51 protein-coding genes (1 of these 51 running past the window's edge) are annotated in these 57,671 nt (G+C 42.6%); 19 read left to right on the top strand and 32 right to left on the bottom strand.

Features of this window, described 5'->3' with window-relative positions; all coding sequences use genetic code 11:
• Positions 1–121, bottom strand: the 5' end (the start) of a protein-coding gene (locus D7322_RS23985) for an acyl-CoA thioesterase (RefSeq protein ID WP_121126727.1). The gene continues 317 nt to the left of window position 1, outside the view; only the first 121 of its 438 coding nucleotides appear in the window; its start codon is at positions 119–121; its stop codon lies off the left edge, out of view.
• Between the two features lie 122 nt (positions 122–243).
• Between D7322_RS23985 and D7322_RS23980 the strand changes: the two genes are divergently transcribed.
• The 4 genes from D7322_RS23980 (at position 244) to D7322_RS23965 (ending at position 4,017) form a co-directional block, all read left to right on the top strand.
• Entirely contained in the window at positions 244–747 is a 504-nt protein-coding gene (locus D7322_RS23980) for an RNA polymerase sigma factor (protein ID WP_121126726.1), read from the top strand.
• A complete protein-coding gene (locus D7322_RS23975) occupies positions 737–1,378 on the top strand; it encodes a hypothetical protein (RefSeq protein ID WP_121126725.1) in 642 nt (213 codons plus the stop codon). Before D7322_RS23980 ends, D7322_RS23975 begins: the two co-directional genes overlap by 11 nt.
• A gap of 114 nt (positions 1,379–1,492) precedes the next feature.
• Positions 1,493–3,148: an ABC1 kinase family protein gene (locus D7322_RS23970; RefSeq protein ID WP_121126724.1), complete on the top strand. Its 1,656-nt coding sequence runs from the start codon at positions 1,493–1,495 to the stop codon at positions 3,146–3,148.
• 80 nt (positions 3,149–3,228) lie between these two features.
• On the top strand, positions 3,229–4,017 hold the full coding sequence (locus tag D7322_RS23965; RefSeq protein ID WP_245971445.1) for an SDR family oxidoreductase: 789 nt from the start codon (positions 3,229–3,231) through the stop codon (positions 4,015–4,017).
• Between the two features lie 129 nt (positions 4,018–4,146).
• Here D7322_RS23965 and D7322_RS23960 read toward each other — a convergent pair whose 3' ends face one another.
• Both D7322_RS23960 and D7322_RS23955 read right to left on the bottom strand, forming a co-directional pair.
• Positions 4,147–4,740 carry a YceI family protein gene (locus D7322_RS23960; protein ID WP_121126723.1) on the bottom strand — a complete coding sequence of 198 codons (594 nt, stop codon included), beginning with the start codon at positions 4,738–4,740 and terminating at the stop codon, positions 4,147–4,149.
• A 107-nt stretch (positions 4,741–4,847) separates the two neighbouring features.
• On the bottom strand, positions 4,848–5,435 hold the full coding sequence (locus D7322_RS23955) for a Crp/Fnr family transcriptional regulator (protein ID WP_121126722.1): 588 nt from the start codon (positions 5,433–5,435) through the stop codon (positions 4,848–4,850).
• Between the two features lie 270 nt (positions 5,436–5,705).
• Here D7322_RS23955 and D7322_RS23950 point away from each other — a divergent pair, with 270 nt between their 5' ends.
• Positions 5,706–6,245: a GNAT family N-acetyltransferase gene (locus D7322_RS23950; RefSeq protein ID WP_121126721.1), complete on the top strand. Its 540-nt coding sequence runs from the start codon at positions 5,706–5,708 to the stop codon at positions 6,243–6,245.
• Positions 6,246–6,265: 20 nt separating this feature from the next.
• Here the strand turns inward: D7322_RS23950 and D7322_RS23945 are convergent, their stop codons facing one another.
• The 4 genes from D7322_RS23945 to D7322_RS23930 form a co-directional block, all read right to left on the bottom strand.
• Positions 6,266–6,667, bottom strand: coding sequence for a DUF1634 domain-containing protein (locus D7322_RS23945; protein ID WP_121126720.1), 402 nt, complete (start codon positions 6,665–6,667; stop codon positions 6,266–6,268).
• Positions 6,668–6,745: 78 nt separating this feature from the next.
• On the bottom strand, positions 6,746–7,579 hold the full coding sequence (locus tag D7322_RS23940; RefSeq protein WP_108636901.1) for a sulfite exporter TauE/SafE family protein: 834 nt from the start codon (positions 7,577–7,579) through the stop codon (positions 6,746–6,748).
• A gap of 375 nt (positions 7,580–7,954) precedes the next feature.
• A complete protein-coding gene (locus D7322_RS23935) occupies positions 7,955–9,358 on the bottom strand; it encodes a HAMP domain-containing sensor histidine kinase (protein WP_121126719.1) in 1,404 nt (467 codons plus the stop codon).
• Entirely contained in the window at positions 9,355–10,131 is a 777-nt protein-coding gene (locus D7322_RS23930; protein ID WP_220700163.1) for a response regulator transcription factor, read from the bottom strand. Before D7322_RS23930 ends, D7322_RS23935 begins: the two co-directional genes overlap by 4 nt.
• A gap of 82 nt (positions 10,132–10,213) precedes the next feature.
• On the opposite strand from D7322_RS23930, the gene D7322_RS23925 reads away from it, so the two are divergent.
• A complete protein-coding gene (locus D7322_RS23925; RefSeq protein WP_121126718.1) occupies positions 10,214–12,727 on the top strand; it encodes a phosphocholine-specific phospholipase C in 2,514 nt (837 codons plus the stop codon).
• A gap of 202 nt (positions 12,728–12,929) precedes the next feature.
• Here D7322_RS23925 and bioD read toward each other — a convergent pair whose 3' ends face one another.
• The 6 genes from bioD to bioB all read right to left on the bottom strand — a co-directional run bounded on the left by bioD (position 12,930) and on the right by bioB (position 18,813).
• Entirely contained in the window at positions 12,930–13,577 is a 648-nt protein-coding gene (gene bioD, locus D7322_RS23920) for a dethiobiotin synthase (RefSeq protein WP_220700162.1), read from the bottom strand.
• Positions 13,578–13,696: 119 nt separating this feature from the next.
• The gene (bioC, locus tag D7322_RS23915) at positions 13,697–14,527 is read right to left on the bottom strand and encodes a malonyl-ACP O-methyltransferase BioC (protein WP_121126717.1); all 831 of its coding nucleotides are present in this window, start codon (positions 14,525–14,527) and stop codon (positions 13,697–13,699) included.
• Between the two features lie 17 nt (positions 14,528–14,544).
• A complete protein-coding gene (locus D7322_RS23910) occupies positions 14,545–15,252 on the bottom strand; it encodes a DUF452 family protein (protein WP_121126716.1) in 708 nt (235 codons plus the stop codon).
• Positions 15,249–16,406, bottom strand: coding sequence for an 8-amino-7-oxononanoate synthase (locus D7322_RS23905; protein ID WP_121126715.1), 1,158 nt, complete (start codon positions 16,404–16,406; stop codon positions 15,249–15,251). The genes D7322_RS23910 and D7322_RS23905 overlap by 4 nt, the downstream gene beginning before the upstream one ends.
• Positions 16,406–17,692, bottom strand: a complete 1,287-nt coding sequence (gene bioA / locus D7322_RS23900) for an adenosylmethionine--8-amino-7-oxononanoate transaminase (RefSeq protein WP_183078827.1) — start codon at positions 17,690–17,692, stop codon at positions 16,406–16,408. Before bioA ends, D7322_RS23905 begins: the two co-directional genes overlap by 1 nt.
• 44 nt (positions 17,693–17,736) lie before the next feature.
• Complete coding sequence (gene bioB / locus D7322_RS23895; protein ID WP_121126714.1) at positions 17,737–18,813, bottom strand: biotin synthase BioB; 1,077 nt, start codon at positions 18,811–18,813, stop codon at positions 17,737–17,739.
• Positions 18,814–18,940: 127 nt separating this feature from the next.
• Here bioB and D7322_RS23890 point away from each other — a divergent pair, with 127 nt between their 5' ends.
• Positions 18,941–20,416, top strand: coding sequence for an aminotransferase-like domain-containing protein (locus tag D7322_RS23890; protein WP_121126713.1), 1,476 nt, complete (start codon positions 18,941–18,943; stop codon positions 20,414–20,416).
• Between the two features lie 21 nt (positions 20,417–20,437).
• Here the strand turns inward: D7322_RS23890 and D7322_RS29315 are convergent, their stop codons facing one another.
• The 4 genes from D7322_RS29315 to D7322_RS23870 all read right to left on the bottom strand — a co-directional run bounded on the left by D7322_RS29315 (position 20,438) and on the right by D7322_RS23870 (position 24,870).
• Positions 20,438–20,614 carry a MepB family protein gene (locus D7322_RS29315; protein WP_121126712.1) on the bottom strand — a complete coding sequence of 59 codons (177 nt, stop codon included), beginning with the start codon at positions 20,612–20,614 and terminating at the stop codon, positions 20,438–20,440.
• 326 nt (positions 20,615–20,940) lie between these two features.
• Positions 20,941–22,911, bottom strand: a complete 1,971-nt coding sequence (locus tag D7322_RS23880) for a transglutaminase domain-containing protein (RefSeq protein WP_121126711.1) — start codon at positions 22,909–22,911, stop codon at positions 20,941–20,943.
• A gap of 125 nt (positions 22,912–23,036) precedes the next feature.
• Entirely contained in the window at positions 23,037–24,305 is a 1,269-nt protein-coding gene (locus D7322_RS23875) for a carboxypeptidase-like regulatory domain-containing protein (RefSeq protein WP_121126710.1), read from the bottom strand.
• A complete protein-coding gene (locus tag D7322_RS23870; RefSeq protein ID WP_121126709.1) occupies positions 24,292–24,870 on the bottom strand; it encodes an RNA polymerase sigma factor in 579 nt (192 codons plus the stop codon). The genes D7322_RS23875 and D7322_RS23870 overlap by 14 nt, the downstream gene beginning before the upstream one ends.
• Before the next feature lie 81 nt (positions 24,871–24,951).
• Between D7322_RS23870 and D7322_RS23865 the strand changes: the two genes are divergently transcribed.
• Positions 24,952–26,817 (top strand): vWA domain-containing protein, encoded by a 1,866-nt coding sequence (locus tag D7322_RS23865; RefSeq protein WP_121126782.1) that lies wholly within the window; start codon positions 24,952–24,954, stop codon positions 26,815–26,817.
• Between the two features lie 296 nt (positions 26,818–27,113).
• The gene (locus D7322_RS23860) at positions 27,114–27,524 is read left to right on the top strand and encodes a hypothetical protein (protein WP_147430536.1); all 411 of its coding nucleotides are present in this window, start codon (positions 27,114–27,116) and stop codon (positions 27,522–27,524) included.
• Between the two features lie 130 nt (positions 27,525–27,654).
• On the opposite strand, the gene pstB is transcribed toward D7322_RS23860, so the two are convergent.
• Genes pstB through D7322_RS23840 form a run of 4 tightly spaced genes read right to left on the bottom strand, consistent with a single transcriptional unit; the run spans position 27,655 to position 30,995 of the window.
• Positions 27,655–28,401, bottom strand: a complete 747-nt coding sequence (pstB, locus tag D7322_RS23855; RefSeq protein WP_121126707.1) for a phosphate ABC transporter ATP-binding protein PstB — start codon at positions 28,399–28,401, stop codon at positions 27,655–27,657.
• The gene (gene pstA, locus D7322_RS23850) at positions 28,391–29,248 is read right to left on the bottom strand and encodes a phosphate ABC transporter permease PstA (protein WP_121126706.1); all 858 of its coding nucleotides are present in this window, start codon (positions 29,246–29,248) and stop codon (positions 28,391–28,393) included. The genes pstB and pstA overlap by 11 nt, the downstream gene beginning before the upstream one ends.
• Entirely contained in the window at positions 29,238–30,128 is an 891-nt protein-coding gene (gene pstC / locus D7322_RS23845; protein WP_121126705.1) for a phosphate ABC transporter permease subunit PstC, read from the bottom strand. Before pstC ends, pstA begins: the two co-directional genes overlap by 11 nt.
• Positions 30,129–30,134: 6 nt before the next feature.
• The gene (locus D7322_RS23840; protein ID WP_245971444.1) at positions 30,135–30,995 is read right to left on the bottom strand and encodes a PstS family phosphate ABC transporter substrate-binding protein; all 861 of its coding nucleotides are present in this window, start codon (positions 30,993–30,995) and stop codon (positions 30,135–30,137) included.
• Between the two features lie 206 nt (positions 30,996–31,201).
• On the opposite strand from D7322_RS23840, the gene D7322_RS23835 reads away from it, so the two are divergent.
• Both D7322_RS23835 and D7322_RS23830 read left to right on the top strand, forming a co-directional pair.
• Positions 31,202–31,477 carry a hypothetical protein gene (locus tag D7322_RS23835; protein WP_147430535.1) on the top strand — a complete coding sequence of 92 codons (276 nt, stop codon included), beginning with the start codon at positions 31,202–31,204 and terminating at the stop codon, positions 31,475–31,477.
• A gap of 25 nt (positions 31,478–31,502) precedes the next feature.
• Positions 31,503–31,721 (top strand): hypothetical protein, encoded by a 219-nt coding sequence (locus tag D7322_RS23830; protein ID WP_121126702.1) that lies wholly within the window; start codon positions 31,503–31,505, stop codon positions 31,719–31,721.
• A gap of 42 nt (positions 31,722–31,763) precedes the next feature.
• Here D7322_RS23830 and D7322_RS23825 read toward each other — a convergent pair whose 3' ends face one another.
• The 4 genes from D7322_RS23825 to D7322_RS23810 all read right to left on the bottom strand — a co-directional run bounded on the left by D7322_RS23825 (position 31,764) and on the right by D7322_RS23810 (position 34,732).
• Positions 31,764–32,426 carry a DUF6266 family protein gene (locus D7322_RS23825; RefSeq protein WP_121126701.1) on the bottom strand — a complete coding sequence of 221 codons (663 nt, stop codon included), beginning with the start codon at positions 32,424–32,426 and terminating at the stop codon, positions 31,764–31,766.
• Positions 32,427–32,746: 320 nt separating this feature from the next.
• The gene (locus D7322_RS23820) at positions 32,747–33,241 is read right to left on the bottom strand and encodes a hypothetical protein (RefSeq protein WP_121126700.1); all 495 of its coding nucleotides are present in this window, start codon (positions 33,239–33,241) and stop codon (positions 32,747–32,749) included.
• 265 nt (positions 33,242–33,506) lie between these two features.
• Positions 33,507–34,010 carry a helix-turn-helix domain-containing protein gene (locus tag D7322_RS23815; protein ID WP_121126699.1) on the bottom strand — a complete coding sequence of 168 codons (504 nt, stop codon included), beginning with the start codon at positions 34,008–34,010 and terminating at the stop codon, positions 33,507–33,509.
• 539 nt (positions 34,011–34,549) lie between these two features.
• On the bottom strand, positions 34,550–34,732 hold the full coding sequence (locus tag D7322_RS23810; protein WP_121126698.1) for a hypothetical protein: 183 nt from the start codon (positions 34,730–34,732) through the stop codon (positions 34,550–34,552).
• A 257-nt stretch (positions 34,733–34,989) separates the two neighbouring features.
• On the opposite strand from D7322_RS23810, the gene D7322_RS23805 reads away from it, so the two are divergent.
• Entirely contained in the window at positions 34,990–35,877 is an 888-nt protein-coding gene (locus D7322_RS23805; protein WP_121126697.1) for a sugar phosphate isomerase/epimerase family protein, read from the top strand.
• 118 nt (positions 35,878–35,995) lie between these two features.
• Entirely contained in the window at positions 35,996–36,814 is an 819-nt protein-coding gene (locus tag D7322_RS23800) for a universal stress protein (protein ID WP_121126696.1), read from the top strand.
• Between the two features lie 18 nt (positions 36,815–36,832).
• Here D7322_RS23800 and D7322_RS23795 read toward each other — a convergent pair whose 3' ends face one another.
• The gene (locus D7322_RS23795; RefSeq protein ID WP_121126695.1) at positions 36,833–38,314 is read right to left on the bottom strand and encodes an FAD-binding oxidoreductase; all 1,482 of its coding nucleotides are present in this window, start codon (positions 38,312–38,314) and stop codon (positions 36,833–36,835) included.
• A 141-nt stretch (positions 38,315–38,455) separates the two neighbouring features.
• Here D7322_RS23795 and D7322_RS23790 point away from each other — a divergent pair, with 141 nt between their 5' ends.
• Together D7322_RS23790 and D7322_RS23785 are read left to right on the top strand one after the other, a co-directional pair.
• A complete protein-coding gene (locus tag D7322_RS23790) occupies positions 38,456–41,218 on the top strand; it encodes a SusC/RagA family TonB-linked outer membrane protein (RefSeq protein WP_121126694.1) in 2,763 nt (920 codons plus the stop codon).
• Positions 41,219–41,228: 10 nt separating this feature from the next.
• Positions 41,229–45,971: a TonB-dependent receptor plug domain-containing protein gene (locus D7322_RS23785; RefSeq protein ID WP_121126693.1), complete on the top strand. Its 4,743-nt coding sequence runs from the start codon at positions 41,229–41,231 to the stop codon at positions 45,969–45,971.
• Positions 45,972–46,056: 85 nt separating this feature from the next.
• Here D7322_RS23785 and D7322_RS23780 read toward each other — a convergent pair whose 3' ends face one another.
• Together D7322_RS23780 and D7322_RS23775 are read right to left on the bottom strand one after the other, a co-directional pair.
• Positions 46,057–46,497: a hypothetical protein gene (locus D7322_RS23780; RefSeq protein WP_147430534.1), complete on the bottom strand. Its 441-nt coding sequence runs from the start codon at positions 46,495–46,497 to the stop codon at positions 46,057–46,059.
• 71 nt (positions 46,498–46,568) lie between these two features.
• Positions 46,569–47,072 (bottom strand): GNAT family N-acetyltransferase, encoded by a 504-nt coding sequence (locus tag D7322_RS23775; protein ID WP_121126691.1) that lies wholly within the window; start codon positions 47,070–47,072, stop codon positions 46,569–46,571.
• Positions 47,073–47,502: 430 nt separating this feature from the next.
• Here D7322_RS23775 and D7322_RS23770 point away from each other — a divergent pair, with 430 nt between their 5' ends.
• Complete coding sequence (locus D7322_RS23770; RefSeq protein WP_245971442.1) at positions 47,503–48,786, top strand: DUF5009 domain-containing protein; 1,284 nt, start codon at positions 47,503–47,505, stop codon at positions 48,784–48,786.
• A gap of 110 nt (positions 48,787–48,896) precedes the next feature.
• Entirely contained in the window at positions 48,897–49,943 is a 1,047-nt protein-coding gene (locus D7322_RS23765; protein WP_220700161.1) for a glycoside hydrolase family 18 protein, read from the top strand.
• A 140-nt stretch (positions 49,944–50,083) separates the two neighbouring features.
• Here the strand turns inward: D7322_RS23765 and D7322_RS23760 are convergent, their stop codons facing one another.
• From D7322_RS23760 to D7322_RS23745, 4 genes are all read right to left on the bottom strand, one after another.
• Positions 50,084–51,235 carry a Gfo/Idh/MocA family protein gene (locus D7322_RS23760; RefSeq protein ID WP_121126690.1) on the bottom strand — a complete coding sequence of 384 codons (1,152 nt, stop codon included), beginning with the start codon at positions 51,233–51,235 and terminating at the stop codon, positions 50,084–50,086.
• Positions 51,236–51,255: 20 nt separating this feature from the next.
• On the bottom strand, positions 51,256–52,317 hold the full coding sequence (locus D7322_RS23755; protein WP_121126689.1) for a sugar phosphate isomerase/epimerase family protein: 1,062 nt from the start codon (positions 52,315–52,317) through the stop codon (positions 51,256–51,258).
• Between the two features lie 63 nt (positions 52,318–52,380).
• Positions 52,381–52,953, bottom strand: a complete 573-nt coding sequence (locus tag D7322_RS23750; protein WP_121126688.1) for a gluconate 2-dehydrogenase subunit 3 family protein — start codon at positions 52,951–52,953, stop codon at positions 52,381–52,383.
• A 4-nt stretch (positions 52,954–52,957) separates the two neighbouring features.
• The gene (locus D7322_RS23745; protein WP_121126687.1) at positions 52,958–54,637 is read right to left on the bottom strand and encodes a GMC oxidoreductase; all 1,680 of its coding nucleotides are present in this window, start codon (positions 54,635–54,637) and stop codon (positions 52,958–52,960) included.
• 232 nt (positions 54,638–54,869) lie between these two features.
• On the opposite strand from D7322_RS23745, the gene D7322_RS23740 reads away from it, so the two are divergent.
• Positions 54,870–55,718, top strand: a complete 849-nt coding sequence (locus D7322_RS23740; protein WP_121126686.1) for an AraC family transcriptional regulator — start codon at positions 54,870–54,872, stop codon at positions 55,716–55,718.
• A 506-nt stretch (positions 55,719–56,224) separates the two neighbouring features.
• Positions 56,225–57,196, top strand: a complete 972-nt coding sequence (locus tag D7322_RS23735; RefSeq protein WP_121126685.1) for an alpha/beta fold hydrolase — start codon at positions 56,225–56,227, stop codon at positions 57,194–57,196.
• Positions 57,197–57,671 lie beyond the last annotated feature (475 nt).

Raw genomic sequence — 57,671 nt, 5'->3', positions numbered from 1 at the left:
TTTTATTTAACATATTGCTCCGTGCCTGTGCACAGATATCCGCATAAGCAGAATGGCGCATATGTCTATTGGCATCAATTTGTGCCCAGATAACCTGGCCTTCGTAAAATATATTTTCCATAATTATTATCCTGATTTGCCTCCTTTTTATGAACAATTTACATATTTTTAACTTAAGCTGTAACACTTTGTTTGTTTGCTATACATATTACCTGAAAAGATCTTAAAAGAAAAATTTACCAAGTGACCCATTCGGAAACAGAATTTCTTCGGTTGATTGACGAAAATAAAGGAATTATCGTCAAGGTGAGCCGTATGTATATGGATGACCATGAGGGACGGCAGGATCTTTATCAGGAAATTGTATATCAGCTCTGGAAGTCTTACGCCTCGTTTAAGCATCAAAGTAAGTTTTCGACCTGGATGTACCGTGTCGCATTGAATACCGCGATGGTATTTTTAAAGAAAGAGAAGAAACAGCAGATTTACGATAGCCTCGAGGAACGTCATGATTTTGCGGAAGAGTCCTATGATCCGGATAAAGATGAGCAGTTAAAAATATTCTATCAGGCAGTACATGAATTAAACGCGGTGGAAAAAGCATTGATCTTTTTATTTCTGGAAGGCCAGAGCCACCGTGAAATAGCCGCGCATTTAGGGATATCTGAAGTGAATGCGCGGGTTAAATTAAATCGTACCAAAGAGCGGATTCAACAAATCATTAAAAAATACAATTATGAATTTTGATGAATTAAAAAAATCTTGGCAAGAACAGCCTATGGATGAGGATTTACAAAATCCAAATCTTAAACATTATAAGGAAGTCAGCAATATCATGGCCAAACTGAGGCGCAATATCAAACGTGAATTTATTTCCTGGGTGGTCTGCATGTTTTTCCTGATTGCCGTACCTATGCTGCCTATCTATAAAATCTCCGGGTATGCGGCTTTTGCTTATTACTTTTTTATTGTACAGATCTCCCTGTCAAGCCTCCTCTACTACCGTAGATTCTATTATCTGATCAAAAGTGCCAGACAGATTGATCTGCTCGCGTCCCGTGAACATCTCCTGAAGTTGTATTATGACCTTAAATACGCCGTAGAGACCTATCGTATTGTAGCTTACGTCATGATTCCCCAGGGCTTATTTCTCTACCTCATTATGATCGGCCAAAATAGGGCAGTCGCCTGGTTTGAAAAATTATATCACTTCAAGGAGACTTTACAGCAGGATCCCAACTTTATTTTATGGATCATCTTGTCTGCAATTATTTCTATCCTAATTATTGTACTGATCACTGAAATTATGATCCGTGTCTATTACGGGGATTACGTCAAACAGATCAAAGAAAATTTGGATCAAATGGAAGCTGAATAGCTCGTTTTTGGACGGCCGAAACCTACTGGATAACTGAATTTTTACTTTCAGCAAACCGTGAAGCGAAAAAGGTAAGGTTTTTGTTCCGTATCTTGTTTTCGAAAATCCTTGTCCATGATGTACAATCCGACCAAGAAGTTACAGCGAAGTTCCCAGATATTAAGCATATTGGCAAAATATGGTTTCAAGGATGCTATTGCCCGGTTGCCCTGGAAAGGGCCAAGAGCGAGTTTGGAACGTAATATTGATGTTGACAAGATCGGCGTATATACACGTATCCGAATGGCTTTGGAGGAGCTTGGGCCTGCCTTTATTAAGTTGGGGCAGTCTGCTTCCACACGCGAAGGACTGCTCCCAAAAGACTTGGTCGAGGAACTCAAACGCCTGGAAGACAATGTGCCGCCTTTTGAAGTCAACATCCGAGAATATCTTGCTGAGGAACTGGGATTAGACACTACAGAACAGTTTCAGGCCATCGATGCCGATCCCTTTGCCGCAGCATCTATCGCGCAGGTATATCGGGCAACCTTAAAAGACGGAACAAAAGTCGTTTTAAAAGTACGCAGGCCTGGAATAGATGAGGTCATGCGCGTTGATCTTGCGCTCATGCGGGATATCGCCAAGATCCTGACCATGTACAATGATGCTCTGGAGAATCTTAATCTGTCGTTGATTGTCGAATCTTTTGCAATGACCCTACAGGAAGAAATGTCCCTGGTCATTGAACGGCATAATATCGAACGCTTCGCCAAGAATTTTAAAGGCAACAAGCTGATCAAAGTGCCCAGAGTCTATCCTGATCTGTCTACCGACCGCGTGCTCTGTATGGAATACCTCGAAGGATTCAAAGTGACGGATGTAGCAGAAATCAAACGGCGAGGAATGGATGTGGAAACCTTAGTGAAAAATGGGATCAACCTTTACCTGGAACAGGTGATTATCCATGGTTTTTTTCATGGCGACCCGCACCCCGGTAATATGATGGTGATGCCAGATGGCCGTATTGCCTTTCTGGACTTCGGCAACATGGGCAAATTGCTCGGAATTGACCGACGACAGCTCGAAGAGTTTATTCAGTCTGCAATTTCCGAAGATGCAGTTCGACTCGCTGACGTTATTGAAGATGTGGCTGTCGTGAGCCATATCCCTGACCGAAATCAGTTTGAACGCTCCCTGTACCAAATATTTGATATGATCGATAATGTTTCCCTGGGTGATCTTAGTCTCGATCTGCTGTTCAATAAACTCTGGAAAATCATCGGTGATAATCGTTTATATTTTCCAGAATATATCTATCAGCTTATGCGTGGCATCTCGCTGATGGAAGGTATAGGCCGTCAGCTTTATCCTGATCTGAATATCATGGAAAGCATTAAGCCTTTTGCGCGTCGGATTATGATGGAGCGGCTTTCGCCTGAAGCTATTTTTAAGAAAGGAAAACATAAGGTCGAATCCTTCGCCCGGGATGTGGAAAAGCTGCCGGAAGACATGCGCGCCCTGGTACGCCTTTTTCGTACAGGGAATTTTACGCTTAACCATCGCTTGATCAGTGCACGCTCGTTCAATGCCATTCTCCGTAAGGGGGTAAACCGGATTGTGATCGGTATTATGTTTATGTCGCTCAACTTATTGGGGGGAATGGTTATTGTCGCACGTATTGAACCTCAGTGGCTGGGGATCCCTGTTTTTGCCTGGATATGTCTGGGGTCGGCATGGGTCTTTGCGGTATATTTGTTTATCGCCATGATCAGGGCAAAGGATAATGATTAAATGACTTCGTTGGCATTAGCCTGTTTTTTTGAATGATTTATACAATGAATAATCTCGGATAACGACATAGCACAATACATATGATGGAAATCAATTTAATTGGAAAAAAGGCTCTGATCGGCGCCAGTTCTGCCGGTATTGGAGCGGGCATTGCTCAAGTGCTGGCATCCTGTGGAGCTTCGGTTACCCTGGCATCACGCAGCGAGGAGAAATTGAAGCATACGTTGGACAGTCTGGATACCTCGAAAGGGCAGCGGCACCAATATATCCGGGTCGACTATAATGATCACGAAGCCTATAAGGTGAAAATAGGTGACTATTTTCTGTCAAATAAAGTGGATATTCTGGTCAATAATTCCAACGGACCACAGGCGGGGACCATCGACCGGAAAAATCTAGCGGACTACCAGCATGCTTTTGAACTTTTGTTCCAGAATCATTGCTATACGACTTCTTGCGCATTGCCGTATATGTTGGCAAATGGTTATGGACGCATTATCAATGTATCCTCTTCCACTGTAAAAGAGCCCGTATCTAATCTTGTTTTATCAAATACCATCCGTACCGCATTGATCAGCTGGAGCAAATCGCTTTCGGATGATGTCGCAAAAAATGGCGTAACAGTCAATAGTATTTTAACAGGGTTATTCGATACCGAAAGGATTCAATCGTTGACTAATATGGATGCACAGCGGTTAGGTATATCGTATGAGGAAGCGCTACAGTTACGCTTAAAACAGGTGCCGGCCGCACGCCTAGGCAAACCTGAGGAATATGGTTATCTGGTTGCCTTTATTTGTTCAGAGTACGCTAATTATCTCACGGGGACTAATATTCCCCTGGATGGGGGTATGTTGAAAGGCCTGTAAGGTAAAAAAGAAATTCGCCCGAGAATGAGGGCGGCGAGCTTATGGCTGAGGAGTAGTAAACCTTTAAAAAAAGTGGCTATCCAAATCTTGGGTAGCCACTTTTAGTTTGTGTGATTTAAAAAACTTTCCTTAGTTCAAAACCAACTCAGTATTGACGATAATGTCTACATCGGAAGCAACAGCTTCTACACCTGAAGGTAATTTGTCGTTGTATTTTATACCAAAATCATGACGGTTAATTTTAGCTTTTGCTGTAAAGCCCGCACGTGTTTTTCCCCAAGGATCGGTAATGACACCGCCATTTTGAGTGACATCGAAGGTTACTTTCTTCGTTACGTCGCGGATGGTCAGATCCGCTACCATGATGTATTTACCTTTCAGCTTGGCATTTTTGAAGGTAACTGATTTTAACGTCATTTTTGGAAACTTTTCCGCGGCAAAGAAATCATCCGTTTTTAAATGATTGTCACGTGCTTCAATGCGCGTATCAACGCTATTGACATCAATGGAGAAATTTACTTTTGCATTGTTGAAACTTGTTGCGGTTGCGGTTTCCACTGTTCCCTCCACTTTGGTAAACTGACCATCAACGAAGCTGATGCCAAGATGTTTGACATCAAATCTCGCGTTGGTATGCCCGGGGTCTGCCGACCATTTTACTTGTGCCACAGCAACATTAACCATTAATACTGCTACTGCCAGAAATTGGAAAATTCTATTCATGTTGTTTTCTATTTGTTTATTTATCAAACGTTTAATTGTTCATAATGTTTGTTTGAACAAGCTTTTGCAAAGGTGGGATAATCTTAAATAGAAAAAATTGATGTAGGTCAAGAATTTCGATTGGGTTTTAAAATTTGTCTTTTTAAACGGCTCAGAAACTCCTGTGTGACCCCGAGATAGGAGGCGAGTTGCATATTCGAGATCCGTGGGTATATTTTAGGATACCTTTTGATAAAATCCAAGTAGCGTTCCTGGGCCGTAAAACCTATACTTGATATGATACGGTGCTGGGAGGCGATTTGTGCACGTTGGGCCATAATTCTGGAAAGCTTTTCATAGATCGGATGGTCTTCGTATAGTTTATCTTTATCGGTTTTCGATAAAGTAAGGACAACCGAATCTTCCAGGGCCTGGATATTCTGCAGAGCCGGTTCCTGATAATTGAAACTCGCAATATCACCGACCCACCAGTCTTCAATGGCAAATTGTAGGATATGCTCGATACCATCGGCTGTGACATAGAATGATTTAAACAGGCCACTGACGACATAGGCTTCATAGTGACAGATTTCACCGGCCCTTAAAAAGTAATCCTTTTTCTTGATTTTTCTGACATGATAACGCGATATAATATCATCTAATTCTTCTTCGCTGACATTGATACGCTTTTTTACAAATTCCTTGAATTGTTCCATTAGGGTGCAAAATACAAAATTTTACTTTTAATCCGACCGTTGATTTCAGCCAATTTTAAAGCAAAATAACCTAGCGGCGAAGCTTAGGGTGAAAGAAACAGCGGCATTTGCTGATTATGAACAATATGATGGTTCAGGTATCTATTAATTTGGACATTTTGGTGTAATATTTGAATAAAGAAAACGTAATTCAACTTGGTTTCATCAATAATTGGTATCTTTTATTGAAATTTTAAATTTTGGTAGAGGTCCAACGTTAAACATGTTCTAATGAAGTTTGTAGCACCTAATAAACTTGAGAATGATAAGGTCGTATTAAAATTGATTGACCCGGTCGATTTTGATGCCCTGTATCAAGTGGCGAAAGATCCTTTGATATGGGAACAACATCCTAATAAAGACCGCTGGAAGGAGGGTGTCTTTCGTGCATTTTTTGATGCGGCCCTGGAGAGCAAAGCGGCTTACCTTATTTTAGATAAAACAACCGGGCAATGCATAGGAAGCACACGGTATTATGGTTTGAATGAGGCTGAAAAGTCTATTTTCGTCGGTTTTACCTTTTATGCGAGAGCCTATTGGGGAGCAGGAATAAACCCTTTGGTCAAGGAAATGATGTTTGACTTTGCCTTTAATTTTGTGGATAGGATTTATTTGCACGTAGGGGCCGAAAATTACCGTTCACAAAAAGCGGTAGAACGTTTGGGGGCGAGCAAGGTGGCCGAGAAAATGGTGTCTTACGTCAACGAGCCCGAACGAAAGAATTTTGAATATGCCCTGGATAAGTCCACATGGCTCAGAGCCAAGCGATAAACAGCTGTTGCTTAGCTGAATTATCCCTTGACTCCGCTCAATATACTGCCGACAATAACGGTCAATACAACCAATGTAATGATGATATAGAGCTTATCTTTTTCAATAATAAAACCGAAGAGGGAACCGATTACCCGCACAATAGGTGTACAGATCAAGAGCAAAACCCCAAGTTGTATAATTTGGGGAATATTTTTGTTGAATACCCCAATGATAATCCCATGGATGGTGGTATTGGATTTTCCCTCACCGATAAAATCTCTGTAGTTGGGTACTGAATCCTGTCCATGGACTACCAGATACCAGATACCACCGATCGCCAGTATAGAGGAGGCCAGGATAACGCCTATGCGTAAAATTTGCCCCACCAAAAGTGAGATATCCTTATCACCCCAATAATTTTTTGAAAATACCTGTTTCATCTGCAAATAATTATTTTTTCATGTTTATTGCCAACGGCATGAACGAAACGTATTGTTAATCGTTAAAGACTTGTCCGCTTAAAATTTTTGTTGAAATCCATTGAAAATCATTTCGAGTGCGACCAATGTGATGGCTACAGCGAAAATAATGCGCAAGGTCTTGGGGTTCATTCGTTTCAAAAGCTTTGACCCTGTAATAGCGCCACAAAGTACACCCAAGATCACGGGAAAGGCGATGCCCGGGTCCATATAGCCCCGTTGTAGGTAAACCACAGCCGAAGCCGCGGCAGTAACGCCGATCATGAAATTACTTGTTGTTGTACTTACTTTAAACGGAATTTTCATCATGCTGTCCATGGCGAGTACTTTAAGGGAGCCTGAACCAATGCCCAGTAGTCCCGAGAGTACCCCGGCAACGCCCATCAATGAAAAGCCGCCGACGACATTGGTCAGTTTATAGGGAACAAGCTTACCTTCCGAGGGGTAGGTACTGTTCAGTTTTAACTTTTCGGCCAAAGCCGAACCACCGGATAGTGCATGTTCATTTTTCTTGCGCACCGTCATTGCAGCCGAAAAGATCAATACCACACCAAAGATAATCGCAATGGTATTGGTGGGCATGTATATCGCGATAACAGCACCGATGACAGCGCCAATTGTGGTTGCGATTTCCAGGAACATCCCGAGCCGAATATTGGTGATTCCTTCTTTGACGTAGGCGGTGGCTGCACCCGAAGAAGTTGCTATTGAGGCCAGTAGTGCTGCCCCAATGGCGTAACGGATGTCAACGTGGAACAGGAGGGTCAGCAATGGAATGACGACGACCCCTCCCCCCAATCCTGTCAGCGAACCTAAGAGTCCTGCTACAAATGCACCCAAAAGGAGGATGAGTGTAAAGGTGAGAATAGTCATATAGTTGTTTGTTGCTCCGGGGACATCAGATAGCCCCCGGAAGATAATTTGTTGTAAACTTAAGGGCTTTTTATTGTTTTTGAAACTTTGTGGCCCGAATAGATACAAATGTTACATCAGCATGTATCTCGAAAAAAGTACAGCCAGGTACCTCATGACGTAGGCAGTATTGAAGACCGCAAAGGGTCTGAATTAACTACATTAAAAAATAACAAGGCTTTCGTTGTTATCCTGATCAGATCTTTGGCGCAAAGAAAAAGGATATAGATTAAAAGCTCCTTAATAAATACTTAAAAAAAACTTAAAATTAACCGCCGGACGACAGGCTCCCCTGTATCCGTTGATCAGAAAATAGTATAGCAGATCTGATGGCGGCTACCTATCGGAAAGGGGATAGGGCGGACGGTCTTCATCTGCTGATTTAAGGAACGTGAGCACGAATGTATGTGCGGAATGCGTCGTATCGGCTTTGTATTCGACGCTTGCCTGGTGCGAATCTACAATGCGTTTGACAATCCTTAGACCCAAGCCCGATCCAGTGATTTCCGAAGCATTTTCCCCTCGGCTGAAGGCCTCAAAAATACGCTTTTGATCATTCGTGCTGAGGGGGGCACCGTGACTGCTGACCACTACTTTTAGCTGGTCCGAGGACTCATGGATAACAACAGTCACCTCGGGATGAAAAGAATAGAGTGCTGCATTTTTGAAAAGATTGACAAACGCTATTTCAATTAATTGGGCGGAGCAAAAAAGACTCAGTGTGGGGTCGTCGACGCCCTTTATAGAAAAGTCGAGCTGCAGGTCGGGAAAGATTTTTACTACCTTTTCGTATGCGATAAAAATAATCTCATCGATGCGTTCCTCCTGATAAGTAGTCTGTAGTGTTGCCGAATCAAATTTTGAAAGCATCATCAAGGAGTTTGTTACTTCCGAAAGATGCTGTGTCTCCTTTGAGATATTTTCAAGTACATGGCTGATGTCTTTATCAAGCTGATGCTGATGGCGGAGGTTCTCCAGTTGAAATGACATTCTGGCCAGCGGTGTCCGTAGCTCATGGGAGGCACTGGAGTTGAATTCTTTTTGGGATTCAAATGCATTGGACAGCCGCTTCAACATGGTGTTGAATGCCTGGGTCAATACCGCGATCTCGTCCGTATTTCCGGTGTAGTTAACCGGATTTGTCAGCTTACTGGCATTGATCTGCGTGATGTCTTTTTTTAGCCTGTCTAAAGGACTTAATAAATGCAGAATAAGGTTGTAACTAAAAAACCAGATCAGCAGGGCACTCAGTAAAAATAAGATGGTTAGTACGATGGCCAGGTGGTCTAATTTTTCGTTGCCCGAATAATCCTGGGCCTTTACCAAAAGATAGTAGGCCTGTTTGTTAATCAGATAATATTTGCCCAATATTTCATATTGATCCTGTTTATAGAAGATGCGTTTTTCATTTTCCAGTCGGTTGATAATGCGCTGATCCCAGGTAATGGTTTTATCTTTTACCGTGCTGAAAATAAGTTTTTTATTCTTGTCCAGGATAATGACGTCCTCATAAAAAAGTCCATCTTCAATATCCTGAAAGTAGATTTTATAAGATTCGCGGTCAAAGGAAGGGGTGTTGGCAATGTAATGTGAAATATAGTCCAGCTTATCTACCAGGCGCTGACGGAATTGATCATTCCTGAAATCGACGCTGGCGTAATAGATAATAAGCATTGCAATTCCAAATAAAATGGAGAAGACAATGCTAAAACCGATCGCTATTTTCTTTTTTAAAGTCATTTGTCGGCTGCAAGGTAATAACCAAATCCGGGGCGGGTGTGGATAAGCTTTTTTTCAAAATTCCTGTCTATTTTTTTACGTAAAAAATTAATGTAGACTTCGATGGTGTTTTGTGTTGTCAGAAATTGATTTTTCCATACTTCTTCTGAGATATACTGCTTTGACAAGGTGCGCCCATTGGCCTGAGCCAGGATCAGCAGTAACTGAAATTCTTTCTGTGTCAGGCTGATTTCCTCATTGGCCCGGAGGACGCGGGCTTCTTCGGGATAGATAACAAGATCATCAATAATCAAAGTTTTTAAGCTGTCGCTTTCCTTATACTGCTGCCGGCGCAGGAGTGAGTTGATGCGCATCAACAGCTCATCCAGCACAAAGGGTTTGACCAGATAATCGTCTGCGGCACGCAGAAATGCTTCCTTTTTGTCGCCGATATCATCATAGGCCGAAAGAATGATGATCGGGGTCAGCGCATCATGGCTTCTTATCTTCTTACAGATTTCAAGACCATTGATCTTTGGGACATTGATGTCCAACAGGTAAAAATCATATTTTTTTTGATGTGTCTGTGCCAGAAACTCAATGCCGTCAAAAGCCAGATCACAGGTAAAGCCCTGACTCAATAAAAAGGATTTGATTTCAGTCGAAAGAACCCTGTCATCTTCGAGTAGCAAAATGTCCACCATAATGTATGCATTGTCGTTTCGTAAAAATAAACAAATTTTGCCAACCGCATCAAAAGTAACTTTGGGATAGCGCCCTTCTGGTAATATCATTTAGTAACGTAAGATTTACACGAAGAAATATGAAACAAAAAGAAATATAAGTAAATTCAAATCGAAACTATAGATAAACATTATGGAAAGCAGAAGAGAGTTTCTTCGAAAGACCTTGTTATTTTCAGGAGCCGCTGGTATTGCTAGCTTTATGCCGGCATCCATTCAAAAAGCCTTTGCGATAGATCCCGTGGCGGGGAGCAGTTTTCTGGATGCGGAGCATATTGTGATCCTGATGCAGGAAAACCGTTCTTTTGATCATACCTTGGGAAGCTTATCCGGTGTACGTGGCTTTAACGATCCACGTGCCGTACGCCTGCCCAATGGTCTGCCAGCCTGGTATCAGACGGACAAATCGGGTAGGGTATTTGCTCCTTTCCGCTTAAATCTCAAAGACAGCAAGGTGACCTGGATGGGCTCCCTTCCACACAGCAGGGCAAGTCAGGTTGATGCCTTTAATCAGGGGAAATATGACCAATGGTTGACGGCAAAGCAATCCGGAAATAAGCAATATGCCGCCATGCCGCTGACATTGGGGTATTTTAACCGCGAAGACTTACCTTTTCATTATGCACTGGCGGACGCTTTTACCGTATGCGATCAAAATTTCTGTTCGGGCATGACCAGTACAACCCCCAACCGTTCGTTCTTTTGGACAGGAAAGATCACCGAAATGAAGGACGGTCTGCAAAAGGTCAATATTCGCAACGATGATTTTGGGTATGGCAAAATGACCTGGCAAACCTTTCCGGAACTGTTGGAAAAGAATGGCATCGATTGGCGCTTTTATCAGAATGAAACAAGCTGTGGCGGAGGCTTATCGGGTGAAGAACGCGCCTGGTTGTCCAACTTCGGCTGTAATCTGCTGGAATTTTTTCAGGCCTATCAAGTGAAGTTCAAAGATACTTATGTCAGCAATCTTGTGGCGCAGGTGCGCGATCTGCCGGGGCAGATTTCGGGGCTCGAAGAGCGGTCTCCCGAATCGGAGGAAAATGCAAAGAAAATCCGTGCTGATATCCGTAAGAAAAGCGAAGCACTGGGACGGGCCGAAGCCGAACTGAAGGAATTCAACGCAGATCAGTATAATAAGCTTTCTGATTTTACCAAATCGCTGCATCAGCGCGCATTTACCATAAATAAAGGGGACGATAATTATCGTAAGCTTGAGGCTCTGCAGTTTAAAGACCAAGGCAAAAAACGGACGGTCGAAGTACCCAAAGGTGACGTGCTCGATCAGTTCCGAAAAGATGTCGATGGCGGAAAATTGCCTGCGGTATCTTGGCTGGCCGGTCCAAAAAACTTTTCCGATCATCCCAGCGCACCTTGGTATGGTGCTTGGTACGTCTCGGAAGTCTTGGACATCCTGACCAAAAATCCCGAAGTCTGGAAGAAGACTATTTTTATCATTACTTACGATGAGAATGATGGGTATTACGACCATGTGAAACCTTTCCTGGTTCCAGATCTGATGAAAAAGGATACCGGAGCCTGTTCAGCGGGGATAGACAGCGAGGTTGAAATGGTGCGGCTGGACAATGAACTCAAACAGGGGATTCCGAAGAAACAGGCCCGGGAAGGGGCCGTCGGATTAGGCTTTCGTGTGCCGATGTATATTGCATCACCTTGGTCGCGTGGCGGAAAAGTCTGTTCACAGGTATTCGACCATACGTCTACCTTACAGTTTTTAGAATACTTCTTTAATCAAAAATACAACAAGAATATCCGCCTAGATCATATCAGTGCCTGGCGAAGAACAATCTGTGGTGACCTGACATCGGCTTTTACGCCATTTGTCCAAAGACAGGAACAGCTTCCTTTTCTGGAGCGGAACCAATATATAGAAACTATCTACAATGCACAGTTCAAGAAAGACCCTGGCGGATTTGCGGAGATCACAGATCTGAACCGGGCTAAACAGCAGGTATGGACGCCACAATTCAATCGTATACAGGAAAAGGGAATTCGTAAATCTCCTGGTTTGCCTTATGGCCATGATGTCTTTGGTTATGTGCAGAACGGTATATTTCATATGACGATGCTGGTGGATACCACCCTCTTTGGTCAAAGGACCAGTGGGGTGCCTTTCAATGTGTATAGTCCGCTTGCCTATACCGATGCGGCGGGACAAACCGAAACCTATCGAAACTGGAATTTTGCGGTTAAGGCGGGAGATCGACTCAGCTATCAATGGGATCTTAATAAGTTTGAAGGCGGAGAATATGCCTTTGATCTGCATGGACCAAATGGCTTTTACCGGAGGTTTGCCGGGCATAAAGATGCGCCGGCGCTCGTAGCTACGGTGTCGCCGGAATTTAAATCACTGACCAGAACGCCAAGCGGGAAGCTGCTGTTGACTTTGAAGAACCTCGACGTAAAGGCCGTTCAGGTGGAAGTCAAAAGTTTGCATTATCAGACCTATAGATCAACAAAAGAAATCGAAGCTGGTAAAGAGCTGGCCCTGATTGTGGATGTTGCCGAACAGGGCAATTGGTATGATTTTACCATTATGGGGCTGGGTGGTGCAAATTTCGGATTACAGCTTGCCGGGCGATTGGAGACTGGCGCGGAAACCACCACAGATCCTTTATTGGCCTAGTTTTTTTTCGTCAGCATGGACGGGATAAGATTGCTGCAGCAGAACTGAATTTCGCTGCGAGATCTTTTGGGTGGTTAATTAGGCATTGGCTAATTATGACTATACCCCTATGTGAAGTCCCGTGACTTACGTTAAAGCTGTGGCATATAACGGTAAAATTGGGTCTGCGGACCGCCATACTACATTATAAAGTGATCAACTGTTATATGACAATAAAGGCGGTTTCCGGAAACCGGGTCTGAATATATGTCCGCAGATAGCGCTGCGTATCTGCGCTAATGGTATTGTCTTCGGGTACAGGGAATGTATTGTAAATCACTGTGTGCAGTTGAATCCTACGTCTGGCAACCGCCTCCAGGCTAAGCAGGGTATGGTTGATGCTGCCCAATTTTCCGGACGTTACAAAAAGCAAAGGGTAGTCCATTTCCTTGATATAATCTATAATCAGGTAATTCTCCGTGAGCGGCACCATTAAGCCTCCGGCGCCTTCAATCAGTACAGCGTCATAACGTTGGCTTAATTGGATTGTTGCCTGCCTCATTTTTTCAAAATTAATTTCCCGTTTATCTATACGTGCCGCCAGATGAGGGGAGGCCGGGTAACTGAAAATTTCAGGCATGGTTATTTTTTGCATGTCCTCCTGCGTAAAAGCGATTCCCATAAGTTCTCGGTGTAGGATAATATCTTCTGAAATTGATGTATTTCCTGTCTGTACCAGTTTCTGGGTTATTGTGCGCAGACCAGCTGCATTCCATTGTTTTGCGATAAAGCCGGTCGCATAACTTTTTCCGATCCCTGTATCTATGCCAGAGACAAAATAAATGTTGTTGTTCATTTCTTTTTTTATCATTCAATTTCTAGTATATCGCTGTTGCTAATCAATTACTTGTATTGATTAGCTGCTAGTTTTTTGTCTTTCGATAGATTTTACTTTCGATCAGCCGATATGCATACATGCATTTTTTCTGTTTAGCGATCCCTTCTTTTTTTTGCAATAATATAGATGGGATGGTAGGTCAGTGTAACCTGCCTTCCTATCGTATAGCGTGCTGTATAGGCATTACAATAAGCTTGCAGTTTGCCTTTTGTCCAGCGGTGGCTTGTTATGCCTGTTACTCCGGTTTGTCTTAGGTGGTCAAGTACCTGTAAAGGGTTGTCAACATAGAGTCTGATCCGTTCTTCCTCGGCGAGCAGAATTTCATAACCCAAGTCGACTAGTTCTGCTACAAGTTCTGATTTCGAACCATAGCTGAGACCGACCTGTATTGTTGCAGTCATCTCGTGCATATTTTCCTCGCCAAAGGTGCTAAAAGCAAGAATACCATCTGCAAGGAGGGCAGAATGACAGCGTGCAAAGAAAGAGTCGCGGCGTTCAAACCATTGGATGGTAGAACAGGAGGCAATCACATTCAATTGTTCGGGGAAGGTGCAGCTTTCGGCGTCATCACAGATAAAACTGTATTGGCTTGAAGGGGGGAACTGCAAGGGGGCCTGCAGTAAACTCCGGACTGGACACTCCTCTGGTGGCTTAACCATATCTGTTACCCGGGTTATCATTTCTGGACTAATGTCATTGAAGAAGACATGCTTTGGTAAAAAATGTTGGAGCAATAGGCTGGAGAAAAGGCCGGTTCCGCAACCTATTTCCAATACACGGTCTGGTTTCATTGGAATAAATTCCTGCAACAGCGTGATCATTTTTTCGGCAATTTGACCTTGGATCACAGCTGTTGAATGATAACTTGGTGCGGCTTTGGAAAAGCGGGATCTAACCCGCTGTTTGTCGATCATTATTTTCATTTTAAACTATAGCTATTTTAAACCTGCTGCAAAAGCGCTTGAACTATTTTCGGGGGATAATGGCCAGCATCGAAAAATCTATGTGGAGTATGATTCCAGGCGCGTTGCTGATTTTCTGGGCTAAAAATTCGGTCTTCCGTTCCGATGTAAGCCTGAGCCCAGTGAAAAGCCATATCTGAAGACGCTCCGACCTGCTCTTCGATCGCGATCAATTCCTTTCGAAGGCTTTCGATATCACGCTTGGGTGCCCTGGCAAGAAATTGTTGCAACAGGTTCCTGGAGCCACACATACGTAGCCGGAATTTATCCAGTGTCCGTTCGCTCAGTGTGGCAAGGGTACTTTTGAATACTTGGCTGGGAATACCTTTTTTGTCATCGATCGGAAACGCCGTGCCATTGATTGCTGTACAGGTGCGGATTGGATAATTTCTGGATTTGAGCTCGGGTAATACCTGTGTGGCGGCCCATACCCCCATAGACCAGGCAAAAACCCAGATTTCCTTATATCCCCCGAGCAGGCTTTCGTCCAGTGCAAGGGAATGGTAGTCATAGGCAATGATCAGGTCCCTGTCGGGCCTGCCGTATCCCAAAAAAGGCTGTTCATCCATTCCCCAGCCCGCAAAAAATAATACAAGCTTTTTGTTGGACGAGCTGGTATAATCCATCAGAACAGGATTGTCCGGTTTTACGGCATGAAACGCGGGCGTAATTTTTTTGAGTATCATAAGTTTGCCGAAAGTTGATGAATGAGTGAGGTTTTTATGCCTGCTGTTAATGAAATGCGTATTCTTGAGGTTCCTTCCGGTACAGTGGGCGGACGGATAGGAAGTACATAAAATCCCTTTCGTTGCAGGTCCTCAGCTTTCAGTACTGTCGTCTTGCTGTCTCCGATAATAAGGGGAAGAATATGGCTTTCCGAACGACAATCATAACCTTTTGCGAGGATCTGCTGTTTGAGCAATATGCTGTTTTTTTGGAGTTGCTGACGGCGGTCCGTGAAACTATCCAAGCGCTTCAGGACAAATAAACTCCACATCAGGTTGACCGGAGGAAGAGCTGTCGTAAACAGTAATGTTCGCATTTTATTGACCAAATAGTCACGGATAGCCTGCCGACAGACTAGATATCCGCCCAGGGAAGCCAGTGCTTTTCCAAAGGTTCCGGTCAGAAAATCAATCTCGGCAATGCAATTTTGTTCCTCGGCACAACCAAGCCCTTTTATACCGCGGACACCCACCGCATGCGCCTCGTCGACATACAGCAGAACATTAGCATAGCGATGTTTGAGACCGACCAGGTAACCTAAGTCTGTGCAGTCGCCGTCCATACTGAAAATACTTTCAGTAACGATAATGATGCGTTCAAAGCGGGAAGCATAGGTTGCCAATAATCCTTCGAGATGGGCATGGTCGCCATGGCGGTACCGAAAATGTTGAGCCTTCGAAAGCCGGATGCCGTCAATTAGACTGGCATGTACCCATTTGTCGGCGAGGATGAGGGTACCTCTATGGCAGATAGCAGGAAGGATGCCCACGTTCATGTGGTAGCCACTGTTAAAAATCAGTGCATTTTCGGTGCCAAACATCATGCTGAGCTGCGTTTCAAGTGCTGCGTACAGCATATGATTTCCTGTCAACAGGCGTGAGGATGAGGCGCTGAAAAAGGCATTGTCCTTATTGAGCAACTGAAGGAATTCTTCGCGTAGTTCGGTATCTCCTGCAAGATCCAGGTAGTCATTTGAAGAGAGGTTGTAGCTCGTCTGCTCTCCCTGTCTTATGGTATTTCCCTGTTGGGTAATCCGGGGAAGCTCGCGGCTATTGCCTTGTTTTTCGAGTTCGTGGAGCTCATCCACGAAGCTATGCGGTAGATTGTTTTCCATTAATTGATTTCTCTGACAACTCGAAGCAAAGCCTGTGTTAATCTGTCAAGCTCCGTGGCACTAATGATAAAGGGCGGCATGATATAAATCAGTTTGCCAAAAGGCCTGATCCAGACACCTTCTTCAATAAATCTTTGCTGTATTTCGGCCATGGGGACAGGGACCTTCATCTCAATGACTGCGATGGCGCCTAGCACCCTTACGTTTTCAACCTGAGGGAGGTTTTTTGCCGGGGTAAGCGCTTTTACAAGCTGAGCTTCAATGGATTTGACCTTTGCTTTCCAGTTTGTGGACAACAATAATTTGACCGATGCATAGGCTACGGCGCAGGCCAGTGGATTAGCCATAAAAGTCGGGCCATGCATAAATGTGCCGGGCTTACCATTGGAAATCGTTTCAGCGATAGCAGTGGAGGTGATGACAGCTGACAGCGTCATATATCCCCCTGTCAATGCCTTTCCGATGCAGAGGATATCCGGTACTATGGCAGCATGTTCGTAGGCAAAGAGCTTCCCCGTACGTCCGAATCCCGTGGCAATTTCATCAAATAGCAGTAGGATGTTATTCTCTTTACAAAGTTTAGCTGCCCGGCGCAGGTATTCGGGATGATAGAAACGCATCCCGCCGGCACCCTGGACAATGGGTTCAAGGATCAGCGCGGCCAGTTCGTCCCGATGTGTTCGGATCAGCTCAGCCAGGGAAGCAATATCGCTCTCGTCCCATGGCTCATCAAACCCGATCTTGGGGGCCTCTGCAAAATAACGTAGTGGAAGGGTATTGCCGAAAATGCGGTGCATTCCGGTTTCAGGGTCGCATACGGACATAGCATTCCAGGTGTCACCATGGTAGCCTGAATGAACGGTGACAAAATTAGTTTTGTTGACCTTGTTTTGCGCTACCCAGTATTGTAACGCCATTTTAAGTGCCACTTCCACGGCAACGGAACCGGAATCGGCATAGAATATTTTGTTGAGCGAAGATGGCGTGATGTCGAGGAGTATTTTACCCAGCGCAATTGCCGGCTCGTGTGTCAACCCGCCAAACATCACATGGGACATGCTGTTGAGCTGTGCAGTTACCGCAGCATTTAGGACTGGGTGGTTATAGCCATGGATGGTACACCACCAGGATGACATCCCGTCGATAAGCTGCTGACCGTTGTCCAGTTCGATCATACAGCCCTCGGCGCGACGGACCTTGTAGGCCGGTAGGGGATCCTGGATCCGGGTATATGGATGCCATAAATGTTGTCTGTCGAAATCGTCCGTGGCGTCGTATTGTATCATTATTTTTATTTTCTTTTCAAAAGCTGAACATTGACTTCGTTTTATTACTCCTGTTGTTTGGCAAGGTTTCGTCCAATGCTATGACCGGGTCTTGACCATTGCGGGCGTTCGCCCAATGCATGGTATTGGGCCGCTTCCGTCGCGATGGTTTCGGGCTGTTTTTTTTTCTCAAAAGGCTTTTGTGGATTCAGCCCCAGGGTTTTGAACATCGCGAGGTCTTCATTGATGTCCGGGTTGGGTGTGGTCAGCAGTTTGTCGCCTGCAAAAATAGAGTTGGCACCCGCAAAAAAGCATAGTGCCTGTCCTTCGTGGCTCATATTACTACGGCCTGCGGATAGGCGGACCTGTGTCTGTGGTAGTAAAATACGTGTCGTAGCCACCATACGTACCATTTCCCAGATGGATACTGTTTCCATCGCTTCCATTGGTGTACCCGGGACAGGCACCAGGGCATTGATCGGTACAGATTCTGGTTGTGGTAGGAGAGCGGCAAGTGTAATCAGCATATTCGCACGGTCGGCTATGTTTTCACCCATGCCGATAATACCGCCACTGCATACAGTGATGTTGGTTTTACGTACATTTTCGATGGTCTGAAGACGGTCATTGTAACTTCTGGTCGAGATGATTTCTTCATAATATTCGGCAGAAGAGTCCAGGTTGTGATTATAGGCATAGAGTCCGGCTTCCGATAACCGTTGTGCCTGATTTTCGGTCAGCATACCCAAGGTGCAGCATACTTCCATATCAAGTCTGTTGAGGGTACGTACCATATCCAATACCTGGTCAAACTCAGGTCCGTCTTTTACATTACGCCAGGCGGCCCCCATGCATATCCGCGAACTCCCGCGAGCCTTGGCAGCCAGCGCCTGTGCTTTGACCTGCTCAACGCTCATCAGCCGTTCAGCCTTCACTTCAGTATGATACCGTGCCGCCTGCGGGCAGTAGGCACAATCCTCAGGGCATCCTCCTGTTTTTATGGAAATCAATGTGGAAACCTGTACTTTATTGGGGTCGTGGTAACGGCGGTGGACTGTCGCTGCTTCATACACTAGTTCCATAATCGGCTTGTTATATAGGGCGACGACTTCGACTTGTGTCCATTTCTTTTCTGTACTCATGTTTTTTGTTTTATCATTCGTGAACCAATATGTTGTTGTGGTTAAATCACCTGTGTTTTGAATTTTTATAGATGAATTGCAAATATTACAGTTTAAACCTTAATTTTGGTAGTCCGAAATAAACATAATGAATAGTCCGGTTAGTATAGCTTTTCATTCGATTATTAAGATTGATCGTCGCAAAGAGGATGCTGTTTATATACAGATCGTCTATCAATTTATCAATGCCGTCAAACGCAACCTGCTGGAGGAAGGTGATCTTCTTCCGGGAAGCCGAAAGGTCGCTACGGAACTTAAGGTACACCGGAAAACCGTTGTGGCCGCGTTAGCCGAACTGCAGGAGCAGGGCTGGGTGGAGATTCTGCCAAACCGAGGTACCTTCGTGAAAAATCCCGAACGTGTTGCTAGTGCAGCTTCTCCGGCTGCAGCTTTTCGGCAACCTCCGGATCGGGCTCCATATCCTTTTAGACGGGAATTGATTCTGGATACACCTATGTTTGAGATTCCCGAAAAATATTATTTTACGGACGGTACCCCGGATTACCGGATCATCGAGAGCGAAGAGCTGGTACGTTTTTATGCTTCAATGGTGAAACGGAAAAAGAAGGGCGACGAATTGCCGGCCACTGCTGATGGGAATTTGTTTTTCAGGGATCAGTTGAGTTATTATCTCAACCTAACACGTGGGTTTCATCTCTCCCGCAGCTTTTTGCTCCCGATCGCCAGCCGGGAACAGATCTTTTCTATTTTATCACGTTTATTGATCCAGCAGGGCGATATCGTGCTGATTGAAAGTCTAAGCTATTTTTTGCCGAATATGATCTTTAGCCAAGCCGGTGCCCGGCTTAAAACGGTCCCTCTGGATGCCGCAGGGATGGATATTGATTACATCGCAGCACAGTTTAAGCCGGGTGAGATCAGATGTGTGTATATCAATACGAAATGCCAGTACCCGACTACGGTAAGCCTTTCGGAAAAAAGAAAAACACAACTGCTGCAGCTGGCCGAACAATATGGTTTTATCGTGATCGAAGATGATGTTGATTTTGAGTCTTCGTTGGTCAAGGGTAAAGAGGAATCCCTTTTTCGGAAGAACGGCGGTCAGCGTGTCATTTACACAGGTACTTTCGGCCGTTTTCTGGATCCCGGCTTTCAAATGAATTTTTTGATTGCCCCCCAGGATCTTTTGGAAGAAGGGAAAAAATACCTCAATCTCTTTGGGAAGCCCAATTTTATGATTGAAAAAACATTGGGTGAAATTATCCATCAAGGTGATATTTTTCGTTATCAACGCAAGTTTCAAAAAATAGTCGCTGAGCGAAAAGAATTATTTGCGCAAATGCTGCATAACCATTTTGGAGATAAAGTCGCCTTTGAGGTCCCGGTTTCGGGATTAGCTTTTTGGGTCCGGTTTAATTCCAGTTTTTCACTAATCGCTTTGCAGGAAAGAGCAAAAGAAAAAGGTGTGTTGCTACCCAGTAATTGCCTGTATCAGAACAGGGGCATCACTGCTCTCCGGTTAGGGTTTGCCCATTTCGATGAAAGAGATCTATGTGAAGCAGTTCTCCTGTTGCATGAGGCTTATCAGGGACTGGTTAGCTAACCTTAACCTGTAGGATTTGTGTTAATTTTTATAAACGCAAAACATGCGTTTGCCTTCCTTTTGAGCGGTTGATAAGATGCGTCTGCCGATTAAAATCTGTTTTGGCAAAATAAAGAAACCAAGACGCTGGTCCTGTTCCAAGGAAATAAGGTAGTAATCAATCTTGTCGTCAATTGTAAGGGGGGCTTGATAGAACATCCATCGAAGATTGATTTGCTGTCTGAGTGCGTATCATGCCAGAGAAGCAAAAATAAAAATGACAAGAAAAAGCCCGGAGAGGAATAAACCGGGCTTAGAGATTATATAAGGGGAATAATACTTGCTTAAAAAAAGGTGAAGACCTAGTCTTCATCGGTGATAATGTCATCACCATCTAACTCAAAACCTTCACCAAGGAAGGTGTGCTCTAGTTCGAATAATTCTGAATCTTTAATCATTTTATTTCTTCTTTTTTGATATTCAAATTTATCACCCTTATTTAAGCTTATCGTCAATATAACATGAAGTTTTTGTTAAGGTAGCGGTTAGATTTTCTTTAATGAAATGTCCAGTTTCTGTGCTTGGATGATCCGGCTAAAAAACTCTTTTAAATCAAAATATTCTTCGGGCAGAAACAACGGTTTGTTAAATTGTGTTGCGGACTCAATAAGCAAGACGTTTGGATCTGAGTTACTGACCTTAAAAATATAGCGGGCTGCACGTTCAGGTAAGGCCATACTGATATTTTTTAATTTTGTCTCTGGGGCGTATGTATATCCTTTTGGCAGTTTGATTTCCATATAGCTTTCCTCTTGAATCAAGGAACCAAAATCAATAGGGTAATTCCGTTCGGTCAAATTAAAAGGGTTTTTGGTCGTTTTGCTATCAATGTAAGGGTTAAAAGCGAGTTGGTCATTTTGTAAGCTAGCAAAATTTTCAATTTCGATTTCAAATTCTTCGGCTAGGGGTTTGTCCAATGAATCCCGGTTGGAGACTTTAAAGCTGTTGATTTTGAATCGATTATTTTCCTCGTCCCATTTTTCATAAAACTCCTCTTCAGAATTGCTTCCCTGTAAACGTTCGCGCATTCTTGATGCCATATAACCATTCCGGGAGGTGACCCATTTTCCTTTTAAAGTGCCATTCTCCATTAATTCACCAACGAAGAAATTACTTTGGGAAGATGGGAGTTTTGATTCCAGTTTTACCCAATCGGACTCTCCGGTCAACGGAATAGAACGACCTTGATAGTTGACGCATTTAAGGGGGATGTTGCCAAAGGGTTCATAGGGTGAGGTAGCGTCCAGTAGATAATATTCCTCACCGAGTTTTACCTGGGCGATAACGTGGTTGAATTCTGACATTGCCGGGGCATACAATCCGGCGTAACCATTGTCCCGCGTTGACAAGATCACTGGGATAGCCTCTAATTGCGCATAACGTAGTGCATTGACCAATCCGAGATTGATGTCAGCACTGTTGCCAGTGCGTTTTTCAAGTGCATCCTTAACGTTTTTTGCATAGATGGAATGCTTATTATTCCATTTGATCTGTTTCTGGAAATAGGCATAAAGACGGGAAGCTTTTGTTATATCGTTATTTGCTCCTTGCAATACGGGGTCGATAAATTCTTTCAGGGCTCCTTTTCTTTTTACCTGACCGCCAAAACTTTCATCGGCGATCAATTTTTCGCGTACATTCTCCCAGGTTAGGGAAAAGTCTTTTGTCGGGCCCATAGGGATGCTATACCGCCCGAGCTCAAAAAATATAATTGATCGAAAATTTTTGGAAGATGTCATGTAGTCTTCGCTGTGGAAGGCGGGAATATTCTCCATGGTATAGGTCGTTTTTTCGCCCAGGATTTCGCCAACTTCGCTATGTAGCCCGGTGTTATAATTTTCAGTTTTGCGGCCCTTGATCGGGATACCGCCTTTTAAATTGGATTTATAATGACAGATTTCCGGGATACGTGTGACATATTCGCTATATAGTTTGGGGATTTCCTCCTGAAATTCCCAGGAGTTGAGGTTGAAAATAAAGGGGGATTCTGTTTTATATCGATATTCAATAATTGTTCCTTCCTGCACTTGTGGGATAGCAGCCTTAGTCAAGGAGATGTCCTCTGAAGAGTTTTCGTTAAAGACATTTGCCTTCGTCATTTCGGTTTCAATCACTTTGTCACCCTGTAGGTGGTAAGAAGCAGCTTTGATTTCAGTGACAACTTCACGATCATTTCCACTTTTGTAAAGTGGGATTGTAAAATTTGCATGGTTATAGCCTTCCTTGTTCAATATTTTAATCCTGACATGCTTGACAAACTCGACAACGAGGCCGGTATGGGAAGTGTAGTTGACCTGTGCGGAGCCATATTCACGAATGACAAATGCATTGGCAGCAGTGTCCAGCTTACCAATATCGATGGCGAAATCTTCTTTTTTTATTTTACCAAATGAAAAATCTTGGGCATGTGCCCAAAAACTGCCGAAAAGAAGCAGACTGGTTAAAAAGCCTTTCATAAAAAGTCACTATATGGTTAAGAATTATATAGCGAATGTATGAAATAATTTTAAATTTTATAAGCTTAAATTTTTTGTTGATGTTAATATATAAGCTATTATTATTAGTTGGGTTTTGTTGGATTTTAATAGGTAAAATCAAATGTCAGTGTGACGTATCGGTTGTCTTCACCTTTCCATTTTGGTCCGGAAAGTAAAATCTCTTTGGCCTTATTGTCCAGATAATCATTTGCACTTTGTAAGATATTAATATTGGACGGAAATCCATCTTTATCTATATAAAAATTTAGGCGTACCGTGCCTTCATATCGGCTGTTCGCCGTTTTTTTCTTGACATAATTGTTAAATGATTTCCAGCCCCAGACCGGTTCTGCACTTTTTGTTTTCCGGGAGGACATGGTTGTGACTACCACTTCCTCCAGTGTAGCACTCGAAGGCTGCAGTTTTATGTTCAGGTTCTTGTTGCGACGCATATTTAATGCAACCGTATTATAGCCCACAGCCATAATATCAACCAGCGAGTCCACTGAGCTTGGCTGTATGGTGGCTTTTCCTTGAGCATCTGTATTTGTTGCCACTTTACTATTTGGTTGCATGATTGTAACACCCGATATCGGTAAGCCAGTTTCTTTATCACGTACAGTGACCTGTAATGGGCTGCCATTGGTCTGTGGGGTCACATTGATGCCCGCCACCCGGCCTGCGAGCGCATTGCTTTGATTAAGCTGTTGACCTCTGATAATAACATTACTTCCTGTGACACTCTGTTTTGCTTTTGGAGCGTAACCGTATACAACCGCGCTGTCCATTAATTTTGAATCGCGAGCGGATCTATCTGATTGAATACCCCTGTTCATTTCAACCGGGGCTACACGCAGGGATTGTTCCTTTAAAGGGGGGATGCTCTCCTCCTGTCTGTGCTGAGGGATATCGGAAGATTTACTGTTGTTAGCCAAACGAGGATTATCCGGTTCCTTGAGATTGGGCTCAATAACAGTTGAGGCAACAGAATCCGCTTGAGGGTTTAACTTTGATGACGGAGCATCAGCCGGCAAGGCAACATCAGCTGTACGGTTTGCTTCGGGCGGGCTTTTCTGTTGTTGGAAATAGATAATTCCTATGCCTAAAAGAGTAACCACACTGGCGGCAATGGCCAGTCGTTTCCAGTCGAAGACTTTTACTTTTGTCTCTTTATCGTCTTCGACACGTCGTGCAATACGCGCATTGAGATCGGAAGGAACAGCGTTGTTTTGATCCATTTCTATACCCATAAGAATATCTGCCAACATGGGATCACGTTGGGCCTCACGTTCAATGACGTACATTTCTTTGGGAGAAAGTAGGCCATTGACGTATTTCTTTAAGTATGCTATGTCGTAATTACTGTCGCTCATTCCAAGTCTCCATGCAATTTTTTAAATTCCGCTTCCCATTCTGGATATAACTCTTCACTTCATTTAAGCTATATCCTGTCGAGTCGCTGATCTCTTTGTAACATTTTTCCTCCAAAAAAAAGAGTCTGACGGACTGTTGCTGTTTATCCGGTAGTTTCTCCAGACAGCCTTCCATGGCCGTCAATTGTTCCTCTTTTTCATCATGTTGTTCATACTGATGCAGATCTTCGGGATATTTCACAAATTCATCCAGAGAAATTTGAGATTTGTTCTTTTTTGACCTTAAATACATCAGGCAATGGTTTTTGCTCAACACATAGAGCCATCTCGGAAAGTCTTTGATTTCTTGCTTATTAACTTTGTAGATAAGCTCTTCAAAAATATTCATCACCGCATCTTTGCTCAGTTCTGGATCTTGAAGATACCGTAAGCATACGTAATATACCATTTCGGTATGTCGTTGATAGAGATCGCCCAATACCTTGAGATCAGATGCCTCCTGATATTGTTGCAAGAGCTCATGGTCTTGCGTTGAATCCTTTTTTGACGACTTGAATGCGAACATTTTATTTGCTAAAAATATTTTTTTTTTCTGGTTTATGGAAATTTAATATTTGCCGCATCCCTTGACAAAAAAATGAAGTTTATGAGAACAATACTTTTTTTAATGAGCCTGCTGTTATCCATCGGTGGATATGCCGGGCAAAAATATGAGGTGAAAGGGAAAGTAACGGATGCAACGACAAAATTGGCGCTGAATGCCGTGGTGGTAACAAATGTGCAAACGAAAGAAAGCACATCCACCGATCGTGATGGGAATTACCGGATTGAGGCGGAAGCAGGGAAGACAATCCTGGAATTCAGTTATCTCGGTTATATTACACAGCGTGTCGAGGTAAAGAGAAAGAGCAAAGTAGATGTCGCAATGGTACAGGATAATCGTACACTGGATGAAGTTGTCGTTAGGGGTTATACCCCAAAAGCCAAGCAGAGCGTGGTGGGTTCAGCACAGATGGTCGCAACATTGTCTGGACAGGTTGCGAGTTTAAACATAAGGAGAATGGCCTATGTACCGGATCAAAATCAGGAATCGTATCAAAAAATCAAGGAAAATAAGTTTATCAATCCGCTAAAGGAACCCTTGTCAACATTTGCTGCCGATGTGGATGCTGCTTCATACAGCAATGTCCGTCGGTTTATCAATGCGGGCAGTTTACCCGATAAAGATGCTGTACGTGTTGAGGAGATGATCAATTATTTTCAGTATCGGGTAGCGGGACCAAAGAATGGCGAACCAGTGAATATTGTAACCGAATTGACCAAGGCCCCCTGGAATAATGCGCATCAGTTGATGCGTGTGACGTTAAAAGCCAAAGATATTCCAACGGACAAACTTAAAGCCTCAAACTTGGTTTTTTTGATTGATGTATCCGGATCAATGATGGGCCCCGGGCGATTGCCTTTGGTGAAATCTTCCTTAAAAATGTTGGTGGATCAGCTGCGCGATATCGACCGTGTTGCTATTGTCACCTATGCGGGTTCGGCCGGCGTAAAATTGGAGAGTACAAGCGGTAGTCAGAAAATGAAAATCAAAACGGCCATAGACGAACTGGAGGCCGGAGGAAGTACGGCTGGCGCTGCAGGGATCAAAAAAGCCTATGAGATTGCCCGCCAAAACTTGGTTAAGGGCGGGAACAATCGGATTATCTTGGCCAGCGACGGTGATTTCAATGTGGGTGAGAGCGACGATGAGTCTATGGAAGAGCTGATTGGTAAAGAGAGCAAATCGGGGGTTTTTCTGACTGTACTCGGTTATGGTATGGGAAATTTGAAAGATAGCAAGATGGAGATTTTAGCGGATAAAGGACATGGCAATTACGCATACATCGACAATATTTCCGAAGCCCGGAAAGCCATGGTCACCGAATTTGGCGGCACGTTATTTACGGTGGCTAAAGATGTCAAGATTCAGGTGGAGTTTAATCCGAATTATGTTCAGGCCTATCGATTGGTCGGTTATGAAAATCGCCTGCTTGAAGCGGAAGATTTCAACAACGATCAAAAGATGGGTGGCGATATGGGCGTAGGCCATATGGTTACAGCGTTATATGAGATCGTTCCCGTAGGAGTCAGCTCGACGATGGTCGGGACAGTGGATCCATTGAAATACCAACAGAATTCGACGAAATATATCGAGGTCAGAGGTAATGGAGAATTAGCGACGGTCAAATTCCGTTACAAGGAACCTGAAGGTGAAAAAAGCAAATTGCAGCAGCAGGTAGTGCCGACTGAGGTTACTGATTTGAATAAAGTTAGCGAAGATTTACGCTTTGCAACTGCGGTGGCCGAACTGGGGCTGTTACTTCGAGATTCGGATTTTAAACAGCAGGCTAATTTTGATCGTTTGATCGCACGGGCAAAGACTGCAAAGGGAGCTGACGATGAAGGCTACCGAGCCGAATTTATCCGGATGGCTGAAAACGCACGCGACTTATCGAAAACAAAATTGTAGCTAACTTTCCTGTTTAAATTTAAAGGAATAATGTGTTGAGGAAAAGGAGAGGAAAAACCCGGTGCGGTTGATTGACAAATCGCTGTTCCGGGTTGTTTCATTTAAAGCGTTGCACAGAAAGAATAGCTATCAATTTGTTGTATGTTTAGACTGGGTAAGCAGATTTTTGAAAAATAGACATCGGAAAATTATAAATAAATAGATATTTTTAAAGCTGAATAATTGCTTACCGTTTTATGTGTCGGCATGAACACCAGCACAGATTAATAAAGAGCAGATAAATAACACCATTTCGAATGAAAAATTTCCTTTTATTTTGCTTCCTTTTAATAGGAATGGGGACACCGTCACAAGGGCAACATACGGCGCTCAACAAACAGCAAACCATAGCCTATATCAACAAGCTGTATAAAATGGCCTACCGCTACAAAGAAACCAAAATTGATACTGTTACGGTAGACGGGAAAGTCCTGACTGTATTTCTTTCAACAGGGCAACATTATCGGAGTGATATTTCTAAGTCGGAACCCCTTATCATTGCAAGAGTAAAGGCCGGCTATCAGATTCGCTATAAATCGGCTGCGAATACCGAAGAAATCCTATGGGCGATCCAGACAGAAGATGATGCCAAACGTTTGCAAAAGGCCTTACAGCATCTGATCGGGATACTGAAAACAGAAAAAAAGACTGATCCTTTTGGAAGCTAATAGCTGAATAGGGTACCGTTGTTGAATTTATTTTGTGATCTAAGATGTTCGGCGATACACGACCTCGCCGAACATGAGAGAAAGCAGTGGACCTGCACACAGAAGGTGTGTTTCGGAGTTGCTGAGTGGGTTAACCAAAATGTCCACTGATATAATTACGGGTGGTTTCGTGTTGTGGGTTGTTAAAAATCTGATGTGTATCTCCCTGTTCAATAATCTCACCGAGATACATAAAAACTGTTTTGTCGGCCACACGCTGTGCTTGCTGCATATTATGTGTGACGATGACAATCGTATATTTTTTTTTCAAATGGTGAATAAGTTCCTCAATCTTCAGGGTACTCACTGGATCTAACGCCGAACAAGGTTCGTCCATCAAAATAATTTCGGGGCGCAAGGCTACCGCACGGGCGATGCAGAGCCTTTGTTGCTGTCCTCCGGAAAGCCGGGTAGCGGGCTTTTTGAGATCGTCTTTGACCTCTTCCCAGATATATGCTTCTTCCAATGCCTTTTGTACGGTTGCTTTGTCAGCAAGCAGATTGTTGATCTTGAGGCCATAAGTGATATTCTCGTAAATACTTTTGGGGAATGGATTGGCTTTTTGGAATACCATCCCCACACGCTTGCGCAAGTCAGTGACTTCCACGTCCTTTTGGTAGATCTCGCGGCCATCCAGTTTGATCTGTCCTTCGATCCGAGCTTCCGGATAGAGGTCATGCATCCGGTTGAGGCTTCGTAAGAGGGTACTCTTGCCACAGCCGGATGGCCCGATCAATGCCGTAACTTTATTTTCTTCAAATTCGATATTGATATTCTTCAACACCTGTTTGCTCCCAAACCAAAGGTTGAGATGTTCAGCGACCAATTTACTTTTCATTATTTCTAAACTTATACCGAATATAGAAAGCTGTTAAATTCATAAGGAAGACCACGACGATAAGGACTAAAGCGGTACCGTAGGCGATGGGTCTGACCTCTTCGATAGACTGATGTTGTGTTGACAGCATATACAGGTGATAGGGCAGTGCCATAAACTCCTGATTGATGTTGCCAAAGGAATTGGTGATATAGAAAGCGGCCCCTGTAAAGAGAATGGGGGCTGTTTCGCCGGCAGCTCTGGAAAGTGTCAGGACAATTCCCGTCAGTATGCCGGGCAAGGAAGCGGGAAGCACTACATCTTTGATTGATTCGAATTTGGTGGCACCCACGGCCAATGCAGCCTCGCGCATACTCCTGGGAATACGGAGCAGGGCCTCTTCAGTTGTTGTAATAATATAGGGAAGGGACAATAGACCCAAGGTCAGTCCGGCTGATAAAATTGAAGTTCCGAAATTCAACGCCTGAACAAATAAGGCCAGACCAAAGAGACCATAGATAATAGATGGGACACCGGATAAATTACGGATAGAAGCACGGATCGTCCGGGTCAGCCAGGTATTCTCAGCATATTCGTTGAGGTAAATGGCACAACAGATTCCAAAGGGAATGGAGAAGATCGCCGTGATCAACGTCAGAAATACGGTACCAATAACCGGGGTTAGAATACCACCCTGTGTCATACCATTGGTAGGCAGTTTGGATACAAATTCCCAGGACAGCACCTGATAACCTTTGGTAAAGATATCGTACAGGATCACGCACAAAAAGAAGCAGACTAGTCCCGTGGAGAGGAGAAGTGTACTCCATTCGACGATCGGTGCCAGTTTTTTGAATTTATGCTGCATGGTATTTTCTAAAACGGTTAATAAAATATTCACCAATCAGATTGGCTACCAAAGTCATAAAGAATAAGACAATCGCTATGGCAAACAGGGCGTAATAGTGCGTTGTCTGATAAGGTACTTCTCCCATTTCAATGGCGATCGTTGCGGTAATGGTTTTCACCGAATCAAAAAATCCTTTAGGAAAGATCGCCGCATTGCCGGTTGCCATGAGTACGGTCATGGTTTCGCCGATTGCTCTTCCTAGACCCAGCATCACTGCTGCAATGATTCCCGGAGCTGCTGCCGGGATCGTAATTTTGCGCAATGTCTGCCAACGGGAGGCACCGAGTCCATAGCTTGCTTCACGATAGGTTTGTGGTACTGCATGGATGGCGTCTTCTGAAATGGTAATGATGGTTGGCAGGGCCATGATCGCTAGTAAGATGGCACCATTTAACGCATTTAGTCCATTGGGCAAGTTGTTCAGATCTGCTATTCCGGGGCCAAGGAGCACGATCCCCAAAAAACCGATCACGACGGAAGGGATTGCAGCAAGCATCTCTATGGTCGGTTTTAAAACCGTTTTGAGTTTGGGATTCGCATATTCGGAAATAAAAGCTGCTGTCCCCACACCAAGTGGAATGGCAATTAGCATGGCGCCCAGCGAAACAATTGAGGTGCTCACAATTAAAGGCAGAATACCGTATGCAGGCTCTGCAGCAGTGGGATTCCATTGGCTTCCAGTAATAAAATCAAGCGGTGAAACTTGTAGAAAGAACGCAATGGCGTTATAGAGCAACATAAAGAAGATGCCTCCCAGAAGCGCAAGGACCAAATATCCGGTAGACTTGAATATGATTTTGGCGATCTTATCGATGGTTATTCGTTTTTTGTACTGCATGTTATTTTATTGGATAAGGTAATAACCTGAGTTTTCAATAATCTTCATTCCTTCCCCTTTGGTCTCGAATTGGATAAATGACAGGACCTTGTCCCATGATTTTTCGGGAATAAACTGATAGAGGGGCCGTTGGAAAAAGTACAACCTATTTCTTATGGCTGTCGGATCTAAGGGGGATATGGCATTGGAATCTACTTCATTTTTGATTTTCAATACCTTGATTCCTTTGTTGTCCTGAATTTTTTTGGAAATATAACCAGCACCGACATAACCGATACCCGACTTGTCGATTTTGATGGCTTCCAGTATCTGTGCATTACCGGTCATTTCTTTGGCCTTTTGGCTATAGGCTATTTTTAACTTCTTGCGAATAAATGAATAGGTTCCCGAACTGCTTTGTCTACCATAGATATTAATCGGGACATCCTGTTCGGAAATTGTTTTCCAGTTTTCAACCTGTCCACTCATGATTTTTGACAGTGTTTTTACATCGATTTCCGTGATCGGATTGTCGCTATGAACAACGAAAGCGGTAGCATCTTCGGCAAAAACAACGGTTTTCAGCCGTATATTTTTCTTTTGAAAGAGTGTCTGCTCTTCTTCGGTAAGCGGGCGCGAGGAGTTGGCAATATCTGCCTGTCCATTCAAAAGTGAAGTAATACCCAAACCTGAACCGCCGCCAGAGATGGCTATACTGAAGGTTGGATCCATCTTGTTATATGCTTCGGCAAGATTAACAGCAAGGTTGACCTCGGTATCGGAACCTTTCATCTTGATGGTATGGTCATTATTGCCACAGGAGCATAAGAGGATACTGAAACTTAAAAGTACAGTAGAAATAAGACGGTTGAAAGTCATGTTATTCATTCTTACTAAGTTAAACAGAAGAAGAATGATTTTGTGTTAGCGTTATGTTATCTTATTGTGAAGTCATATTTTGTAAATACATTACCTCATGTTGGTCGTCGTCAACCAGGGTACGGCCAGTTTATGGCCAAAAGAGAAATGAATACCGGGGCGCAATTTTGTCGGCTGATACAACCTTGCTGCTCCGGGGGATTAACCTTTTAAATTTGAATTCAAAAAAACATACTGTTTCAGATGAGTATGGAAATTTTGTCCTTGACTATAAATTAGGTGATACCATTGAATTTAGACATGATCACTGGCAAACGAAGCTAGTTTTTGGCGACAAGCTAACAGATTCTATCTTTCTAAAGAAACGCCCTATCGTCCTTGATGAAATTGTGATTACAAGGAACCGACGTAACAAAGAGATCGATGATTTAAAAGAAATAGAAAAGGAGAAGAACAGGGAAACCGATCACTTTTTTCTACGAACTTTTTAGCAAGAATGGAAAACGAGCTAGAGCAATGGAGAAGAATATTCAACATGCGATTAGGGAAAGCAAAATAGACAGTGTCTTTAATAGAAATGCTGTTAAATTGGGTACTTCCATAAAAGACGAGGATATTATGCCTTTTATGGAAGCCTACAGGCCAACTTTTGAACAAGTGCAATCTTGGAATACGTATGATCTGTACCTTTATATACAGCAGAGCTATGAATCATTTACTGCGAAACGAGAATAGTAATCCTGTTTATCGTCATAAGGTATTTGGCATAAAGTTAAATCATTCTTTCTCTACTGTTACTATACCCAGATAAACGCTGTTCATACTACGATTGCTGCCATCTGTTGCTGCAAACCCAAGATAGAGATGAAAAACTGAACTTTCACCGACCTTAGGTAGATCAATTAATTGGGATCGATATTCGATAGAGTTGCCCAATGATACTCCTGTGGCGTGGTTTTTCGGATCCTCAGGCAATAGGAGTACCATGCTTCTAAAGTCACTTAGCTCATGGTGCAGCAATTCTTTCGTTCTGTTGAGTTCCCATTTGATCTCGAGCTTGCCGTTTATGATCTCGGTGGATGTGGAAATGATAATATCTTCCAATCCTCTACTGATCGCAAATTTTTCATAATTGATTGCAGGCCCCTGTGCACCCAAGAAGACTGCATGTTCAAGATGATAGGACATCGCCGCATTAAATGCGGTCATATTTTCTTTGTATCGGTGAAAACCTAAGCGGAAAAATTTAGTGAATTGACCCAAAAAAGTTTGTGTAAAGGCAAATTTACTTCTGTTTTTATTTTCCCTGTCAGATAGTTTTCTTCTTTTCTTGACTTTAGGAAGCGAACGTACATAGGTGATATCCTTCCATTTGCAAAACACGACAGCGCCAACCTTTCCGGATGGAGCGCCGTTTGCTCCATTATTTACTCGTGCCATAAATTCATTTATAATTTGTTTGATTCTTTTAACAGACAAGTAGGGGGAAAGTTTACATCAAGCAGTATATTTATTGTAAATTAACTGATACAAAACAGGTGTATGACAGGGAGATTATACGCTTTCATCCGAATGAGGTCCGTGTAAAGTCCGAATGAGGTCCGTATGAAATCCCTATTAAATGAGAGCATGATCCCTAGTTGAAGAAAAGTCTTAGTATTGAATGGGAGAGGTCTGTGGCTTGTGATTAGTACAAAAAAAAACAGGCATTTCGCCTGTTTTATATGATATGAAGTCGTAATGAATGTCGTTGAGACTGATTAAAATAAGAGTATTGCGAAGACGGGAATAAGTGTAACCATTGAATACATCACCGCAACTCTTTTCTGGAGATATAGACTGATTGATAATAATAGCTCGCTGTTTTCAATGCTTTCTATTGTTCCGCCATTCCCCATGACAGAAGGACTTACTTCAACAATTTGTCCCTGTTCATCTTCGATTTTCCAGGCCGACATCCACATATTACGAGTACTCCACTTGTATTTTTTGTCAATTAGACTAATGGTTGCTCCTCCTGTCCAGTTGTTGTATTCGATGTCACCGATTAGTTCACCCTGTTTATTGCGTATTTCAGTATATGGGTTGAAAAGACCTTTATTTTTAAAACTATATTGGTCTGAGCGGATAGAAACATTGGCATCTAGTGTCCAGTCATTGGATTCCAATGAGCCGATCAGGGTATCATTGTTATATAGTTTTGATTTATTTCCCAATAAATTGTTTTTCCAGCTGTAAATAGATCGCTTTTCCATAATTGTCTAGTTTAGTATGTTTATTTTTTAAATTAGTATGGTGTCTGAACATTGTGTTACAGATTTTTTAAAAAAAATGTAGGAAATATTTTGTACCTATGGCTGTCCGAACAGGAAGATTGAAGAATAAGTGGTGCTCATTGGAAGATAAGAGTTATCCATACAATGTGGATAACATGTTGGTAAGTCTGATGTGGGCCATAAGAAAGCACTGAAGGTCTTACGGAGATATGGTGCTTTAACGACCTGAAGACTTTCAAAAGAGCTAACCGTTTTCGGGAGCTTTCGAAGTAAAGCTTCTTTTCTTCCGGTATTTCTTATAGTTATGTAGTTGTTCATATTCAAGTGCGCCTTCTTCGCAATAAGCGGAGAGGTATACTGAGAATTTATTGCTTTGACTTCTATCAATTCCCAATTCATGTAGAACTTCTGCCACACGCTTAGGTGTATTAAAGAAATCTGAATTATACACTAGGTTATCCAAATTTTTGCTGACAGCAATTCGTTCCTGTACTTCAGGAGGAAGGGAATATGGAGAATCAAATGCGATATCATTTTCAAAGAATGTTTTGGGCTGGATCTGGAGGCTATGACATAGTACCAAAAAATTGGTTAAGGTCAGGTCTTTGCCCTTTTCTATACCATTCAGTGTCCCGGTAGAAATACCGGTTAAATTAGATAGATCCCTTAAAGAATAGTATAATTCGTTGCGCCGTGCACGGAAGCGCAGACCAATCGATGCGAGTTTTTCTCTGTCTTTCTCCGTCATATGACGAATTGAATGAGAATTTGCGCAAAATAATGTTTATTATTTTGATTAAATAATTGCTTTTTTTTATATTTGTTTTGAGATGGATTTACGAAGACATCAGTTATATACGTGGTTTTATTAAGAAATTTTTAAAAAAATATTATTATATAACAGAGACGAGGATTGCGTAACAGCCCTATATCGATATCCTATAGTACATTCCGGGATACCAATTGAAAAACATGTAAACAAAAAATAAGTCGACTTGCCCAGCTTTGGTTTCCAAGAATCCGTCAAGTTCCGCCGGAGCTGTGGTAAGTTGCAACATGCAACTATTTACTGCTTCTTCTGATAATCTTTATAGTTTCCCATGCTTGTTGTACTTGCGTGTTCCTTCTTTGCAGAACTGCCTGTTAACCAAGCAACGATTACTTTGCTACTTGCTTATATCCAGCGCTCCGATTACAACGAATGGTTACATCTTACCGATCCGTGAGCCGATAAGATGGAAATCTCCGATATAACTAGCAAATTATGAAGAAAAGCGAATTCAATGCTTAATGGTCACTCATAAAATAATAGATCAAATAAAATACAATCAGCACACAAACGGCAATAATTAATGTGCGTTTGATATTTCGGCCCGCAGGCGCATCGTCTTTTTCTTCAACGGCTACATCGGGTAATTTTTCCTCTGGCTTGTCCTGGCTATGCTCTGGGGTAGTGAATTGATTTTCCATCTTTATTTCATATTGTCCTATGCATAGAACATGTTTGGTAGGTAAATCGTTTAAGATGTTCAATTTTTTTTGGAAGAAAAAAGATTCCTCTCGCTATGGAAAACAGGCGGTGTGAATAAATAAAGTCCAAAAGCATTGCGTTTTTTAGAGTATTTGCATACATTGCAACTGCACTTAACACGAATAAACCTAAACAACCCGTAAACGTATGTTTACCATAACTTTCGTGTTGGATAGGTCGGTAATAAATAAAACACATGAAAAGAAGAACGCTTATCGGATCATTCATGGCTGGCTGTATGCTATTAGCCGTTAATCCGACTTTTGCGCAACAGAAAGCCGCAAAGAAAGAAATTGGTCTACAGTTGTACTCCGTACGTGAGGAAATCAGCAAGAACCCAAATTTCGATCAAATTTTACAAAAGATCGCCGCACTTGGGTATACAGGCGTAGAAGCTGCTGGTTATAATGACGGCAAGCTATACAATCTGAGCCCGCAGGAATTTAAGGCCAAGGTAGAAAAAGCAGGGATGAAGGTCCTTTCTTCCCATGCAACCAAAACATTGTCTGCGCAGGAGCTTGCCTCCGGAGATTTCTCCGAATCCTTGAAATGGTGGGACCAATGTATCGCTACCCACAAGGCTGCTGGCATGAAATATATTGTGACGCCTTGGATGGATGTGCCTAAGACACTCAAAGACTTGGAAACACAATGCCGTTATCTGGATGCTGTGGGGGCAAAATGCCGTGAACAGGGGTTGCTTTATGGATACCACAACCACGCTCATGAATTCAAAAAGGTTGAAGATAAAGTAATGTACGATTACATGCTGGAGCATACCAATCCCGAAAATGTATTCTTCGAAATGGATGTCTACTGGGCTGTAATCGGTGATGTCAGTCCGGTTGATTACTTCAACAAATATGCGGGTAGATTTAAGGCTTTACATATTAAAGATCACCGTGAAATCGGTCAAAGTGGAATGGTCGGATTTGATGCGATCTTTAACAATGTCAAAACAGGTGGACTGAAATACTTGTTTGTTGAATTGGAAGAAACACATAATGATATTTACACAGGTCTTGAGCAAAGTATAGACTACCTAAAAAGGGCTCCTTTTGTAAAGGCCAGTTATTCTAAATAGCCATTAATCGGGAGAAAATTGACGATGCTGAGACAATTGTCCGGTTGATGGATTTATTATTTTTCGTTAACTTGAGTGTATTAAAAAAGGATTTTTTAATCGTATAAAAACGGAAAATATGAAACGGATTATTGTTGCTACAGACTATGCTGAAGAGGCAGAACATGCCCTAAAGTTTATACTCGAAGTTTTCGCTGGTAAAAAATATGAGATCATCTTGTTCTCACTGCAGAACCCCTCGATACATGCGATGAACGCACGTCTTTCTCCCGATTCCATGTTCAAAATTTTTGAACATCAAAACAAGATTTTAACCCATAAAGCGGAGGGTATCACGCGGCAAAGCGGGGTGCCTGCTGTTCCTTATCTGGCAACGGGTTTATTCTACGATCAGATTACAAAATGCATTCAGGAGACAGGTGCCGACCTATTGGTCATGGGTATGGCCAAACGCTCGTTTGACCAGGATATGTTGGGTAATACAACTACGTCGGCCATTAGTAAACTAAAAATTCCTATTCTATCTGTTCCGCTTGGAGCACAATTTAGTGGGCTTAAGCATATCCTCTTCGCCTGCGACATCGTACGCGGAGTGCAAAAAGAAATTCTTGAAAAGGTGAAAGATTTCGCAACTGACTTTAATGCCGTATTGGAAGTGCTTAATATCCGTAAAACCGTTGAGCAGCTAAATGAAGAAAAGGGAAATGAAACCCGAGCGGCAATCGGAGACGTCATGGGCATCGTCAGTTATTATTATAAAAATGTAACGTCTAATGAGGTGGTCAAAGCCATTCGTGATGAGGTTAAAGAAAGTAATACTGATCTTTTGGTCATGATTCCCTATAAATATGGTTTCTGGAATTCACTGACACATCGAAGCAAAACGCGCATGATGGCCTCAGGCCTGGATGTTCCGCTGTTGACCATCTCCATATAATTGGTCAGGTCTTGTGGATTATTTATAGTGTCTATAAAACTTGTTGTTGAAGAGTTCCGACGGGTCGTATTTTGTTTTAGTTCTGAAAAAACTATCTGCTTGCGGATAGGCTTTTCTCATTTTGTCTTTTGCGATATGTAGGCGATAGGGGAGATAGTATGTCCCCTCGTTTTTAATGGCCGCATCGACCAGAAGATTCGTGAGGCTATACATATCAGCCTCTTGTAGGGCTGTTTTTTTTTGATTGAATAAGAGCACAAAACCAAATACGTCTTCCCGTGCATAATTTAAATAGGCGTCATGGTCCCGATTGACGGCGCGGATGGTAATGTTCAGCAAATCCAGCTCCGATTTTAATAAAATAGGTTTTATGTCCTGAATAAAATTCATGAAATTTCGTTCAGGAATAAAGTATTCGTGGAGCAGATCCGTCGATGTGGTATCTTTGTTTTCGATCAAGGAGACTTGGCTATCCATGATCTCATTTCGGGTAAATGTGATATGCCGTGCAGGAATGGCTGAAGATGTTTCAAGATCCCAGCGGAGCCGCTTTCCATATTCGCTATTGACACTACCCCTAAATATCAGTCTTTTGGTTTCTTCAATTTTCTTTTCCTGTCGGGATAGCTGTATCGGCAGTTCTTCTGTCTGTTCAAAATAATTGAGCGTTGCCTCCGCTAGAAAATGTTTTTTGGAAACGCGTAATCGTCCAAAAACCAGATTTACTTTTGGATTGTCAAGAATATATTTTTTATAATACTTCGTATAATTTTCTGGAGCTAAGTTGACGTAATGATATTTTAGGGACTGATTATCGACAACTTTGAGCTTTACATCGAGTATAATACCAAATAGGCCATATCCACCAAGCACATGATGAAACAGTTCCGTGTTCTCGTCGCGGCTGCAGTGGAGTACCTGACCTTGGGCATTCATTAATGTGAAAGAAAGTACGCTGGAAGCTAAGGGCGGCGAATTCTTTTGCCATCCATGTCCATTGACACTCAGTGATCCACCAACAGAAAATGAACTAAAAGCTTGCATCACTGCAATTGATTTACCATAACGGTCTAAGTAGTGAATGGCATCCGTCCAAAGTGCACCTGATCCGATACTCAGTATATTGTTTACCGTGTCAAGCTGCATGTGGTTATAAGGGAGCATATTGATCACTATACCATCCGGATACATTGTATGCCCGCCCATACTGTGACGGGCTCCGGCCAACGCTATTTTTAACCTCTTGGTATTTGCATAATGCAGAATTTGCCGCAATTGATTTTCAATAGCCGACCTGTCTTTTGGTATAGCAATGATGGTATCGACGCTGGTCAGATTAAGTGCGCTGGCATCATCCACATGCCGCGAAGGAAGGACCCTGTGATTATCGGTTTCTCTCCATTTGGTTTTGAGTAGATGGATAATGGGGAATGCAATAACCACTAAAAGAATAAGCAAGGTTAGAAATGAATAACGTTTGGTTCTTTGGGTTATACGCATGGTCTCCGTTCAATTTAATAATGCGAACGATCGCAAGGATAGTTCACTGCCAAAATAATATAAATTTATTGTTTTTTTTATTCTATTTTTATCCGAAAAGTTATTTAACCGAGTTCTTTAAAAAATCTCAAAAAAAATAATATGCGTTATGGAATTCCGTTGCCTGCTGCATCCCTGTCCAAATTATTACTTGAAAAGATGATAAAGTATACCTCTTTGTGTTTATTTCTCTGTGTTACTCAGATGCTATTTGGTCAGGTACAACATTACGAAGGTAAGATTACAGACGCTGTTGGAAGGCCATTGAAAGATGCAGCGGTGATTCGTGTTGCTGACAATATCGTATCCAGTTTTGCCGAACTGAATACCGGATTACATACACGGAAACTGATACGCACTGATGTCAATGGTGTATTTGGAATGGATCTCAATGATCGTGATAAAATACAGTTATGGAAATATCCAGTTCAGCTACCAACGACTTACCTATTATATGAGTTTCGGTCGGATCCCTTTGCTAAGTCCGGAGGATATCTTGTGGAACTTGTGGCGGCAAGAGAACAGCATACCGATCTGAATTTATTTCCATTGGATACCTCGACGATCGTATCCACAAGACCTGTGGTCTTTAGAAATAAGGGGGGAGCTTATTACAGTATGACGGAGAAAGGAAATCGGATTTACATCCATCAAAATCAAAAACCGGGCTATGGACTGCTTGATATCAATCTGACGCTTGGGGGATCGGTCAGTAAAGCTGATGACCGCGTCAGACTGCAAACTGATTATGTTCAGGGGCGCGCGAAAGACGGACTATTGATTGCCTCGAATGACGTTCCTTATAGCTGGGGACCTTCTGTCGCCCAAATTGACCTGCCTGGTTTTTATAACAACAAAAATGTATATCGCAAAGGCCATCACAGCTCTACCACGTTGGATATGACCTATAATAAAGATGGTGTGGGTAAATTCTATGGTGAAATTGAATATTCCAAGAAGCAGGGCCTCTTTGACCCGAATCGGGCTAAGTTCTGGGGAACGCAGCTGAATTACTCGCGCTATTTTGGCGTTGAACATCATTTTCAGGTACTGAATAAATTCAATCAATCCGATGAAGATATGCCCATGGTAGGCAATAACTACGCCAATGTCCTTATGGGAGCATACCTGTCTCCGGTCAATGTTGACGCTAAAGCACAGCCTACTTCCATTATTTCCGATGTTTATACTAATCCTTGGTATCTGTTCCAAAATAATCGGGACAACCAATTCAACCAGAAATACATAGGCGCACTGAAATATGACTGGGATCATAGCCGATTTTTCTTGGGCGCACAACTCAACTATCAATACCAACAAAATAAACTGAACTATGGTCTGGTAGGAAGCGTGAGCGGAATGAATAGGAATGTATTTGTCAATCGTAGATTAAAAACAAAACTGTTTGACACAAATGTTCAGGGAAAGTACTATCTGGGTGAAAATAAAAAGTTGTATCTACAAGGAAATTTTTGGCACAAAAAACAGTGGATGTCATTGGAAAGATCAAAAACAGATTTTGCTCCGGTTTCATTGGTACATCAATCTTTGGAATTTCAAGCTGGATTGGTAGCAAAAGAATTTGGCGGCTATAATGCCAACTGGAATTTGGACTTGTTACCAAGTATACTGATAAACGACAAGAGTAAAAATAAGACCGCCTTTAATTTTGTTGGTCAGGTGAAAAGGAGGTTTGAATTCGATCTATTTGATTGGGAAAATATTATCAGTAATGTGTGGACAAAATTCGACCTTTCGCACCTTGAGCCCAACCAGATCAATAATGATATACAATTTAGTCTGATGCGATATTCCATCAAGGATTTTCAATCTTTCTTGCCGATGGATGAATTGCTGTTATGGAGCCCTGTGGATAAACTGCAAAGGAAGATCAATTATGAGTTTGGTGCTTCTCTCAAACGAAAGTTTTGGAACCTCGATGGAAGTTTTTATCAGTTTTATGTGAAAAATGGTTATGCGCCGCTGTTGCAAGGCAATCAATATAAACTAAACAACGTAGTCGACTATCAACAAAAAGGATTTCGAATTGCTCTTTCTTCTCAGTTTGGCGTTTATAATAGTAATGTAGTTTGGTCGCCGAGACTGGATTTTCACCGTTATATCAATAAGGTTGACAAAATTCATGTGGCAGCTGATCGTGTCCAAATAGCTGGTATGCAGGAAATCAGTAAAAACTATATTGTCAACCAGCCGATCGGAGTGATAGTGGGAACCGTCTACGAACGTACCTCAGATGGTCAACTCCAGATTGATGGCGATGGCTATCCCATTATGTCCCCTGAGCAAAAGATTCTGGGAAACCCAAATCCCGATTTTTCTTTCATCTTTGGCAATACTTTGCAATATAAAGGATTCCGTTTGGATGTTGATCTCGAATGGAGCAAGGGCGGTAAGGTCTGGAATGGGACACGGCAAACGCTCAATTATATGGGACGCTCAAGGGAAACCGCCACTGAGCGATTGCTGAAAAATCAGTTGTTCCCGGGAATTGATCCACAGGGAAATAAAAATAATAAACGGGTTGATTACTATGATCCGGGCGAAAGCACAGACCTTAATAGGTGGGTGCGCTATGGGATATCGGGAGTCGCTGAAGAGGCTATCGAAGACGCAAGCTACCTACGACTTTCCAAAGTGAATCTTTCACGTAGTTTTGATATATCATGGCACTATCTCCAAAAAATTGACTTAATTCTTTATGCCGAAAATTTGATGTATTGGAGTAAATATAAAGGTAATTTTCCGGGCTCATCCTTGTTGGGACAGAGTAATGCGGTTGGATTGGATTACTTTAACTCACCGTTGATGAAAACTTTTGGTTTTAATGTATTACTGAATTTTTAACCGACTTGCCATGATTATTGATAACTTAAAAATTAAAGAAAATAGATCTGGAGATGAAGGTTTCCTAGCTGATATCACCACTAAAAGAAATGCTGATATTCTTGAAAATAATTCATTGGTATTTAAAATTGCTGATCCAAGACAGATTCAAAAGTATTGCCTTACTTATTTTTTTACAATATTATGTTTGTTATTTGCAATTAATACTTTTGGTCAGATGCAGTCGGTTCGTGCTAAAATGAATGAATATAATGACCTGCTACCTTTGGAACGTATATATACGCATACAAATAAGACTATTTTTACACCGGGAGAAACAGTTTATTTTACTACATATCTATGCAATACGGGTTTCGATGTCTCTAGTAGAAGTGATATTATTATCGTAGACCTAATTGCACCGAATGGACAGGTAGTTCTGCGTAAGCAATTTGCGGCAAATACAATTTATGCGAAAGGAAGCATGAAATTGGGAGGTCAGCTTGCGGGGGGCATCTACAGATTGAAAGTGCAGACTCCTTGGATGACCAATTTTCCAAATCTAGCTTATGAAAAGGAAATCACCATAATGCGTACCAATCCACCGCGTCTCTTCATGCAATTGGAACTGGAAAAGGAATCTTATGGGAAAGGAGAAACCGTTGTAGCGGAATTTGGTATCAAGGACTTGGCGAACCGTCCGATTTCAAATCAAACTTTTGACTATGACGTGAGTATTGGTGGGCAGCTATATCTTTCGAAGGTGGCTAAGACCGATCATTTGGGTAAATACCGAATATCATTTGCATTACCAGAAATTCTGAAAGATAATCATGTAAGTTTGAATGTCCGTTTCGTGCAGCAACAGCTGATTGAGTCAATATCTAAGAATGTCCCTATTGTTTTTGAAGATATCGCTGTTAGTTTTATGCCTGAAGGGGGATATCTTCTAGCAGACTTTTTGAATGTGGTTGCATTTAAAGCTTTGAACCCGGAAGGATTTCCTGCAGATATCGAGGGTGTTGTCTATAATGATGCTGGCGAGGAGATCAGCAAATTTGCCTCCTTTCACCAGGGTATGGGGAAATTCTCATTCGTCCCAGAAAAGGGACGAACCTATTATGCGCAATTGAAAAAGCCATATCCGACAACAGAAAGGATGGCATTGCCTACAGTAAAAAATAACGGTGTAAAGGTGCAGCTGAAAGAACAGACAAAAGATGTTCTGCGATTGGAAGTCATCAGTAGCATGGACAGTCGGGTGAGCTATTTTATCCGAAAGGAAGATAAAATCTTCGGCACTGAAGAGATTGCGGTGACCAAAGGTACAAATTCTCTTACTGTACCAAAAGCTGGTTTGCCGCAAGGGGTGCTGAGTATATCTATTTTACAGGGAGGACAAATTCTGAGTGAGCGATTATTTTTTAATGCAGTAGAGGATGGTTTGCAGATTCATGTAACAAGCGATAAAGCGATCTATAAGACGCGGGAGGATGTGAAGTTGACGATTGAGACACGGGATGCGAAGGGAAAATCTATTCCGGCCGCGTTATCTTTGAGTGTTGTTGATGATAAGGTTTTAAGCTATTTGAATGATAAACAGCATCATATCCTCTCTTGGATGTGGCTGGGTACTGCAGTGCAGGGCGATATCTATCAACCCGCATTCTATTTTGATCCAACCAAGGACAAACGTACGCGAGCCCTCGATATGCTTTTGCTGACACAGGGCTGGCGAAATTATCAATGGGATAAGGTGTTGAGCAACGATGAACTTTTGGTGGTAAAAAATCAACCGAATAATATGTTCAGGGGTGTAATTTATAAGCAGGTAAACGGACAAAATACTCCGTATTCCTCAAAAATCTACGTAGTAGCAGATAGTTTGCTATATACTGTAATGCCTGATAAAAACGGATGTTTTTCGATCCGGACTATCCCTACTACGTTATGGCGAATCTACGTACCGACTCATCGAAAAAATGAATTGTATTATGTTTCCACATTTCAGAGTGAATCTCCTGCTAACTTACCTACAAGGGAAAAGAGACGTTTAACCGATTCTGTTTCAGTACAGATTGAGACGAATTTGCCTATCAAACTTGTCAACGATGAAACGGCTATCCCGCCGAAATTGGAAATGGCGTCTCCACGATTTAATCAAGAATCGAATTTAGAAGAAGTGGTTGTGATCAGCTATGGAACAGAGCGGAAGACCGCAGTGACTGGGTCAGTGGCCACAATCAGCCGCGAAGAGCTCTATTCACAGGTGAACTTAATCTCTGCTTTATCGGGTAAGGTGGCCGGTATTAGTGTCAGTCCCTCGGGTGAGCGGTCCAATGCACCTGTTGTTATTCGTGGGATCAGCTCCATCGGCGGCACCGGTGGACCTCTTTTCGTAGTGGATGGGGTAGCTTATAACGAGGCCAATATAGCATATTTTGCCGGTTTTCCGCCTGACTTGATCGAAAGTATCAGTATCGTAAAAGATGCTTCGGCCATGGCGCTGTATGGTTCACGTGGTGCCAACGGTGTTATCGTGATTACGACCAAAGGCGGAAAAGGAATGGAAGGTGATGCCTTCAATTTGTTTGGCAAAGGCCATCTTGTGGGAAATCAAAAATATCTGACTTTGAATACGGTATATCCAAAGGTTCGTTTTGATCAGCCACAAGAATTTTATGTGCCGAAGTACCAAAATAAACAGGCCTTGATCAAAGACGATTTTAGGGATAATATCTATTGGAATTATCATATTGAGACTGACGCTCAAGGATATGCCCAAGTTACTTTTTCCAATGCTGATGAAAATACTTCTTATCGGATCATAACGGAAGGGATTGGTAAAAATGGTCTAATAGGACGTAGTCAACAGACAACATATCAAGTGAAAGACGAAATTGGCTTAGACGTCAAATTGCCTTTGTATGCTTCTCAGGGAGATTTGATCAATGCGCAATTATTGGTTGATAATACAAGACGGCAACCTGTATCAATCCGTAGTCAGGTCGACCTGATAGGGGACAACCTTGAATGGAAATCTGAGGGGAATAATCTGAAAATTGGCGCACAGGAGCAAAGTCAGGTGCGTGTACCACTTGAAGTAAGGCACCCGTCGAATGAAAAAGACAAGATACGTTTTTCTATCCGTACTGATTCCACGGTATTGGGAATTATAAAGGATATTAAATTATTTGACAAAGGTTTCCCTGTAGAATTCGGTCATTCAACATCCAAATACTTAGCACATGAATTTGAACTGAAAAACACTATGGTGGGTTCACAACGGCTTTCGGTGGAGCTATACCTTAATCCATTGAAGCAGATTACGCAGGGATTGAAACGCATTGTCCGCGAACCATACGGTTGTTTCGAACAGGTGTCTTCGTCAGTCTATCCCAATATATATGCGCTTTCTCTCCTTCAGCAACTTAGGGGAGATGAATCCTTGCAACGCAAAACACAAGAATTTTTGACCAGTGGTTATAAAAAATTGGCGGCCTACGAAATCAAAGGAGGAGGCTTTGATTGGTATGGAAAACCGCCGGCACATGAGGTGCTTTCAGCTTTTGGTTTAATTGAATTTATAGAAATGAAGCCATTTATCGCTGTAGATCAAAAGATGATCGAACGTACTCAGAATTGGCTTTTATCAAAAAAAGATGGTCGGGGAGGATACCATCAAGGAGCAGGACGGTACACTTTTTCCGGGAATCGCGAATCTATAAATAATGCTTATATCACTTATGCATTAAGCGTTGCAGGTGAAAGGGCGGAAATCGAGCTGGAGTTTCAAAAGGCTTATCAGGAAGTCCTGGGGACAAAAGATCCTTATCGTATGGCAATAGTTGCGCTTACAGCAAAGAATCTCAATAAATTGGAGCAATTGGAGAGCCTGAAGTTACGCCTAAAGGAGATTCTTCCTATGGTAATTGAAGATAAGAAAGGCTTAGCAGAAGGAAGCATTACGAATTCGGATGGACGTTCGCTGCGAAATGAAACGCTGGCTTGGATCGCACTTGTTTTCCAATTGGAAAACAAAGCATCTCCGGAATTGACAGCCTGTATGGAGGCACTTGTAAAATCTGCTGATCAGGGCTACTATGGTTCAACCCAGGCAACGGGACTCGCCTTAAAAGCTGCAACAGGATATTATCAACTGTTTGATCGGGATATGCGGGTGAAAAAAGGGAAAAAGATGGAACTATGGCTGGACGGGCAACTACTGATCCGTGACACCACTCTCGTGGCTGACTCGCTGAGCAGAATGTTTTTGACGGAGCTGCCTGCAGGAAAACATAAAATCTCCATGCGCCTGGAAAACCTGGATTATGCTGTAGCTTCCTACCGATTTAATTATTTGACACTGGAACCGCCAAGTGCAAAAGATAGGACACTGGATCTGTCAACATCTTTATCCAGCAATCGTGTTCGTCTGGGTGACAATACGGTACTCAAGGTGCGGTTACACAATAAGCGGGGTAGGGCACAGGCAATGCCATTAGCGAAGGTCGGTATCCCAGGAGGATTAACTCCCGAGCCTCAACAATTAAGGGATTTAATGGAGAAAGGCTTCGTAGACTACTACGAAATTTTTGAAAATTACCTGGTGTTATATTGGCGGGGAATTGATGCAAATGAAACGAAAGAACTGTCTATAGATTTAAAAGCCCAAGTGCCAGGGAGATACCAAGGCGCCGCATCTTCGGGCTATTTATATTATACCGAAGAGCTAAAAGATTGGCAAGAAGGATTGAAGGTCGAGATTGAATAGTCTACTAAATTATTGGTACAATCGGAATAAAACAAAGCCTGTCAATATACTTTTGACAGGCTTTGTTTGTATCCTATAGCTGTTTTTATTGGATAAGGGGCAAAATTTTGTTCCAGATCTGCTGATAGATTTTATCATCCTGGACAAGGCCTTTGTCATCGTAGTAATAATTTCCGGAATTACCGCTTCCGGCTTGAAGGCGTTCGAACAGAAATATATTGAGAATGATTTTGGACCTTCGATCTGGGAGCGGGACAACTAGAAAATTGAAGATTCTTTTATCACCATCACGACCAAATATTGATTTGCTTTTAAGAGATACACTGGTTTTAATAAAACCTGAAGAACGGTCTAATTGAGCAATATAGTAACCGCTTTCTTGAAGTGCTTGTACGACTTTTGTATAGGCGGAATCTGCGGAAAGTGTGATGGTCTTTATCCGTTCTGGATCTTGTGCAGTTGCAACATTGATCCAAAATAACATAGAAAGGGTGAATATCAGCATTAATTGTAGTCGTTGAGTCATAGTTGTAAATTAAAAGTGTAAAATCATTACCTAAAGCTAATGATTTTTCTCTTGAAGGCCAATTGTATGACTTAACTTACCCGTTTACCCATTATTTTTAGACTCCGTTCCACATGATCTAGCGTAGCGATATTGGGAAGGTTCGCCCATTCTTGGAAGCCCATTTTTTCAAAAAGTGTGATGCTCGGGACGTTGTGGGCAAAGATGAAGCCCAACAAGGTATGTATCCCCAACGCTGGAGCCTGCTTTATGCAGTACTGAAGGATTTGTTTACCCAGTCCACGGCCCCTTTGCTGTTCATCCAGGTAAATGCTGATCTCTACTGTGGCATCGTAGGCCGGCCGGCCGTAGAACGACTGAAAACTCACCCAGCCTAGGATATTGCTATTTTCGTCCTCGACCAACCAAAGCGGTCTTTTTGACGGACTATGTTCATCAAACCATTTTTGTCTGCTTTCTACGGACACTGGACTGGTGTCAGCCGTGACCATCCTGGATGCAATGGTGGTGTTGTATATCGCGACAATAAGGGGTAAATCCGCCTGTCTGGCGTCCCGAAATATTAACTGGCTCATGTTAAATGCTGTTTTAGAACTAAAGTCAAAAATATAAGTTTTACCATATAGTTGATGCTTTTTGTCAAAGTTTTTCCTACAGAAGAAGTTTCATATACGCTATTAAAAAGCAAGTTTTTTTTTGTTGATCAACAGCCAAGGTTACGCTGACTTCAAGGTTTTAATAAATAGTGCCGTCTCCCGGGGTGAATGCTTGATAGTGGAATCAATATTCCGGTATAAAAGCTTAATAAAGCAACTATGTTCTTATAAGATCAGTTTTTAAGAGCAAAAATTGCACTAATCTGAACATTTTTTTCTCTTGAATACGACCTAATTTTCTCATCTTAGGGTAAGCAAACAGCAGCTTTGTTTGCCGGATATAAACCTTACAACAAGAAAAATCAGGTATGCCTAGTTTTTGAGGACTATATCTCGTGTTTTTAGTTCTATGGAGCTGCCGGATACAGTGGGGGGGATGCTTGGAACCGAGTGTTTGGCGGGTATGAAAGCTGATTTCTTGGGATTTATCGATAGCATTATGGATCAACAACAACCTAAACAATCAATTCGAATCCGTTCAATGGATGTCATGCGTGGTATGACCCTATTTCTGATGTTATTTGTCAACGATATATTCGCTCCCGGTGTCCCCAAGTGGATGCTGCATACGGAAGCGGATGTCGATGGCATGGGATTGGCAGATTGGGTTTTTCCGGGATTCCTTTTCATGGTGGGAATGGCTGTACCTTATGCCGTGGCCGCACGGGAAAAGATGGGCGAGTCCATGGGGCTTATCTTTTTTCATATTGTCTCCCGTACCTTGAGTTTGATCCTTATCGGTGTATTGATTCTGAACGGAGGCCGTGTGGATGCGATATTGACAGGAATGTCCAGCTTTCTGTGGTTGGGTTTGTTGTACCTCTGTATATTTCTGGTCTGGAATAGGTATCCTACTACATCCGGTAATCAGGCCCTATTTAAAGGGATGCGTCTGCTTGGGGTTCTGGGAATCTGTTATTTGGCTTATTGCTTTAAAGCTGCAGAGGGTAAAGGCTTGGAGATCGGTTGGTGGGGAATCTTGGGCTTGATCGGCTGGGGTTATTTTGCTGCTGCCACTACTTTTGTGTTAAGTCGGGGAAGGCTCTCCATTGTAGGATGCTTTTGGCTGCTGTTTCTTGTCCTGAATATCCTGTCTCAAACAGCATTCAAATTGCATATTCCGATCATTGGAGACTACTTAGGGGTGCTGTTATCAGGGAATGTACCTTGTATTGTATTGGCTGGAACAATCATTGGCATATTAATCAAACGGTATGCTGCTACACCGAAGTTGCTTTTACGTTGGATGCTGATTATTGGAATACTATGGTTAGTGGGCGGGTTTGCACTGCGTCCCTGGTTTATATTATCCAAAATTCACGGCACGCCAAGTTGGGCATTGCTCTGTTGTGGTATCAGCCTGCTCTTACTGCTTGTTATCTACTATGTAATAGATATTCGGAAATACCATAAAGGAATATTCGTCTTCGAGGAGGCCGGAAAGAATTCTTTGACGACCTATCTCGCACCGGATTTAATTTATTTCATCTGTTGGGGATTGCAGATTCCTTTGTTTTTCTATAAACAATCGGATAATATGCTCCTTGCTGTTGGTGGTTCACTGCTATGGGCTTTCGCTATGCTGTGGTATGCTATTTTATTGAAAAAGATAAATATCTATTTAAAACTTTAATAGAAGACGGATCGTTGTACGCTTACTATATGGCTAAATAGAGAACGAAATTTAGTCAAGCGACTCAGAATCGGTTCAGTTTAATTTGAATCTTTAATATTATGATGTGTATGAAATCTAAAAACAGTATAAATCCCCTCGAGTTAATAACCCTTGGCTTTACAGCGATAGCTTTATTGGCAATGATTATTTGTCCCCAAAAGAGCTGTGCATTTGAAAAAAATAAAAAAGTGGTAATTGCTTATGTGACTTCCTGGTCAAGCGTGATACCGGATCCGACGTACCTGACACATATCAATTATGCTTTTGGGCATGTCAATGACAGTTTTGATGGAGTGCGTATCGACAATGAAGCCAGATTACAAAGTATTATAGCGCTGAAGAAAAAGCATCCACACTTGAAAGTCTTGTTATCCATTGGTGGTTGGGGAAGTGGTCGCTTTAGTGAGATGGCTGCTGATGTCGTTAACCGGAAAAAATTTGCTGCGGATTGCGCGCGTGTTGTGAAAGTATTTAAACTTGACGGCATTGATATTGACTGGGAATACCCGACCAACCCTTCTGCCGGTATTTCCGCGACGGAATCGGATACCGAGAATTATACGTTACTAATGCGGGATATTCGTAAGGCTATCGGAAGAAAAAAACTATTGACACTAGCCTCTGTATCAAGTGGTCAGTATATCGCATTCGACCAGATTAAAAACGACGTGGATTTTGTGAATATCATGACTTATGATTCAGGAAATCCCCCTTATCATCATGCGAGTCTGCATCGTTCACCTTTATCAGGGCGCACGACCTGTGCTGAAGCGGTGAAGGCGCATATCGCAGGCGGCATGCCCGCTGAAAAGCTGGTGCTCGGTATCCCATTTTACGGACGTGGAAATAAAACGGATATCAAAGATTTTATAGACTATAAGGATCTCCTGAATTTGCAGGGCTTTGAACAGAAATGGGACGATGAAGCGAAGGCACATTATCTGGTCAATGCAGAGGGAACATTGATATTGACTTTTGAGACACCCAAATCCATTTCCTTGAAATGCGATTATGTGCATGAGCAGGGTTTACTGGGAGCGATGTATTGGGAATATGCCGGTGATACCGAGGCGGGCGTACTGCGAGATGCGGTATATAAGGGAATTATACGTTGATAAAAGGCGTTCCAATAGAAAGGATTTCAAAAGAACGTGGAAAACCGAAATTACTGACCTATTGATAGGCTTCATAGTTGAAGGTGCAGTAATTTCGGTTATGGAATTGACTTCTAGCGTGTACGTTATTGTGATGACGATTAGAAAGCTGTCCATTTTTGACTGGACTGTCCAGAAGCTATTACCGTTTCGATAAATTTCATGCCCCTAGTTCCATCTGCAACGGTAGGGAAATCCAGCATGGCCTCCGAGGGACTGGTACCGTTTATCTTTGCGCGAACAGCGGCTGAAAAATTTCTGTAAATATTGGCAAACGCTTCGATGTAACCTTCGGGATGTCCGGCCGGTAAGCGAGTGTTGTGCTGGGCGAGGGGGGAAAGGTATTGCTGTCCGGCACGGAATATTTGTGCCGGTTCGTTAAGCCATTTCAATAGTAGGGTGTTGGGATCCTGTTGATTCCATTCAAGACCAGCTTTCTCGCCGTATATTCTTATTTTTAAAGCATTTTCTTCGCCTGCCGCTACCTGTGAAGCCGAGAGTACACCTGTTGCATTATTTTCAAACCCCAGGAGGACATTTCCGTCATCTTCTAATCGTCTTCCCGCCACGAAAGTTCGGAGATCGGCACATACCCGGGTTATTTTTAAACCGGAAATATATTCAGCCAAATGGGCAGCGTGTGTTCCAATATCACCCATGCAACTGCTCAATCCACCTCTTTCGGGATCTGTTCTCCAGGCCGCCAGTGGCGATTCGGTCTCGATCAATGTGCTGAGCCAGCCCTGTGGATATTCGACCATGATTTTACGGATATTGCCGAGCTTGCCTTCGCGAACCAGCTGACGTGCCTGTTTGATCATAGGATATGCCGAATAGGTGTAAGTCACGCAAAGTAGCAGCCCTGTTTCGTTGACCTTCTGCTCTAATAACTCCGCTTCGTTTAGCGTGAACGTCATGGGTTTTTCCAATAGGACATGAAATCCATGTTCGAGGGCGAGCATCGCTGGCTCAAAATGGGCAACGTTTGGGGTTACTATGCTTACAAAATGCATCCGTTCGTGAGATGGTAGCTGACTTTCACGCAGGATCATTTCCCGAAAATTTGGATAGATTCGATCCGTAGGGAGCGAAAGCAGTTCTCCGGACTCCCGTGCTTTAACAGGATCCGAACTTAATGCGCCACAACATAGTTCGATCTGTCCATCTATACCTGCTGCCATGCGGTGTACGGCACCAATAAAAGCATTTTTGCCACCCCCCACCATGCCCATCCTGATTTTTCTGATTTCCATAATAACTGTATTTTAGGTTTTTAATGGTCTGATAAACCTATCAATTTTCGATTCAGGTTGTCATCAGGACCAGCAGAAGCAAAGTCGTCGAATGCGTGATCACTTACCCGAATAATGTAATCCTTGATATGTTGTGCACCTTCACGGGCCCCATCTTCGGAGTTTTTAAAGGCACACTCCCATTCCAGGACTGCCCAGCCCTGAAAATCATATTGCGTCAGCTTGGTAAAGATCGCCTTAAAATTGACCTGCCCATCGCCAATGGAACGAAAACGTCCAGCCCGTGCTTGCCAATTTTGATAACCACCATATACACCTTGACGGCCGGATGGATTGAATTCAGCATCTTTTACATGGAACATTTTGATCCGCTCGTGATAGATGTCAATGAATTGCAGGTAGTCAAGGCATTGCAGTACAAAATGTGAGGGATCGTACAGGATATTTGCCCGTTTATGATAATTGACTTTTGCCAAGAACATGTCGAAGGTGACGCCATCGTGCAGATCTTCACCCGGATGGAGTTCATAGCAGAGATCCACATCGTATTGTTCGCAGGCATCCAATATGGGGAGCCACATTTTGGCGAGTGCCGTGAATCCTGTTTCCACCAGATTCTCCGGACGTTGCGGCCAAGGATAAACGTAAGGCCAAAGAAATGCGCCGCTAAACGTTGCTAGGGCCTTCAGTCCGAGGTTATGGGAAGCTTTGATCGCATAGTGGAGCTGTTGTACCGCCCATTGCTGCCGCTCTTTGGGATTATTATGTAGTTCTGACGGTGCGAACGAGTCAAATAACGGGTCAAAAGAGGGGTTTACAGCAATTAGCTGCCCTTGGAGGTGCGTGGATAGTTCGGTGATCTCCAAGCCGTAGGATTGTACAGTAGTTTTGAGCCGCAATGCATAGTCTTTATCTTCCGCGGCTCTTTGGAGATTGATCAATCGAGCATCCCAGGTAGGTATCTGGATACCTTTGTAACCGATCGAGGCAGCCCATTCACAGATGCCTTCCAGGGTATTGAACGGTGCGTTGTCGCTGGCAAATTGCGCTAAAAAAATAGCAGGTCCTTTAATTGTTGTCATAGATATTTTTTACGTAAATAAGATTGCCCATAGGGATGGCCTTATAGTTTTCTGTTCGTTGTTTTAAGCCCAGGCTTTATCTCCTTTTTCATAGGGAACATCCCCTTCATATCGGCCCGGAACCTGATTATAACGGAGTGCCTGTTTATAACCAATTTCCGAAGAGAAATAGCCAAGGAGTGTCAACTGCTTAAACATGGTGTAATAATGATTGGGTGCCGCTCCTTTTTTTTGTGCATACTCTTTTGCTTCTTTGTCTATAGCTGTTAGTAGGGCAAGCCGCTGCTCGGCTGTAGCTTCCAAGAATCCCAGATGATGCATTTTTTTACAGGCCGCCTCCAATTTTTCCATCCCATCAATAAATATTTCCTGATCTGGGGCCTCGTAGCAGTCATTCACCATGACAGTCATAAAAGAGCCGACTTTAGCTGCTTTGGCTCCCGGGCTTTTTTGCGTGGTGGGGAGTATGGTGTCTGCCACCTCATCCAAAAATACGATTTGTTTTGGAGTTAACTTGAGGCGTTCCCTAAGGTCGCGTTCTTTGCTGGAGCTACAGCCCGTCAGAAAAGCATCGCCGCCAATTACGGCTCCGCCCGTAAGTAAGGCGATCATCTTTAAAAGTGTTCTTCTTTCCATTGGCTTAACTGTTGATTTTCTTGAGCTCACTGACGGCATGATCTACCGCCCTTGCTGTCAGTGCCATATAAGTCAGTGAAGGATTTTGGCAACCGGAGGAAGTCATGCAGGCGCCATCAGTGACATATACATTGAGACAATCCCATACTTGATTCCATTTGTTGAGTACTGAGGTTTTGGGATCCAGCCCCATTCTTGCGGTTCCCATTTCGTGGATGCCATGCCCCATGGCGTGGCCATTATCCCAGGTGTTCACATTTTTTATTCCCGCAATGGCAAGCATGGCTTTCATTTCTTCCTGCATATCTTTCCGCATCTTCAGTTCATTCTCTTTCAGCTCCGCATCCATGGCCAGTACCGGTAATCCCCATTTATCCTTTCGCTCTTTGTCCAGTGCGATTTTATTATCGTGGTAAGGGAGTATCTCGCCGAAAGCGGTAGCGCCGATGGTCCACTGACCGGGTTCGGTGAGCGCATCTTTGAAATCACCGCCAATATTGAGTTCGGCAATCTCTCTGCCCCAACCTTCACGACTGGCGCTACCTTGGTAACCGAAACCACGTAGGTAGTCTCTTTTGTCGTTACCTATATTGACAAATCGGGGAATATAAAAGCCATTGGCTCTTTTACCGAATATATACCTGTCTTCGTAACCTTCCACGATTCCGGAAGCACCGATGTTGTAATGATGGTCCATCACATTATGTCCTAGTTCCCCGCTGCTGCTACCCAAACCATCTGGCCAGATGTCTGTTGCGGAGTTGAATAAAATCCATGTGCTGTTGAGAGCCGATGCGCACAGAAAGACCACTTTACTTTTGAATTCATAAGTTTGGTTGTTCTCGGTGTCCAACACCTCTACGCCGCTAGCCTTTTTGGTATTTTTATCATAGATGACTTGCCGAACCAGCGAGTAGGGCCGGACGGTCAGGTTGCCGGTTTTCATTGCAGCTGGTAGGGTAGAGGACTGTGTGCTAAAATATCCGCCAAAAGGACAGCCTTCCCAGCATCGGTTTCTAAATTGACATTTTGATCGCCCCGGAATCAGGGCTGTCAGGTTTGCGGTTCGTCCGATGATCAGGTGTCGTTTGTCTCCATATTCTCGTTTAATACGTTTGGCTACGTCCTTTTCGACGCAGTTCAGCTCCATTGGGGGAAGAAACTGTCCGTCGGGCAAGTGTGCGATATTTTCTATGGATCCGCTGATACCGGCAAATTTTTCAACATGGTCATACCAAGGGGCAATATCATTATAGCCAATGGGCCAAGATACAGCGATTCCATCCCTTTCATTGGCTTCAAAGTCCATTTGGCTAAACCTATAGGACTGCCGGCCCCATAAAGTAGAGCGCCCGCCCATGCGGTAGCTACGCCACCAGGTAAAAGGTTTCAATTCGGTATAAGGACAGTCCTCCTCATTCACCCAACCGTCCATGACGGCCTCTGAGGCGGCCCAGCCACGATGGATAACTGGATACTTCTTTTTCTGTTCTGTAGTTGTACGTCCGCGGTGCGGGAGATCCCATGGTTCGCGTAAGGCAGATTTATAATCTTTGACATGTTCGTAGGGGCCGCCACGTTCCAGCATCAGGACCTTTAATCCCTTTTCACAAAGCTCTTTTGCGGCCCATCCACCACTGATGCCGGAGCCTACGACGATGGCATCATACGTATTAGCTTCCATGGTTGATTATTATTGAGGTTGAGTTCATAATTTTATTTTGGTTTATTTTTTATGCGATAGCCGCATACGATTTACATGTGGTTCCCTTGTCCTACGATAAATTTACAGTATCCACCGAGCATCTTTCAACTGCTATTTGACTGAAAAAATATGTTATCTTGCTATTTTTCGCCTTTATAATCGTATATTATGTGTTCAGATAGCAGATGTATTCGCTAGTAAGATTTTTAGAATGAAAACACTGATCCAGAAAATACACGTTGAAGAACAATACTCTTTTGCCTGTCGAACGTACCGAACACCGACTTTTGAAACGGCCTGGCATAGGCATCCCGAGTGTGAACTAATTTTGATCACCGAGGGAAACGGTACAGCGCTTATTGGTGATTACATCGGTGATTATAAACAAGGGGACATATTTTTTCTTGGCTCAGACCTGCCGCATTGGTTTCGCAAATCGAAGCAGGACGCGGTCGGGAGTGCTATAGTGGTTCATTTTCTAAAGGATTTTTGGGGAACGGGATTTTTAGCGCTTCCCGAGATGCATGTTATCGCGGGCTTGTTGAAAAATGATAGCACGGGAATCCAGCTTACGGGAGATCTTTCGAAAGAGATCGCCCTTATGATCCGTCAGATTGAAAATACAGAGGGGCTTGAACGTATTCAGCTACTATTAAGCTGTATGGATAGGATCGGGGCATCAGAGGAACAAAAGGTGATCACCATGGCTTTTGATACGATCGCAGGCCGTGAGGAAAACATCGTTATCGAAGCGATAATAGATTATTCCTTCAAGAATTTCTTAAATCCTATTTCCTTGGAGGAGGTAGCCGCCAGTACGAATATGTCAATTTCGGCATTTTGCCGCTTTTTTAAAAAGAACATTAAAAAGAGTTATTTTGGTTTTATAAAGGAGCTCCGGATCGGTCATGCCTGCAAACTGTTGCGAGATACGAACCGGCCGATTTTGGATATCTGTTATGACAGTGGTTATAACAGTTGGGCACATTTCAGCAAACAGTTTAAAGTGGTGACAAAGGTGTCACCCTTAAAGTATAGAAAACAGTTTCGTACGGGATAGTGACTAAAAAAGAAAAGCCATATGCAATGCTGAATATGGCTTTTCAAGTGGAGGTCACGAGAGTTCAATAGAACCTTTAGTGCCTTTATTAGAGTTTATAAAAAGGATAAAAACAGTCAAATAGAATTTATAAAGAAAAATCCAATGTAAAAACAATAATTCAGACCATGATGGAAACACATATTTTGAGTTACGAAAGGGTAATTAGAAAATTTACCATCAAACAGAGAGGAAAATTAGACTTTCAAAATGTTAAATTTTGTACAGTTTTAATATATTTGATTACTATTGAAACCGTACTTTAGAAATCTGTAAAATTGACCAATTTAGTTCTAATAGTTGGAAAAGAAATCTTAGAATAATTTATGTCGGTAATACATAAACTGACTAAAAACATTTAAATTTACCATTTTGGTGGCTTAAATTAAGCAATTAAATTACGAAATATTAAAGCCCCACCTTTTTGAGACCTTTATGATAAATATGATAATTAAAATAGTGAATAAATGACTAAGAAATTGAAAATATTTAGTGTACTGTTATTGATGATATCGCTGTTTAATAAGGTATATGCACAATCTCCACCGATTTACGATACACTCTCCATTGGTAATATCAAACAGATTGTTTCCTATAGCGGAAGTAAAGATTCACCTATTATTCTTTTCTTGCACGGTGGTCCGGGAAGCTCTAGGATGAAACAGGCAGACATTTTTTCGAACACCCTTCAAAAGCATTTCCTAGTCGTTCAATGGGATCAGCGAGGTGCGGGCAGAACTGAGGTCTTGAATAAATCATTAGTACCGATAACGCTAGACCTAATGGAAAATGATACATTTGAACTAATCAAAATGCTTCTAAAAAGATTCAATCAGAAGAAATTGTATCTCGTTGGGGAATCGTGGGGAACTGTTCTTGGCTTCAAAATGGTAGAAAAACATCCTGAACTTTTAAATGCCTATCTCGCCTTCAGCCCAGTGGTCAACCAAACAGAAAGTGAACAAATCCTGCTGGAAAATTTAAAACGGAACGCCAAAATGAAACATAATCAGACAGCTCAGAAAGAACTGAATACCATTAAAATTCCATTTAACAGTTACGAAGATATGTACTATTCAAGGAAATGGATGTTAAGCTATGATGGACATGAAGTCGCAGAAAAAGACCTACCGCTGCTCAAGCAATACATGGAAGATTGGTCTAAAACTTGGTTGCCAACATGGAAAGAAGTAATGAAACGGAATCTTTTTGTACAATTACCAACGGTTAAATGTCCAGTATACTTTTTTTTGGGAGAAAAAGATCTACAGACCAACTGCAATATTGCAACGGAGTACTATGAAGTTTTAATAACACCTAAAAAGAAAATATATACTTTTAAGGATGCAGGACATTCTGTATTAGTCGATGAGGCAGTCCAAATTCAAAAAATAATTATTGATGAAATTTTAAACAACGGGAATAATGGGGACTCTTAACTAAATTGGACATATTGCTCTAAATCCTGCTTAAAGATCTCTGTATACAAATGTGAAGCAGAAAGCTTGCCTTCGAGAGCTTTAAATTAGAAACGTCCAATCCTAGCTGTTAGGAGAATGGGCTTTTAAATAGCAATAAAGTAGTTTTGTTTAATTTTCTATTCCATTTCCTGAAAGCCTAAATAGTAAATCCCAAAAGAGAAAGCGAACTCTGGAAAAAAGGGGGAAGAGATGCTACAAACCTCATTTTTTGCGTCATTGATGATTAAAGACTAAATAATTTTGTTAAAATTTTCGAACTCTAAATGAACACGCTTTAATGGGATCATACCGAAAGTTTGGGGGGTACAATTTTTTAAGCATACAATTTCATTACTCTATATAGGAAGAATGTGGTATCCCTTACGCCACGAAAGACACTCCTGAAAGCTTTGAGCTTTGCATTGAAAGACTCTGCTGAAGCATTGGTACTTCT

The organism is Sphingobacterium puteale, from assembly GCF_003627955.1.
Lineage (GTDB): Bacteria > Bacteroidota > Bacteroidia > Sphingobacteriales > Sphingobacteriaceae > Sphingobacterium > Sphingobacterium puteale.
Note: the sequence above shows the minus strand (reverse complement) of the source record. Positions and strands in the feature narration are given on the sequence as shown.

Excerpts from the sequence above, each read along its gene's own strand:
- bioC (WP_121126717.1), bottom strand. The coding sequence starts at position 14,527 with ATGAAAATAATGATCGACAAACAGCGGGTTAGATCCCGCTTTTCCAAA.
- D7322_RS23745 (WP_121126687.1), bottom strand. The coding sequence starts at position 54,637 with ATGGAAGCTAATACGTATGATGCCATCGTCGTAGGCTCCGGCATCAGT.
- D7322_RS23840 (WP_245971444.1), bottom strand. The coding sequence starts at position 30,995 with ATGAATAACATGACTTTCAACCGTCTTATTTCTACTGTACTTTTAAGT.
- bioD (WP_220700162.1), bottom strand. The coding sequence starts at position 13,577 with ATGATAAAAAAAGAAATGAACAACAACATTTATTTTGTCTCTGGCATA.
- D7322_RS23905 (WP_121126715.1), bottom strand. The coding sequence starts at position 16,406 with ATGGAAAACAATCTACCGCATAGCTTCGTGGATGAGCTCCACGAACTC.
- D7322_RS23910 (WP_121126716.1), bottom strand. The coding sequence starts at position 15,252 with ATGATACTCAAAAAAATTACGCCCGCGTTTCATGCCGTAAAACCGGAC.
- D7322_RS23975 (WP_121126725.1), top strand. The coding sequence starts at position 737 with ATGAATTTTGATGAATTAAAAAAATCTTGGCAAGAACAGCCTATGGAT.
- D7322_RS23755 (WP_121126689.1), bottom strand. The coding sequence starts at position 52,317 with ATGACAACAATTAAAGGACCTGCTATTTTTTTAGCGCAATTTGCCAGC.
- D7322_RS23810 (WP_121126698.1), bottom strand. The coding sequence starts at position 34,732 with ATGGAAAATCAATTCACTACCCCAGAGCATAGCCAGGACAAGCCAGAG.
- D7322_RS23780 (WP_147430534.1), bottom strand. The coding sequence starts at position 46,497 with ATGACTCAACGACTACAATTAATGCTGATATTCACCCTTTCTATGTTA.
- D7322_RS23860 (WP_147430536.1), top strand. The coding sequence starts at position 27,114 with ATGAAAAATTTCCTTTTATTTTGCTTCCTTTTAATAGGAATGGGGACA.
- D7322_RS23965 (WP_245971445.1), top strand. The coding sequence starts at position 3,229 with ATGATGGAAATCAATTTAATTGGAAAAAAGGCTCTGATCGGCGCCAGT.
- D7322_RS23795 (WP_121126695.1), bottom strand. The coding sequence starts at position 38,314 with ATGCGTATAACCCAAAGAACCAAACGTTATTCATTTCTAACCTTGCTT.
- D7322_RS23815 (WP_121126699.1), bottom strand. The coding sequence starts at position 34,010 with ATGACGGAGAAAGACAGAGAAAAACTCGCATCGATTGGTCTGCGCTTC.
- D7322_RS23770 (WP_245971442.1), top strand. The coding sequence starts at position 47,503 with ATGGAGCTGCCGGATACAGTGGGGGGGATGCTTGGAACCGAGTGTTTG.
- D7322_RS23955 (WP_121126722.1), bottom strand. The coding sequence starts at position 5,435 with ATGGAACAATTCAAGGAATTTGTAAAAAAGCGTATCAATGTCAGCGAA.
- D7322_RS23785 (WP_121126693.1), top strand. The coding sequence starts at position 41,229 with ATGATTATTGATAACTTAAAAATTAAAGAAAATAGATCTGGAGATGAA.
- bioA (WP_183078827.1), bottom strand. The coding sequence starts at position 17,692 with ATGATACAATACGACGCCACGGACGATTTCGACAGACAACATTTATGG.
- D7322_RS23740 (WP_121126686.1), top strand. The coding sequence starts at position 54,870 with ATGAAAACACTGATCCAGAAAATACACGTTGAAGAACAATACTCTTTT.
- D7322_RS23945 (WP_121126720.1), bottom strand. The coding sequence starts at position 6,667 with ATGAAACAGGTATTTTCAAAAAATTATTGGGGTGATAAGGATATCTCA.
- D7322_RS29315 (WP_121126712.1), bottom strand. The coding sequence starts at position 20,614 with ATGTTCTATCAAGCCCCCCTTACAATTGACGACAAGATTGATTACTAC.
- D7322_RS23830 (WP_121126702.1), top strand. The coding sequence starts at position 31,503 with ATGGAGAAGAATATTCAACATGCGATTAGGGAAAGCAAAATAGACAGT.
- D7322_RS23750 (WP_121126688.1), bottom strand. The coding sequence starts at position 52,953 with ATGGAAAGAAGAACACTTTTAAAGATGATCGCCTTACTTACGGGCGGA.
- D7322_RS23800 (WP_121126696.1), top strand. The coding sequence starts at position 35,996 with ATGAAACGGATTATTGTTGCTACAGACTATGCTGAAGAGGCAGAACAT.
- pstC (WP_121126705.1), bottom strand. The coding sequence starts at position 30,128 with ATGCAGTACAAAAAACGAATAACCATCGATAAGATCGCCAAAATCATA.
- D7322_RS23930 (WP_220700163.1), bottom strand. The coding sequence starts at position 10,131 with ATGATATTACCAGAAGGGCGCTATCCCAAAGTTACTTTTGATGCGGTT.
- D7322_RS23925 (WP_121126718.1), top strand. The coding sequence starts at position 10,214 with ATGGAAAGCAGAAGAGAGTTTCTTCGAAAGACCTTGTTATTTTCAGGA.
- D7322_RS23820 (WP_121126700.1), bottom strand. The coding sequence starts at position 33,241 with ATGGAAAAGCGATCTATTTACAGCTGGAAAAACAATTTATTGGGAAAT.
- D7322_RS23880 (WP_121126711.1), bottom strand. The coding sequence starts at position 22,911 with ATGAAAGGCTTTTTAACCAGTCTGCTTCTTTTCGGCAGTTTTTGGGCA.
- pstA (WP_121126706.1), bottom strand. The coding sequence starts at position 29,248 with ATGCAGCATAAATTCAAAAAACTGGCACCGATCGTCGAATGGAGTACA.
- D7322_RS23875 (WP_121126710.1), bottom strand. The coding sequence starts at position 24,305 with ATGAGCGACAGTAATTACGACATAGCATACTTAAAGAAATACGTCAAT.
- D7322_RS23825 (WP_121126701.1), bottom strand. The coding sequence starts at position 32,426 with ATGGCACGAGTAAATAATGGAGCAAACGGCGCTCCATCCGGAAAGGTT.
- D7322_RS23765 (WP_220700161.1), top strand. The coding sequence starts at position 48,897 with ATGAAATCTAAAAACAGTATAAATCCCCTCGAGTTAATAACCCTTGGC.
- D7322_RS23865 (WP_121126782.1), top strand. The coding sequence starts at position 24,952 with ATGAGAACAATACTTTTTTTAATGAGCCTGCTGTTATCCATCGGTGGA.
- D7322_RS23960 (WP_121126723.1), bottom strand. The coding sequence starts at position 4,740 with ATGAATAGAATTTTCCAATTTCTGGCAGTAGCAGTATTAATGGTTAAT.
- D7322_RS23940 (WP_108636901.1), bottom strand. The coding sequence starts at position 7,579 with ATGACTATTCTCACCTTTACACTCATCCTCCTTTTGGGTGCATTTGTA.
- D7322_RS23805 (WP_121126697.1), top strand. The coding sequence starts at position 34,990 with ATGAAAAGAAGAACGCTTATCGGATCATTCATGGCTGGCTGTATGCTA.
- D7322_RS23890 (WP_121126713.1), top strand. The coding sequence starts at position 18,941 with ATGAATAGTCCGGTTAGTATAGCTTTTCATTCGATTATTAAGATTGAT.
- D7322_RS23735 (WP_121126685.1), top strand. The coding sequence starts at position 56,225 with ATGACTAAGAAATTGAAAATATTTAGTGTACTGTTATTGATGATATCG.
- D7322_RS23760 (WP_121126690.1), bottom strand. The coding sequence starts at position 51,235 with ATGGAAATCAGAAAAATCAGGATGGGCATGGTGGGGGGTGGCAAAAAT.
- D7322_RS23870 (WP_121126709.1), bottom strand. The coding sequence starts at position 24,870 with ATGTTCGCATTCAAGTCGTCAAAAAAGGATTCAACGCAAGACCATGAG.
- D7322_RS23950 (WP_121126721.1), top strand. The coding sequence starts at position 5,706 with ATGAAGTTTGTAGCACCTAATAAACTTGAGAATGATAAGGTCGTATTA.
- D7322_RS23970 (WP_121126724.1), top strand. The coding sequence starts at position 1,493 with ATGATGTACAATCCGACCAAGAAGTTACAGCGAAGTTCCCAGATATTA.
- bioB (WP_121126714.1), bottom strand. The coding sequence starts at position 18,813 with ATGAGTACAGAAAAGAAATGGACACAAGTCGAAGTCGTCGCCCTATAT.
- D7322_RS23775 (WP_121126691.1), bottom strand. The coding sequence starts at position 47,072 with ATGAGCCAGTTAATATTTCGGGACGCCAGACAGGCGGATTTACCCCTT.
- D7322_RS23790 (WP_121126694.1), top strand. The coding sequence starts at position 38,456 with ATGCGTTATGGAATTCCGTTGCCTGCTGCATCCCTGTCCAAATTATTA.
- D7322_RS23935 (WP_121126719.1), bottom strand. The coding sequence starts at position 9,358 with ATGACTTTAAAAAAGAAAATAGCGATCGGTTTTAGCATTGTCTTCTCC.
- pstB (WP_121126707.1), bottom strand. The coding sequence starts at position 28,401 with ATGAAAAGTAAATTGGTCGCTGAACATCTCAACCTTTGGTTTGGGAGC.